This is a genomic window from Alicyclobacillus sp. SO9 (assembly GCF_016406125.1).
In the GTDB taxonomy this organism is placed as follows: domain Bacteria; phylum Bacillota; class Bacilli; order Alicyclobacillales; family Alicyclobacillaceae; genus SO9.
Map to the genome: position 1 here is coordinate 1557128 of NZ_CP066339.1, position 57671 is coordinate 1614798.

Annotated in this window: 49 protein-coding genes and 2 riboswitches (1 of these 51 cut by a window edge); of the genes, 29 read left to right on the top strand and 20 right to left on the bottom strand. The window is 50.0% G+C overall.

The window, feature by feature from the left end; translation table 11 throughout:
• Positions 1-4: 4 nt before the first annotated feature.
• Positions 5-1204, bottom strand: coding sequence for a tryptophan synthase subunit beta (trpB, locus tag GI364_RS07005; protein ID WP_198852923.1), 1200 nt, complete (start codon positions 1202-1204; stop codon positions 5-7).
• Positions 1205-1440: 236 nt separating this feature from the next.
• Here trpB and GI364_RS07010 point away from each other — a divergent pair, with 236 nt between their 5' ends.
• Positions 1441-2577 carry an MFS transporter gene (locus GI364_RS07010; protein ID WP_198852924.1) on the top strand — a complete coding sequence of 379 codons (1137 nt, stop codon included), beginning with the start codon at positions 1441-1443 and terminating at the stop codon, positions 2575-2577.
• A 2-nt stretch (positions 2578-2579) separates the two neighbouring features.
• On the opposite strand, the gene GI364_RS07015 is transcribed toward GI364_RS07010, so the two are convergent.
• A complete protein-coding gene (locus tag GI364_RS07015; protein WP_255524606.1) occupies positions 2580-3980 on the bottom strand; it encodes a BaiN/RdsA family NAD(P)/FAD-dependent oxidoreductase in 1401 nt (466 codons plus the stop codon).
• A gap of 278 nt (positions 3981-4258) precedes the next feature.
• Between GI364_RS07015 and GI364_RS07020 the strand changes: the two genes are divergently transcribed.
• The gene (locus GI364_RS07020) at positions 4259-5425 is read left to right on the top strand and encodes an iron-containing alcohol dehydrogenase (protein ID WP_198852925.1); all 1167 of its coding nucleotides are present in this window, start codon (positions 4259-4261) and stop codon (positions 5423-5425) included.
• A 98-nt stretch (positions 5426-5523) separates the two neighbouring features.
• On the opposite strand, the gene acnA is transcribed toward GI364_RS07020, so the two are convergent.
• The gene (gene acnA, locus GI364_RS07025) at positions 5524-8235 is read right to left on the bottom strand and encodes an aconitate hydratase AcnA (RefSeq protein WP_198852926.1); all 2712 of its coding nucleotides are present in this window, start codon (positions 8233-8235) and stop codon (positions 5524-5526) included.
• A 394-nt stretch (positions 8236-8629) separates the two neighbouring features.
• On the opposite strand from acnA, the gene GI364_RS07030 reads away from it, so the two are divergent.
• Positions 8630-9805: an MFS transporter gene (locus GI364_RS07030; RefSeq protein ID WP_198852927.1), complete on the top strand. Its 1176-nt coding sequence runs from the start codon at positions 8630-8632 to the stop codon at positions 9803-9805.
• Between the two features lie 359 nt (positions 9806-10164).
• Positions 10165-11082, top strand: a complete 918-nt coding sequence (gene cyoE / locus GI364_RS07035; protein WP_198852928.1) for a heme o synthase — start codon at positions 10165-10167, stop codon at positions 11080-11082.
• An 818-nt stretch (positions 11083-11900) separates the two neighbouring features.
• Here the strand turns inward: cyoE and GI364_RS07040 are convergent.
• The 3 genes from GI364_RS07040 to GI364_RS07050 form a co-directional block, all read right to left on the bottom strand.
• The gene (locus tag GI364_RS07040) at positions 11901-13106 is read right to left on the bottom strand and encodes an ornithine--oxo-acid transaminase (RefSeq protein ID WP_198852929.1); all 1206 of its coding nucleotides are present in this window, start codon (positions 13104-13106) and stop codon (positions 11901-11903) included.
• A gap of 370 nt (positions 13107-13476) precedes the next feature.
• Positions 13477-13671: a YjzC family protein gene (locus tag GI364_RS07045; protein WP_198852930.1), complete on the bottom strand. Its 195-nt coding sequence runs from the start codon at positions 13669-13671 to the stop codon at positions 13477-13479.
• 194 nt (positions 13672-13865) lie between these two features.
• Complete coding sequence (locus GI364_RS07050) at positions 13866-14933, bottom strand: class I fructose-bisphosphate aldolase (RefSeq protein ID WP_198852931.1); 1068 nt, start codon at positions 14931-14933, stop codon at positions 13866-13868.
• Between the two features lie 395 nt (positions 14934-15328).
• On the opposite strand from GI364_RS07050, the gene ispG reads away from it, so the two are divergent.
• Together ispG and GI364_RS07060 are read left to right on the top strand one after the other, a co-directional pair.
• The gene (gene ispG / locus GI364_RS07055) at positions 15329-16435 is read left to right on the top strand and encodes a flavodoxin-dependent (E)-4-hydroxy-3-methylbut-2-enyl-diphosphate synthase (protein WP_198852932.1); all 1107 of its coding nucleotides are present in this window, start codon (positions 15329-15331) and stop codon (positions 16433-16435) included.
• A 102-nt stretch (positions 16436-16537) separates the two neighbouring features.
• Positions 16538-16622: riboswitch (cyclic di-GMP riboswitch) on the top strand.
• Between the two features lie 175 nt (positions 16623-16797).
• Positions 16798-17271, top strand: a complete 474-nt coding sequence (locus tag GI364_RS07060; protein ID WP_198852933.1) for a hypothetical protein — start codon at positions 16798-16800, stop codon at positions 17269-17271.
• Positions 17272-17372: 101 nt separating this feature from the next.
• On the opposite strand, the gene GI364_RS07065 is transcribed toward GI364_RS07060, so the two are convergent.
• Positions 17373-17513, bottom strand: a complete 141-nt coding sequence (locus GI364_RS07065; RefSeq protein WP_198854207.1) for a hypothetical protein — start codon at positions 17511-17513, stop codon at positions 17373-17375.
• A 247-nt stretch (positions 17514-17760) separates the two neighbouring features.
• Between GI364_RS07065 and GI364_RS07070 the strand changes: the two genes are divergently transcribed.
• Together GI364_RS07070 and hisG are read left to right on the top strand one after the other, a co-directional pair.
• Positions 17761-18825, top strand: coding sequence for an ATP phosphoribosyltransferase regulatory subunit (locus tag GI364_RS07070; protein WP_198852934.1), 1065 nt, complete (start codon positions 17761-17763; stop codon positions 18823-18825).
• Positions 18819-19529 carry an ATP phosphoribosyltransferase gene (gene hisG / locus GI364_RS07075; RefSeq protein ID WP_198852935.1) on the top strand — a complete coding sequence of 237 codons (711 nt, stop codon included), beginning with the start codon at positions 18819-18821 and terminating at the stop codon, positions 19527-19529. The genes GI364_RS07070 and hisG overlap by 7 nt, the downstream gene beginning before the upstream one ends.
• Positions 19530-19661: 132 nt before the next feature.
• On the opposite strand, the gene GI364_RS07080 is transcribed toward hisG, so the two are convergent.
• Positions 19662-20912 (bottom strand): IS110 family RNA-guided transposase, encoded by a 1251-nt coding sequence (locus tag GI364_RS07080; protein ID WP_198849677.1) that lies wholly within the window; start codon positions 20910-20912, stop codon positions 19662-19664.
• Positions 20913-21352: 440 nt separating this feature from the next.
• Between GI364_RS07080 and hisD the strand changes: the two genes are divergently transcribed.
• From hisD to hisI, 6 genes are read left to right on the top strand one after another with little or no spacing between them, the layout of a single operon-like run.
• Positions 21353-22678 (top strand): histidinol dehydrogenase, encoded by a 1326-nt coding sequence (gene hisD, locus GI364_RS07085; RefSeq protein ID WP_198852936.1) that lies wholly within the window; start codon positions 21353-21355, stop codon positions 22676-22678.
• Complete coding sequence (gene hisB, locus GI364_RS07090; protein WP_198852937.1) at positions 22668-23273, top strand: imidazoleglycerol-phosphate dehydratase HisB; 606 nt, start codon at positions 22668-22670, stop codon at positions 23271-23273. The genes hisD and hisB overlap by 11 nt, the downstream gene beginning before the upstream one ends.
• Positions 23270-23920, top strand: a complete 651-nt coding sequence (gene hisH, locus GI364_RS07095; protein ID WP_198852938.1) for an imidazole glycerol phosphate synthase subunit HisH — start codon at positions 23270-23272, stop codon at positions 23918-23920. The genes hisB and hisH overlap by 4 nt, the downstream gene beginning before the upstream one ends.
• Positions 23917-24681 (top strand): 1-(5-phosphoribosyl)-5-[(5-phosphoribosylamino)methylideneamino]imidazole-4-carboxamide isomerase, encoded by a 765-nt coding sequence (gene hisA, locus GI364_RS07100; protein WP_198852939.1) that lies wholly within the window; start codon positions 23917-23919, stop codon positions 24679-24681. Before hisH ends, hisA begins: the two co-directional genes overlap by 4 nt.
• On the top strand, positions 24681-25469 hold the full coding sequence (gene hisF, locus GI364_RS07105) for an imidazole glycerol phosphate synthase subunit HisF (protein ID WP_198852940.1): 789 nt from the start codon (positions 24681-24683) through the stop codon (positions 25467-25469). The genes hisA and hisF overlap by 1 nt, the downstream gene beginning before the upstream one ends.
• A complete protein-coding gene (hisI, locus tag GI364_RS25255; protein WP_198852941.1) occupies positions 25442-26458 on the top strand; it encodes a phosphoribosyl-AMP cyclohydrolase in 1017 nt (338 codons plus the stop codon). Before hisF ends, hisI begins: the two co-directional genes overlap by 28 nt.
• Before the next feature lie 29 nt (positions 26459-26487).
• Here hisI and GI364_RS07115 read toward each other — a convergent pair whose 3' ends face one another.
• The 3 genes from GI364_RS07115 to GI364_RS07125 are packed head-to-tail and all read right to left on the bottom strand — an operon-like array spanning position 26488 to position 28259.
• Complete coding sequence (locus GI364_RS07115; protein WP_198852942.1) at positions 26488-27363, bottom strand: DUF4097 family beta strand repeat-containing protein; 876 nt, start codon at positions 27361-27363, stop codon at positions 26488-26490.
• Between the two features lies 1 nt (position 27364).
• Positions 27365-27943, bottom strand: coding sequence for an HAAS signaling domain-containing protein (locus GI364_RS07120; protein ID WP_198852943.1), 579 nt, complete (start codon positions 27941-27943; stop codon positions 27365-27367).
• Entirely contained in the window at positions 27936-28259 is a 324-nt protein-coding gene (locus tag GI364_RS07125; RefSeq protein WP_198853888.1) for a PadR family transcriptional regulator, read from the bottom strand. The genes GI364_RS07120 and GI364_RS07125 overlap by 8 nt, the downstream gene beginning before the upstream one ends.
• 296 nt (positions 28260-28555) lie before the next feature.
• Between GI364_RS07125 and GI364_RS07130 the strand changes: the two genes are divergently transcribed.
• Positions 28556-29185, top strand: a complete 630-nt coding sequence (locus GI364_RS07130; RefSeq protein ID WP_198852944.1) for a hypothetical protein — start codon at positions 28556-28558, stop codon at positions 29183-29185.
• Positions 29186-29504: 319 nt separating this feature from the next.
• Positions 29505-29969 (top strand): DinB family protein, encoded by a 465-nt coding sequence (locus tag GI364_RS07135; RefSeq protein WP_198852945.1) that lies wholly within the window; start codon positions 29505-29507, stop codon positions 29967-29969.
• A 1921-nt stretch (positions 29970-31890) separates the two neighbouring features.
• On the opposite strand, the gene GI364_RS07140 is transcribed toward GI364_RS07135, so the two are convergent.
• Both GI364_RS07140 and GI364_RS07145 read right to left on the bottom strand, forming a co-directional pair.
• A complete protein-coding gene (locus GI364_RS07140) occupies positions 31891-32535 on the bottom strand; it encodes a hypothetical protein (protein WP_233096046.1) in 645 nt (214 codons plus the stop codon).
• A 60-nt stretch (positions 32536-32595) separates the two neighbouring features.
• Positions 32596-33222, bottom strand: coding sequence for a LysE/ArgO family amino acid transporter (locus GI364_RS07145; RefSeq protein ID WP_198852947.1), 627 nt, complete (start codon positions 33220-33222; stop codon positions 32596-32598).
• 569 nt (positions 33223-33791) lie between these two features.
• Positions 33792-33894: riboswitch (TPP riboswitch) on the top strand.
• Between the two features lie 58 nt (positions 33895-33952).
• Here GI364_RS07145 and GI364_RS07150 point away from each other — a divergent pair.
• The 4 genes from GI364_RS07150 (at position 33953) to tkt (ending at position 39865) form a co-directional block, all read left to right on the top strand.
• Complete coding sequence (locus GI364_RS07150; protein WP_198852948.1) at positions 33953-34555, top strand: ECF transporter S component; 603 nt, start codon at positions 33953-33955, stop codon at positions 34553-34555.
• A gap of 9 nt (positions 34556-34564) precedes the next feature.
• Positions 34565-37018 (top strand): ATP-binding cassette domain-containing protein, encoded by a 2454-nt coding sequence (locus tag GI364_RS07155; protein WP_198852949.1) that lies wholly within the window; start codon positions 34565-34567, stop codon positions 37016-37018.
• A gap of 91 nt (positions 37019-37109) precedes the next feature.
• Positions 37110-37358: a hypothetical protein gene (locus GI364_RS07160; protein WP_198852950.1), complete on the top strand. Its 249-nt coding sequence runs from the start codon at positions 37110-37112 to the stop codon at positions 37356-37358.
• A 521-nt stretch (positions 37359-37879) separates the two neighbouring features.
• On the top strand, positions 37880-39865 hold the full coding sequence (gene tkt, locus GI364_RS07165) for a transketolase (RefSeq protein ID WP_198852951.1): 1986 nt from the start codon (positions 37880-37882) through the stop codon (positions 39863-39865).
• 168 nt (positions 39866-40033) lie between these two features.
• Here tkt and GI364_RS07170 read toward each other — a convergent pair whose 3' ends face one another.
• The 3 genes from GI364_RS07170 to GI364_RS07180 form a co-directional block, all read right to left on the bottom strand.
• Positions 40034-40870: an SDR family oxidoreductase gene (locus tag GI364_RS07170; protein ID WP_198852952.1), complete on the bottom strand. Its 837-nt coding sequence runs from the start codon at positions 40868-40870 to the stop codon at positions 40034-40036.
• Positions 40871-40973: 103 nt separating this feature from the next.
• Positions 40974-41582 carry a TetR/AcrR family transcriptional regulator gene (locus GI364_RS07175; protein ID WP_198852953.1) on the bottom strand — a complete coding sequence of 203 codons (609 nt, stop codon included), beginning with the start codon at positions 41580-41582 and terminating at the stop codon, positions 40974-40976.
• Between the two features lie 116 nt (positions 41583-41698).
• On the bottom strand, positions 41699-42598 hold the full coding sequence (locus GI364_RS07180; RefSeq protein ID WP_198852954.1) for a LysR family transcriptional regulator: 900 nt from the start codon (positions 42596-42598) through the stop codon (positions 41699-41701).
• Positions 42599-43204: 606 nt separating this feature from the next.
• Between GI364_RS07180 and GI364_RS07185 the strand changes: the two genes are divergently transcribed.
• Positions 43205-44233, top strand: a complete 1029-nt coding sequence (locus GI364_RS07185) for a ThiF family adenylyltransferase (protein ID WP_198852955.1) — start codon at positions 43205-43207, stop codon at positions 44231-44233.
• A gap of 66 nt (positions 44234-44299) precedes the next feature.
• On the opposite strand, the gene mnmA is transcribed toward GI364_RS07185, so the two are convergent.
• Positions 44300-45457 (bottom strand): tRNA 2-thiouridine(34) synthase MnmA, encoded by a 1158-nt coding sequence (gene mnmA, locus GI364_RS07190; RefSeq protein WP_198852956.1) that lies wholly within the window; start codon positions 45455-45457, stop codon positions 44300-44302.
• A 390-nt stretch (positions 45458-45847) separates the two neighbouring features.
• On the opposite strand from mnmA, the gene GI364_RS07195 reads away from it, so the two are divergent.
• Positions 45848-46765, top strand: coding sequence for a hypothetical protein (locus GI364_RS07195; RefSeq protein WP_198852957.1), 918 nt, complete (start codon positions 45848-45850; stop codon positions 46763-46765).
• A 26-nt stretch (positions 46766-46791) separates the two neighbouring features.
• Here the strand turns inward: GI364_RS07195 and GI364_RS07200 are convergent, their stop codons facing one another.
• Positions 46792-47433 (bottom strand): HAD family hydrolase, encoded by a 642-nt coding sequence (locus GI364_RS07200; protein ID WP_198852958.1) that lies wholly within the window; start codon positions 47431-47433, stop codon positions 46792-46794.
• A 204-nt stretch (positions 47434-47637) separates the two neighbouring features.
• On the opposite strand from GI364_RS07200, the gene gnd reads away from it, so the two are divergent.
• Entirely contained in the window at positions 47638-48537 is a 900-nt protein-coding gene (gene gnd / locus GI364_RS07205; protein ID WP_198852959.1) for a phosphogluconate dehydrogenase (NAD(+)-dependent, decarboxylating), read from the top strand.
• Positions 48538-48623: 86 nt separating this feature from the next.
• Here gnd and GI364_RS07210 read toward each other — a convergent pair whose 3' ends face one another.
• The gene (locus tag GI364_RS07210; RefSeq protein WP_198852960.1) at positions 48624-49253 is read right to left on the bottom strand and encodes a cyclase family protein; all 630 of its coding nucleotides are present in this window, start codon (positions 49251-49253) and stop codon (positions 48624-48626) included.
• An 87-nt stretch (positions 49254-49340) separates the two neighbouring features.
• A complete protein-coding gene (gene zwf, locus GI364_RS07215; RefSeq protein WP_198852961.1) occupies positions 49341-50915 on the bottom strand; it encodes a glucose-6-phosphate dehydrogenase in 1575 nt (524 codons plus the stop codon).
• A 255-nt stretch (positions 50916-51170) separates the two neighbouring features.
• On the opposite strand from zwf, the gene GI364_RS07220 reads away from it, so the two are divergent.
• From GI364_RS07220 to GI364_RS07245, 6 genes are all read left to right on the top strand, one after another.
• A complete protein-coding gene (locus tag GI364_RS07220) occupies positions 51171-51998 on the top strand; it encodes a sulfurtransferase (protein ID WP_198852962.1) in 828 nt (275 codons plus the stop codon).
• A 247-nt stretch (positions 51999-52245) separates the two neighbouring features.
• Positions 52246-53430 (top strand): phosphodiester glycosidase family protein, encoded by a 1185-nt coding sequence (locus tag GI364_RS07225; protein WP_198852963.1) that lies wholly within the window; start codon positions 52246-52248, stop codon positions 53428-53430.
• Between the two features lie 122 nt (positions 53431-53552).
• Positions 53553-55067, top strand: coding sequence for a carboxypeptidase M32 (locus GI364_RS07230; RefSeq protein ID WP_198852964.1), 1515 nt, complete (start codon positions 53553-53555; stop codon positions 55065-55067).
• A gap of 155 nt (positions 55068-55222) precedes the next feature.
• Positions 55223-55564 carry a thioredoxin family protein gene (locus GI364_RS07235; protein WP_198852965.1) on the top strand — a complete coding sequence of 114 codons (342 nt, stop codon included), beginning with the start codon at positions 55223-55225 and terminating at the stop codon, positions 55562-55564.
• Positions 55565-55629: 65 nt separating this feature from the next.
• Entirely contained in the window at positions 55630-56805 is a 1176-nt protein-coding gene (locus GI364_RS07240) for an acyl-CoA dehydrogenase family protein (RefSeq protein WP_198852966.1), read from the top strand.
• A gap of 224 nt (positions 56806-57029) precedes the next feature.
• A protein-coding gene (locus GI364_RS07245; protein WP_233096047.1) for an acetate--CoA ligase crosses the window boundary here: on the top strand, positions 57030-57671 show its 5' end (the start). The gene runs 915 nt beyond the window's last position; 642 of the gene's 1557 nt are visible here — the first part of the coding sequence; it begins with the start codon at positions 57030-57032; its stop codon lies beyond the right edge, outside the window.

Here is a 57671-nt window from a genome sequence, read left to right on the forward strand (position 1 = left end):
TGGTTTATTCGGGGTTGTCTTCAAGCATTTCAGCAACCTGGGCAACATCTTTGTCACCGCGGCCGCTTAAATTAACAATAATGATTTGAGTGCGTTGCAGTGTGGGAGCAAGTTTCATCGCATATGCTACCGCGTGACTAGACTCCAACGCAGGGATGATTCCTTCAACTCGAGACAGCTCAAGGAATGCGTGTAGCGCTTCTTTATCGTCTACGGCCAAGTATTCAGCTCGACCGATGGCTTTATAGTACGAATGCTCTGGTCCGACGCCTGGATAATCAAGTCCGGCCGCAATTGAATGGCAATTTTCGCTGTTCTCCATCACGTAACACGCAAAACCGTGAATGGCTCCAGGATGTCCTGCAGTCAATGGAGCTGCATGATGTCCCGTCTCAATGCCTTGTCCGCCGGGCTCCACGCCTACAATTTTCACAGACAAGTCGTCGACAAATGGATAAAACAGACCAATTGCATTGGAGCCTCCTCCGACGCAGGCTGTAACATAGTCTGGAAGCCTTCCTTCTTGTTCGAGAATCTGGGCTTTGGCTTCACGGCCAATGACGGATTGAAAGTGACGAACCATCAAGGGGTAAGGGTGTGGACCTACAGCGGATCCCAGCAAATAGAAAGTGTCTTCAGAATTCTGGGCGAAGTCCATTAAAGCTTCATCTACGGCTTCTTTTAATGTTCTGTTCCCGCTCGTTGCAGCAACCACTTTTGCGCCTAGCAGTTCCATTCGAAATACGTTCAATGCTTGTCGCTTTGTATCCACCTCACCCATGTAAATGGTGCAGGGCAAGTTAAACATGGCGCAGACAGTCGCAGTCGCTACACCGTGTTGACCTGCACCTGTTTCCGCAATGACGCGTTTCGCTCCCATTCTCTTTGCAAGGAGTACCTGGCCAAGTGTGTTGTTGATTTTATGAGCTCCCGTGTGGTTCAAGTCCTCACGCTTTAAATATATCTTGGCTCCTCCCAGTTTTTCACTGAGGTTTTGCGCATAGTACAGCGGGTTTTCCCTTCCCACATATTGCCGTAAGTAGTAGTTCAGTTCATCATTAAATTCCGGATCGTGCTGATACCGTCGAAATGCGTCAGCCACTTTGTCCAGGGCTGCTTGCAGCATCTCCGGGACTTGACTTCCGCCAAACACCAATTCGCCAGCTTGAAATACGCCTTTGTCTGTTATCTGTACTACACTCATCTCAACATGCTCCTCTCTGCTATGCGGTGCCTCTTTGCACCCTTTCCTCAACTCGCTCTTTGTACACCATCGCTATCAATCTTGTGCGGCTTTTGCACAGCGGTGTAAAGCCTGCAGGTTCACCGCCGCGATATGAACGTATTTACATTGTACAAAAGAATGAGAACATCGGCTATACTATAGCTCTGTAAATTATCAATTGCCTGCAATACTTGGCATAACGGGGAGGGCGAGCAATGAAAAGGTCACTTGTGCTGTATTTTTCAAGTGAAATTTTTCTCAGTCTTGGTATTGGCGTGGTGAATTATGCCCAGCCCTTCTTATACAAGTCTGCGGGTCTAAACGACGGTTTAGTCGGTCTTTTGTTCTCAGTAAACTCATTCTTTGCAGGCGGAGCGGCGTTGTTCTTGGGACCTATGGCAGATAAGGTTGGCGCGTCGCGGATGTTCAAGTTGGCGACGTTTTTGATGGCAGTGGCATTCGCTTTGCTGGCCTTTTTTCACAGTTTCTGGCCGTGGGTTTTAACGGCCGTTGTCAGCGGCATCGCTGTGGGGATGTTAATGAGCACGGAGAATGTCGTCTTGAGTTCATTGACGAAGGGGCATGAAAAAGCTGGAGTCTTGAGCAAGTTTGTATCTCTGTATATGTTGCTTATCAGCATGGGAGTGCTTCTCTCCGGGTTCTTGAGCGGAACTATAGGATTCCGAGGTGCTGTGTGGGTGGGGGCTGGAATCACAGCGGTATCTCCGCTCATACGCTTCTGGCTGAAGGCGCCGGACGCAAAATCAGACAGACTGTTGCGGTTGCCGTCAAAGCACGTTGCTCTCATGAGCGTGTACGCTGTCCTGATTGGTGCATCCATGGGGGTGCTGAACCCGTTCATCACTTTGTTGCTTCACAATCACTTTCTTTTGGATAATCACGTGACGTCCATGATTCAGGCGGCATCTACGCTGATGGTGTCGGTGGGGGCGTTCCTTGTCAGCAGTATGCTGAGGCGTTTTCGCCACGGAAGAACCCTGCTTTTGAGCTTCTTACTGGCTGTCGTCTTCACAGTCAGCATGGTCTTTGCCGGAGGTCCATGGCTTTTTGCAGGCGGTTACTTGTTCAGAACGGTGTTTTTGACCATGCCCGGGCCAATCGTAGACGCGGCTTTCTTGGATTTAAGCCACGAATCTGAATTCTCGCAGATGTTTGGCACGCGGGTCTTTGGAAACAATGCGGGGAGCGCACTTGGTTCTTACGGCGGGGGAGCAATGCTGAACCATAATCTCATGTTTGGATTGGCTTTGGCATCGACTGCCATGATTATTTTCGGATATATCTTTCTTCTGTTTCTCCTGCGCAAATTCCGTTCCACGCAGTCTACCTAGGGTCAGTCAAAGGTTTGTCCAAGCAGGGAGTTGGCATGTTGTGCCGCGCTGCTGCCTGCAAGGTGTCCTGTAGAGAAGGCCACAGTGATATTATATCCGCCCGTATGTGCGTGGACGTCCATAACTTCTCCCGCAAAATACAGTCCTGTGCAGAGTTTTGATGCCATTGTCTTCGGATCAATCTCTTTGACAGACACGCCGCCGCCAGTGACAGTGGCTTGTGCCAACGGCAACGTGCCGGAAATACTCACGCGAAATGCTTTGCATCCATCAGCAAGCATCATGATGTTTTGATTGCTGAGGTTTGCCATTTGCTGGTCGCCGCCAATGTCAATTTGCGTGAGCAAGACAATGACAATTCTCTCAGGCAGATATGAACTCAGCACTGTCTGCAGCTGGCGCTTGGGAAATTGCGTCTTTTCCTGTTGCAGTGTCTGTTGCCATTCTGCCCTTTGAAACTGTGGCAAACAATCGATGAGAACATACAGCTTTTCTTCTGGGTTCTTCCGCAGAGCAGTCGACACATAGTGGCTGCAGCGCAGCGCGGCTGGGCCGCTGAGACCAAAATGTGTGAACAGCAGGTCTCCTTGTTCTGTGGTGAGTTTCTTATTCTTTCGTTCTGTATAAACCGAGACATGGATATCTCGCAATGACAGGCCTTGAAGTCTGCGATTTCTGATAAACCGTTGATTGCTGGTCAGAGGTACTTCCGTCGGATACGGCGTAACAATCGAGTGTCCGGCAGACCTGGCCCACGGGTAGGCGTCTCCTGTACTGCCGGTCTTTGGAACACTCGTTCCCCCAGCTGCTATCACGACGGATTGAGCATAAACGGAAGTTCCATCCCGCAGCTCGACTCCTTTAACCGTCTGGTCCGAGACCAGGAGTTTGCGTACGGGGGCGTTTTGTATGACCTCTACTCCAAGACGATAGACCTCAGAGATGAACGCTTCCACGACTGTCGAGGCTTTATCCGTCACAGGGAACACCCGTCCCCGGTCTTCCTCTTTTACGTGAATGCCTAAATGCTCTACAAACCGGATAATGTCCTGGTTTCCAAAGCGCGTAAGAGCAGAGTAGAGAAAGCGGCGGTTTCCGGGGATATTCTCCATTAGTTCTGGCAGAGGTTTGGCGTTGGTCACATTGCAACGTCCCCCTCCGGAAATCCCCAGTTTACGCCCCAAGCGGTTCCCTTTCTCCACGAGGAGTGTGCGGGCACCGGATTGACGGGAGGAGATAGCAGCCATCAGCCCTGCAGGTCCGCCGCCGATGATAATGACATCGTAACTCTGATGTGTTGGAGCCGAGTTTACCCTAATGGGACCCAGTGGTTTGGTCTCCTCACGTGGCATGTATGTTGCCGCCCGAGGGCGTTTAAATTGAGACCTGTTGGTTTCTTTCACGGCTTTTGCTCTCCTTGGCCACCTGTTCGTCACGGTAACAGTCTGAGTGTACAAAAGTGGCAGTGACGACGCAACTGCGGCGGACGACGTGACGCCATGGAACCAGTGTGATAGAGGACTGGAAGCCGAATGTGCAAGCCGAACTCTGGAAGCCAGCAGCCAGTCGGTGCCTGGAAGTCGTCCGATTTCGTTCTGGTGGACACTTGAGGTACAATCAAATTTGCGCCTCTTACAGGCGAATACAGCAAGAATTCATATTGCAGCAGGAGGTTGGTATTGTGAATCCATTTCGTTTTCAAAACCCTACGGTTTTATATTACGGAAAGGGACAGATCGAAGAAAATCTGGTTCCAGAGGTAAAGAAGTATGCATCCAAGGTTTTGCTTGTATATGGAGGCGGAAGCATTAACCGCAGCGGTCTCTACGATAAAATCCAATCCCTTCTGATTGGCGCGGGAGTAGAGATACTGGAACTCGCTGGTGTTGAGCCTAATCCACGCTTGACGACTGTACAAAAGGGAATCAATATCTGCCGCAGCGAAGGTGTGGAATTGGTGTTGGCTGTAGGCGGCGGTTCTGTACTGGATTGCTCCAAAGCCATTGCGCTGGGGACAAAGTACAATGGTGAAGTATGGGACATCTATTCGAAGAAAGTCAGGCCGGAAGAGGCGCTGCCGTTGGGAACTATTCTGACGTTGGCGGCAACGGGATCGGAAATGAATGCAGGCGGCGTCATCACCAATTGGGAGACCAAGGAGAAATTGGGCGGCGGTTCTCCGGCGGCTTTTCCGAAGTTCTCCATCTGTGATGCGGAAAACACATACACAGTTCCCAAAGACCAGACGATTTACGGAATTTGCGACATGCTAGCCCACAGTTTCGAGCACTACTTCCATCCTACGGAGCACACTGCTCTGCAACGGCGGTTGATTGAGTCTGTGATTTCCACCGTCATTGAGTACGCGCCAAAGGTATTGGCGAATCCGGAAGACTACCAGGCGCGGGAGACCATCATGTACTGCAGTACAATGGCGTTGAACGGTATGATTAGCATGGGCGTGCAGGGAGATTGGGCATGCCATGCAATGGAACACGAGATTAGTGCTATTTATGACATTCCGCACGGCGGGGGACTGGCCGTCTTGTTCCCCCATTGGATGGACTACGTCATGGATGCAAATCCAAGCCGATTTGCGCAACTTGGTGAGCGCGTGTTTGGAGTCAGCCGTGATGGAAAAAGCGACAGGGAAATGGCAGAAGCAACCATTGCAAAGGTAAGGGAGTTCTATCGCAGCATCGGTGCACCAGAACGTCTGGCAGACTACGATATCGGCGATGAATCACTGCAAACCATGGCTGCTCAATCTGTGCGCTACAGCGACATTGGTCAATTCAAGAAACTGAACGCAGACGATGTCCTGAGTATCCTCAAGGCTTCCCTCTAAAGCTTTTCTCTAAAGCTTCAAACCGGAAGTAACAAGCCCTCCACCCCGGATCTCGGGTGGAGGGCTTGTTTCGCGTTTCAGTGTCGGGAAATCCGCTTTTAGTTCCTCACAAAGTTGCGCAGGACGGTCTGCAGAATGCCGCCGTTGCGGTAGTACTCAATTTCCACTTTACTGTCGAGACGCAGTGTGGTCTGGAAGCTTTCAGTCGAACCGTCTTCACGGGTAACTTTCACTTCAACATCCTGACCAGGTTTGAGTTCCTGTGCCAGACCTGTGATATCAAACTTCTCGGTGCCGTTGAAGCCTTTTGACTTCCAGTTGTCACCGTCCTTGAACTGCAAGGGCAGGACGCCCATGCCTACCAGGTTGCTGCGGTGAATCCGCTCAAAGCTCTCGGCAATGACAGCCTTGACGCCGAGCAGTGTGGTTCCTTTGGCTGCCCAATCACGGGAGCTTCCTGTACCGTACTCCTTACCGGCGACGACCACCAACGCTTTGTTCTCTTCCTGGTATTTCATAGATGCATCGTAAATCGGCATAACTTCTCCGGTCGGCAGGTACTTCGTGTATCCGCCCTCAGTTCCCGGTGCAACCTGGTTACGGATGCGGATATTAGCGAAAGTACCCCGCATCATGACTTCGTGGTTCCCGCGGCGTGAACCGTAGGAGTTAAAGTCTACAGGCTTTACATTGTGAGATGTCAGGTACTGACCAGCCGGACTGTCCGGTTCGATGTGGCCTGCAGGTGAGATGTGGTCTGTGGTCACAGAGTCGCCAAGGAGTGCCAACACGGACGCCTGGTTGATGTCTTCTGTTTTCGGCACATCAGCCGTCAAACCGACAAAGAAGGGCGGCTCCTGGATGTAGGTGGATGCCTTATCCCAATCGTAGAGTTCACCTTCAGGCGTCGTCAGCTCGTTCCAACGTTCGTTGCTCGAGAAGACTTCTGCATACTTCTCTTTGAACAGTTCTGGTTTCACTACGCTGGCAATGGTGTCTGCCACTTCGGTCGGGCTCGGCCAGATGTCCTCTAGATAAACCGGCTTACCATCCTTGTCTGTTCCAAGGGGTTCTGTTGTCAAGTCGATATCAACGGTTCCTGCTAAGGCATAGGCCACAACCAGCGGAGGCGATGCCAGGTAATTGGCGCGAACCAAAGAGTGAATCCGTCCTTCAAAATTCCGGTTGCCGGATAAGACTGCGGATACCAGCAGGTCGTTGTCTTCAATGGCGTGACCGACTTCATCAGGCAGCGGACCGGAGTTGCCGATACAGGTGGTGCAGCCGTATCCGACGACGTCGAAGCCGAGCTTTGCCAAGTCGTCGATGAGGCCAGCGTTTGTCAGGTAGTCTGTAACCACTTTCGATCCCGGTGCCAAACTGGTCTTCACATATCCGGGCGTCGTCAGGCCTTTCTCGACAGCCTTCTTTGCTACGAGGCCAGCCCCCACCATCACCGACGGATTGGAGGTGTTGGTACAACTGGTGATAGCCGCAATGGCAACTGCACCGGGTTTCATGGTGGATTCTTTGTTGCTTGGATGTTCCACTTTTACTTCTTTGTTGCGGTCTTCTTTTGACAGTCCAAAACCGCCTTCGTTGATGTCTTTTTGAGCAAGGTCATCGAAGGTCTTCTTCATGTCTGTGAGAAGAATCTTGTCTTGTGGACGGCGTGGACCAGCCAGACTTGGTACTACTTCGCTAAGATCGAGTTCGAGGGTGTCTGTATAGACCGCATCGGGTGTGTCATCCGTCCGGAAGATGCCCTGCTCCGTGCAGTAGGTCTTGACCAATTCAATGAGGTCTTCGCTGCGTCCGGTGTTGCGCAGGTAGTTGAGTGTTTCTTCGTCAACAGGGAAGAAGCCCATTGTTGCTCCATATTCGGGAGACATGTTGGCAACAGTGGCACGGTCTGCAAGGCTGATGTTGCTAAGACCCGGTCCGTAGAACTCAACAAACTTGCCGACAACGCCTTTTTTACGGAGCATATTCGTCACCGTCAAAGCCAGGTCTGTAGCTGTTGCACCCTCAGCTAATTTGCCTTTCAGTTTGAAACCAACGACTTCCGGCATTAACTGATACAGTGGTTGTCCGAGCATGCAGGCTTCGGCCTCAATGCCGCCAACACCCCAGCCCATCACACCAATACCATTAATCATGGTTGTGTGAGAGTCTGTACCAACCAGTGTGTCGGGGAAGACGAACGTCTCGCCGTCAACTTCCTTTTGTGCAACAACAGTCGCCAAATACTCCAGGTTCACTTGGTGAACAATACCTGTTCCTGGCGGTACAACACGGAAGTTGTTAAAGGTTTTTTGCGCCCAGTGCAGGAATTTATAGCGTTCTTCATTGCGTTCAAATTCGCGGTTGATGTTAAATTGAAGTGCTTCATTGGAACCGAATGCGTCGACTTGTACTGAGTGGTCAATCACAAGATCGACGGGAATGAGAGGATTGATACGAGTCGGGTCTCCTGCCAAACGCTTCATGGCAGAACGCAGAGCCGCCAGGTCGACAACAGCCGGTACGCCGGTGAAGTCCTGAAGCAAAATGCGTGCAGGTTTATATGGAATTTCATCCTTTTCGGGTGCTTTTGCATTCCAGTTGGCCAGTTTTCGGACATGCTCTTCTTCCACTGCATGACCGTCCACTTGACGGAGCACCGCTTCTAGTAAAATCTTAATGGAAAATGGCAGTTTTGATACGGTGGCGACGCCTTGGTCTTCAAGGGACTGCAGCCGGTAGTACGAGTACGTTTGACTTCCGACTGACAGTTGTTTTTTGGTTCCAAACGGATCCATGGTCATCATTCTCCACTCCTTTTCTAATGCTGCTTCCCGTAGTATTACATGACTTTGCTTAACAGAATCATTTTCGCAAATGCCAGCACGCTTTGTCGAACCCAGATTGGAAAACCCGATAAGTAAATTTGTATTCTTGATGATTCGATGTACCTGGAATCCGCTTACTCGCGCAGCACTGCGCCCTTTGTCACTCTACTACCAAATTGGTAAGTTCTCAAGTAGGGCAATTGCTGCACAGGTGCTGCGAGTTTGTGTCGCCAGCCTAGACTCTACCCTACCCATTTTTACGGAAATGATGAGTAAAGATGAGAAGAACGATGTGTGAAAATCTACAATTTTTGAGCGGTGGTGACGAAAGTGCTATTCTGTAGATTGACTATTGGAGGGGAGGCACATACGCATGATGAAGAAGATTGCCGTGATACTGAGTATGCTTATCACGGTGTTTATCGGGTTCGGGTTAATTATTCCAGTTCTTCCCCTAATGGTTAAGGACGTAGGAGCCAGGCCGTACAACCTCGGCTTAATGCTCGCAGTCTATTCTGCGGTCGCCTTCGTCATGTCGCCGTTCTGGGGACGGATTTCGGACCGTGTGGGGCGCAAACCAGTTTTAATTATCGGACTGCTTGGCTTCGCAGTTAGTTTCCTGGTCTTTGGGCTGGCGAAAGACATTCTTTGGCTCATGTATGTTGCACGGGTGATTGGCGGAGGATTTTCGGGTGCCGTCACTGCGACTGCCATGGCCTACATTGCGGATGTAACAGATGAAGAGAACCGAACCAAAGGGATGGCATTTGCAGGTGCATCCATTGGTATGGGTTTCATCATTGGTCCTGGGGTGGGCGGCTTGCTCGGAAATATCAGCATTCCCACACCATTCTTCGTTGCTGCCGGACTGGCTGTCATCAACGCGATTTGGGGAGTCGCAGCTCTCAAAGAGTCGTCAACGCGGGAGGAGCGTCTTGCCAGGCCGAAATCAACGGGATCGCGGTGGCGCGCATTCGCCGGCGCCCTCAAGTACCTGTATATGGTAGATTTTGTGGCGCAATTCAGCATTGCAACGTTGGAAGGTGTCTTTCAGTACTTTGAAATGTCCAAGTTTGGTGCAACTAAGACGCAAATTGGGATGATGTTCTTAATTTCTGGACTTGTCGGTGCCCTGGTGCAGGGCGGAATCGTGCAGCGCTACGTCAAACATGGTCGAGAGGTACCCGCCATGTACACCGGTCTAGTGCTCTCTGGAATTGGCATGTTTTTAATCCTGTTCTCGACGAACTTCTGGACTGCCACATTGTACATGACCATTTTCGGTGCCAGCAATACGGTCATTAAACCAACTTTGACCTCAATCATTACCAAGGAAACTACGGTTGGACAAGGTTTAGCCAACGGATTACTGTCTTCCATGGACAGCCTTGCGCGTATTATCGGACCCGTCCTGGCCACCGTGCTTTTCGAAATCCATCACGACATCCCGTTCATTGTCACGGGCATTATCGTCATCGCGGCAATGGCTCTGGTCATGTCGTACAAGAAGTTTTCAGAGTCAAGACATACAGCTGTGGACAACCCCTAACGTCAGTTGTCTCTCAAACCCCAGCTCAGATGTTTCAAGTTTGTGACAAATGACTTCGGTACTCTTTTTTAGACCTGTCTATATTGACTATAGAAGTTTGGACTATGGTAAACTGTTTTCAAGCAGTAGTCTAAATGAACTACGGTATAGTCTTTTTGGATCTTGAGGTCTTGGCTCTCCTATACTACAGGTACTACAGGTACTACAGGTGGAACCTTGGTAGGAAGTTTGAGCCAAAGAGTGATAAGGGACAATTTGTCGCTTGCGAACACATATGCCAGGAAATGCAGGGCAGCCGCAGGCTGTCCTGCATTCGTTTGGAGTTTAAACCAGAGTGAAAGGGTTAGGGGGCTGGCGTCATGCCAACAAATGTTGCTGCAGTTGGACAACAAAAAAACGCAAATCCTGCAGCTGTTGTAAAAGCGTACGTATCGATAACAAAGACTGGTATTACATTCGCAAATGTGATGTCGACGTTTGCAGGGTTTTGGGTTGCAAGTCAGGGCCACCCAGAGTGGGGGGTGTTGCTCTGGACTCTGCTTGGAACAGGGCTTGTTGTAGCCGGAGGAGCAGCACTGAACAACTTTATTGATCGGGATATCGACGGGAGCATGAAACGCACTGAGGCACGTGCATTAGTAGCTGGAAGAGTTCGTCCGCGTCCTGCGTTTCTGCTCGGAATCACACTCGGCATCGTCGGATTGATTATTCTCATTACAATGACGAATGTCACCGCAGCGATTTGCGCATTTATTGGACTCGTATTCTACGCCTATGTTTATACAGTTTGGTTGAAGCGTACGACCACGCTAAGCACGGTTCTTGGTGGAATCCCTGGAGCCATTCCTCCGTTGATTGGTTGGACGGCTGCAAACGGAGGACGTCTGGATTTAGCTGGACTCACGATTTTCTTCATCTTCTTCCTGTGGCAGATTCCTCATTTTCTTCCGTTTGCGATGAAGCGAACTGAGGAGTACCGCAAAGCAGGCATTCCGCTGCTTCCCGTAGTGGTCGGATTTTCGCAAACCAAATCTCAAGTTTTGAAATACACGATTGCCATGTTCTTTGTATCTCTGTTGCCCTACGCCCTTCGCGTGGAGGGGCTTTTGTACTTGGTGTTGGCAGGATCGCTCGGACTGGGATTTTTGTATCATGCCATTAAGGGTCAATTCAGTAAAACAGTCGAGACCGACTTGATTTGGGCGAACAAAGTCTTTCGCTACTCATTGATTTACCTCACAACCATGTGTCTTGTACTCGTGATTGGCGTAATGTAACTAAAGTCTGTAGCTGAGGCGGTTAGTGATATGACCGATGGGCCGCTTAGGGATTCGGACGGAGAAGCAGGCTGATAGTGATGAGGGAAGCAGCAGGCTGATAGTGATCCGAAAGATCACTATCGATTGCAGGGGCAATGAGATTGTGATCGCAATGATCACTAGCGCGACCCTGTCCTAAACATTAGTGTCATAAATGCACACTAATATGGGGAGTGCCGGGGTGGGACGTGGGTGATAGGGAGCAACGGGATCCCTAATGTAGACGGCCTGCGGGTGATAGTGAGAGAATCGATCACTATCGGCTGGCGAGTATCATGATAGTGAGCAAAAGGATCATTAACAAACGGGAACGGACTGCGAACGGACTGCGAACGGACTGCGAACGGACTGCGAACGGACTGCGAACGGACTGCGAACGGACTGCGAACGGACTGCGAACGGACTGCGAACGGACTGCGAACGGACTGCGAACGGACTGCTGCGAAAAATAGCGATCCCGCAGGAGCTTATAGGAACCTTTCGCCTCTATACGGCTTGCATAAGCCCCTCAGGGATGCTTAATGCCTCCATTTCCACCCCGGATCCTCATTTCAAGTGGAAATAAGCTTCTCTCAGGCATCTATTTATGCCTGTTCACTCTCATCACTGTGGATAAGCGCTTTTCGGATCGTTATTTCATCATCATGAATGCAGCGGCACCTAACACCCGTCCAAAAAGTCCCCAATAAGGAAGAGATAGACGGAGTACCCGTCTATCTCTTGTCTACGGTTAAGTCGTCTGACCTCGTGCCATTTTTGTGGAAGCTGCAAGTTGATTATGCTTCAAGTACACTTTTGATACGGCCAACCGCATCGTCCAGCTCAGCCTTCGTAATAATCAGCGGCGGTGCAAATCGAATCACATTTTCGTGGGTTTCTTTACACAGGAGCCCCTTTTCTTTTAGAGCTTCGCAGTATGGTCGTGCAGCCGTATCCAATTCCACTCCAATAAATAACCCTTTACCTCTGATGTCCTTAATATGCGGATTATTGATAGTCTTTAACTGGTCTTGAAAGTAGTCGCCCAGATCATTGGATTTCTCCACTAAATTCTCGTCTTTAATGACGTTCAGGGCAGCTACTGCCACTGCACAGCCGAGTGGGTTTCCACCGAACGTGGATCCGTGTGATCCAGGTTCAAATACACCCAAAATGTCCTTGTTCGCCGCGACTGCTGAAATGGGGAAGACACCGCCTCCCATTGCTTTACCCATGATGTACATATCCGGGACGACCTTCTCCCACTCACAAGCGAACAGCTTTCCTGTCCGTCCAAACCCGGTCTGAATTTCATCTGCAACCAAAAGAACATTGTTTTGCCGGCAGATTTCTGCTGCTTCGCGGAGAAATCCTTCAGGGGGAATAATAATGCCTGCCTCACCTTGGATGGGCTCTGTGAGGAATGCGGCTGTGTTTTCCGTCATCGCTTCTTTTAATGCATCGATATCACCGTACGGAATGATCTTAAAGCCAGGTGTGAGCGGACCGAATCCGCGTTTGTATTCCGGTTGCGACGACATTGAAACTGCCGTCACAGTCCTGCCGTGGAAATTCCCTGCGGACACGATGATTTCTTGTTTACCGTCCTCAATTCCCTTTACATCCGAGCCCCAACGCCGGACTGCTTTAATCGCTGTTTCTACCGCCTCGGCTCCGGTGTTCATCGGCAGAACCATTTCTTTTTGTGTCATCTTCGCAACGGTTTCATAGAATTTGCCCAATTCGGCGTTATGGAACGCGCGAGAGGTTAAAGTCACTTTATCCGCTTGGTCTTTGAGAGCCTGAATGACTTTTGGATGCCTGTGCCCCTGGTTTAAAGCAGAGTACGCACTTAACATGTCCATGTATCGATTACCCTCTGGGTCTTCGACCCAAATACCCTCTGCCTTACTGATGACAATCGGCAGAGGATGATAGTTGTGAGCGCCATAGTGTTCGGTAGTTTCAATGATGTTTTGCGAACTGATTTTTGTTTCGGGCATAAAAAAAACCTCCTTTGTCAGTCAAAGCCATCTTGCTCTGTTCTATTATGATGTACCTGAATAGAAGTATCAAATGACATGTTGTCGAAGGGCTGTGGCACAGGTCTGTGTCCGTGCCCGTGTCCGCTTTGGCGAACTATGCATACATGCACAGCTTTGGCCGGCGGCGTACGTTCGCATGGATGATTGGCATTGGGATCGCGGTGGGCTCACACCGAAATCAGCACCGGAACCAGCACCGGAATCGCCGTCGGACCAACACCGGCATCCTCACCGGCTTGTACAGCTTAATTGGGAATTGCAGCAGACACAAATTAGGCCGGCTGTGGGAACTCCCCGCCGGCGTAACTGAAGTGCATTCTCAATTTTGTTATTTGGTGTCATGCGGCTTTACGCGGGCCCACTTACGGTTGCCGTTGCGCGTGCGCGGGAAGGACTCGCCTTTTCGCAGGTGTACCGTTTGCGGGTCATGAATACCTGCGCTGTCAGGATGTTCTCCGACCTCAATGTAATCACCGTCATTCGGTGCTTTCCAACCAGGCTCAAACTGTTGATGTTGTGCCATGCGCCAAATCCTCCTCAACTGCAGTAGCTGCGTGACTGCAGTAGCTGCATGATGGAAACTTGTGATTTAGTATAGAACCATTTTCGACCGCTATACATTTCAAGTCGGACATTGGAAGTTCCCATAAAAATGTCCCGCACCACGGTGAGTGATGCGGGGCATAAGCCGAGTCGAGAAAGCTTTGGCGGCAGTGACTATGCAAGCGTGATGTCTTTGTTGAGGTAGACATCCTGAATGGTGTTCAACAGCTTCACACCTTCGTCCATAGGACGTTGGAAGGCTTTGCGGCCCGAGATGAGTCCCATACCGCCTGCACGTTTGTTGATGACAGCTGTGCGTGTCGCATCTGCGAAGTCGTTGTTCCCAGAGGCGCCGCCAGAGTTAATCAGGCCAATTTTCCCCATGTAGCAGTTGGCAACTTGGTATCGAGCGAGGTCAATCGGGTGATCGCTCGTTAATTCTGTATAAATGCGATCGTCCGTTTTTCCATAACTACTTCCTTCCATATTCAATGCTTTGTATCCGCCGTTTGTAGTAGGCAGCTTCTGCTTAATGATGTCTGCCTCAATCGTGACGCCTAAATGGTTGGCTTGCGAGGTCAGGTCCGCAGCCGTATGATAATCTGTACCGCCTTGTTTGAATTCCGGATTACGGAGGTATGTCCAGAGAATTGTAAACATACCCAACTCGTGAGCCTCTTCGAAGGCTTCACTGATTTCCTGCAATTGGCGTGTTGCATTTTGTGAGCCAAAATAGATGGTGGCGCCGATTCCTGCTGCACCCAGGTTCCAGGCCTCATGGACGCTGCCGAAGGGTACTTGGTCAAACTGATTGGGATAGGTTAAAAGTTCGTTGTGGTTGATTTTTACAATGTGCGGGATTTTATGTGCGTATTTCCGTGATGTCATAGCGAGAACGCCAAATGTAGAGGCAACCCCGTTGCAACCGCCTTCGATGGCCAACTTCACAATGTTCTCTGGGTCAAAGTAAGCTGGGTTCTTCGCAAAGGATGCGCCGGCTGAATGTTCAATGCCTTGGTCAACAGGGAGAATCGAAACGTACCCTGTATTTGCAAGTCGACCTGTACCGAGTAAAGACTGCATACTGCGCATTACTTGGTTGCTTCGATCAGACTGTGCAAATACTTCATCCAGATAGGCTGGGGAAGGAGAAGTAATGGTTTCTTTTGGAATAGTGGTAGAAGTGTGGTTCAGAAGGTAGTCGGCTTCTGAGCCTAGGTAGGAAATAATTTGATCCGTCATTACGGTGACACTCCTCACAGATTTACTTTTTACGAGGCATTCTGTCTCATATTCCTCTTACTCAGATACTGTACCAAATCACTGAACAAATAGGAATTCCTTGAGGCGGGTCAATTTTCCGCCCACACGATTGAGGTCCGCATTTTTACATCTCCATGTTTTGTGCCCGCATGTTTCATGCTTCATGTCCAGGTGTATCGCAGCTAATTTTCTGTCCGGTTTGGTTCTATGTCATGTATAATGGTGGTGATTTGATAAGTTTTACTCAAATCGAGTCAAAATAATGGTTTGTCCTTTGCAAATTATTTTTGAAGACAGACGAAGACAACCCACTATTGCATGAAGCTACAGGAAGAGACGCTCGGACATACTTTCCAAGCTATGGAGGCGAAAGCATGTTTCATCGTAAAAATACTCGACCCGTTCGCGTCGGCGACCTAACTATCGGCGGCGAGGATAAAGTCGTTCTACAAAGTATGACAACCACGAAAACGGCGGATGTCAAAGCGACTGTCAATGAAATTCATCGGCTGGAGGAGGCAGGCTGTGAAATCGTCCGGGTCACCGTCAACTCTCAGGAGGCGGCTGATGCGATTAAGGACATTAAACGCCAGATACACATTCCGCTGGTCGCAGACATTCATTTTGATTACCGGTTGGCACTGAAGGCCATCGAAAACGGTATTGACAAGGTGCGGATCAATCCAGGGAACATTGGCAAACGTGATCGAGTTGAAGCTGTGGTGGAAGCATGTAAAGACCGAGGGATTCCGATTCGTATCGGTGTCAACTCTGGTTCACTGGAGAAACATATTCTGGATAAATACGGGTATCCAACGGCCCAGGGTATGTTGGAAAGTGCTCTGCACCACATTTCCATTCTTGAGGAACTAGACTTTCATGACATTATTGTGTCCATGAAGGCTTCGGACGTCCCGCTAGCCATCGAAGCTTATCGTTTGGCTGCTGAGAATTTCAATTACCCTCTGCACTTAGGCATCACGGAATCAGGCACGTTGTTTAGCGGAACAATTAAGAGTTCTGCTGGCCTCGGAACACTTTTGTCGATGGGACTGGGTAACACCATGCGCGTTTCCCTAAGCGCCGATCCAGTGGAAGAAATCAAGGTTGGACGCGAATTGCTAAAAACCTACCAACTAATATCCAATGCGGCCACGTTGGTGTCGTGCCCGACATGCGGGCGGATTGACATTGACTTAATCAGTGTTGCCAACGAAGTTGAGGCGTATTTGGAGAAGGTGAAGGCTCCGATTAAAGTGTCTGTGCTCGGTTGCGCTGTCAACGGTCCGGGTGAAGCGCGGGAGGCAGATATTGGTATTGCGGGTGCCAGAGGAGAGGGTCTCTTGTTCCGTAAAGGCAAAGTAATTCGTAAAGTGCCTGAGGCAGAACTGGTAGACGCGCTCAAGACAGAAATTGATGAGATGGCTGAACGGTACGCAAAGACTGGATTTGTTCATGAACCGGTGAGTCAAGGTCAGTAGTATGCCTCCCTGACAGGCTGGGAAAGTGGTTTAGACGGCGAAGTTAATTTGTTGACAAAATACTACAAGTTGTGCAATATAGTGGATAGAGTTGAAAATTTGTCGTGATAATGGCAAACCAGTGGAAACACTGGGACGCAAAGCTACGGGTCTACGGACGCATGTCTATGATCGCCGGGTTGCCACTATGTATTGCACTTTTCTGGCACCCGTAGAAATGCGGGTGCTTTTGTTGGTTTGAAAAACACCAGAGATTACATAGAAGGCAACAGACCTGTCCGGTTCTCATGACGCTGCTGGAACGAACGAAACAGTGATTCCAGGCAGTGATGAAAAAAAGAATGTATGGAGGGTTTGGGAGGATGAACCACCGAGAAGCGTTGACAGAAGTTACAGAACAGCTCGTGAGCGAGGGAACACCGCTGTATAACAAGCCAATTCTATACGTGCAGTTGCGCAGACATTTAACGGATGTACTGATGGAATTGAAAAAAGGTGAGGAGCAGGTCAATTTTCCTTCAATGAACATGGATGTCTCGTTCAGCCCTCAATTGCGCAGGTATCAGTTCACCAGAGACAACAAGTACTATCACAATCTGCTCGAAAACATGGCGTTGCGCTTGGCCCCGCAGTTGTTCCTTAAGCTCGCGAGAGAAAATGCGGAGATTGTTCGAATTCAAGAAAATTATCGCGTCGACAGAGACCTTGCCAATGATATCTTTGTCCGTGCAAGTCTCCATGCTGGAGGTTCCAAGCAAAAATACCAGAACTATGTTCGGCAGTTGGTTTCAATATGTCAGATGGTAGCCACAGAACGGGAGATTATGTCACGCTAACGGATTCTTTGATTGATTCTTGCAGAGACTACCTGTCCATATACAAGGAACTGCCAGACGCCGACAAGCGCGTCTGGCAGTTCCTTTTTCTTGTTTGTTATTTAGTAGCCGGCTGCGCCGCCCGCTGCTCCTAAACCGCCGTAACCTGGTACGAGCAGGAAGAAAAGCACGAAGATGATTAGGAACACGACTGCCCATTGGGTGTAGCCGCCAAATGCTCCGCCACCATACATAGTAACCATCCTTTCAATCTTTTGTTACACCAGCTCTCCGCCAGAGTACCTTAAAGTTTATGCGGGGAGGGAAGGGGCCGAAAGGGCGGATGTGAACCAAACGGTTGACGTGCCTGAAATGCGGCGATACAATCGACCACAAGCGCTTTACTGTGGTAGTACGTTAAAGTGAAACTCGGCAGACGCCGAGCGGTGAGGTTTCATGCCGAATTTATGAACTTTATCTTAAAAACTTTGAGTTGGATGTGAATAGTCGATGGGTTCACAACAATACCCGAATTGGGCGGAACGGCCCCTGGGAATGAAAGACATTTATCCGGACGAGGCTCGGCAAAAACGTTCGTTAGAGAATAAACTGCTGGAGTTCTTTGAAGCAGAGGGATTTGAGATGGTGTCCTGCGGTGTTTTTGAGTATGTAGATACACTCTTGCGGGGCCGACTTGAGGAGGAAACGTCAAATTGGGTTCAATTATTTGACACAAGCGGCCGAGCCATGGCCCTCCGCCCGGATATCACACCTTCTGTAGCTCGTATGGCAGCTCCCTTGATTGCCAGCGGTCAGAACAATATCCAATGGTGTTACGCTGAGCGGGTGTACCGGCGAGCACAGGAGAATGTGCCATTTACGTGGTCTACGATGAGAGCAGCAGAATCTGCTCAAGTCGGGGTTGAGTGGTTGGGTCAGGACGGAACGGATTCCGATGTGTCTCTGCTCACGACAGCAGTGAAAGCTTTGCATCACTTGAACTTACATAACTGGCAACTGGTCGTGGGCCACGCTGCCTTCACGCCTGCATACCTCAGAGCTACGGGTTTGTCGGAGGATGATGTGGAAGACTTGCTGCTGGAACTGGCTGAAGGCAACTACGTGGGGTTTCGTCAGAAAGCTGAGGATGCAGGGGTCGATGTGGATGTCTTGAATCAGCTGAGTGAACTGAATCCGCGAAACGGAGCGTCACTGCCTGGTCATATCAAGGCAGCATTCCGCCGCTCATCTGCTGGAGAACTGGCTCTGGAAGCATGGGACCATTTAACCCAACTCGGTGCAACTATCGACCGGTTGGGATTCGGAGATGGAATTTCCTTTGATTTGACTTTGTGTCGCGATTTGACCTATTACACGGGAATTGTGTTTGAAGTGTTCGCAGAAGGAGCAGGAGCACCCATTGCCCTGGGAGGACGCTATGATGAATTGTTGCAGCACTTCGGCGCTCGGGCCCCTGCAATTGGATTTACGTTTGAAATCGACGGTCTCCTGAATGTGATGTCTCATCAAACCTTCGGCAGCACTCTGGCAAAGGGGGAGGAAGGCGAATGTTAACCATTGCATTAGCCAAGGGCAGAACGGCAGATGATTTGTGGCCGTTGTTGGACAGGGCCGGCGTTGCAATTCCTCAAGATGTGGACGAGTCGCGAGCACTGGTCTTTGAGGTGTCCTCAGCATCAGCCCACGCTGCTTTGTCAAGGGATGGGACAGCAGAGAATACGGATGCAAACACCATTCGCTACCTGTTGGCTAAGCCCGCAGACGTTCCCACCTATGTGCATTTTGGTGTAGCGGATATGGGTGTTGTGGGAAAGGATGTTTTGCTTGAGTCCGACAGTGACATCTATGAGCTGCTCGATCTCGAAGTAGCTCGCTGCGCTCTCTGCGTTGCCGGGCCTCCGGAAGAGCGAGACAAGCGCCCGCGCCGGATTGCAACTAAGTATCCGAAGTTGGCTGAACAGTACTTCCGGAGTCAGGGTGTGGCTATCGACATTGTGCCTTTAAGCGGATCGATTGAATTGGCAGCCGTCATTGGACTCACGGATAGAATCTTCGATCTCGTCCAAACAGGCAAGACCCTGGCAGCCAACGGCCTGGAAGTATTTGACCGCGTACGGGAGAGCTCCGCGAGGTTGATTGCCAACAGAGGCAGCTATCGCCTCAAGCGACAGCAGATTGAGTCTGTCGCAAAGTCACTGGAAGCCGCAGTTCAAGTGGAAAGAGCAGCGGTACGATGTCAAGGCCCTAAGGTGACATAATATTTGTCGAATTGCTACTACGTTGGACGTGGTGCCAAAATTAGCAATACTCAACTAAGCCCACCCTACCTAGATTTTTAAAATATGGTGAAAAACCTAGGAACTGGTGGATAGAGGTCGATCGCGGTAAGTTTATGCGCGTTGTCGGACCCCTCCTTCCGGAGTGTAAAGTCGGTTGGTCTTTAGCAGATAGAAGACCACTCGCATCAGTTTCCGGGCTGTAAGCGCAAGGGTACGTCCCTCGGCAAATTCCTTTGGCTCCGCTCTCTTCTTGGCATAGTACTCGGCGAAAACAGGGTCGTGCACCCGGACACTGTTTGCCGCTTCAACCATGTAGTACTTGAGGTAGCGGTTGCCAGAATGAATCAGTCGAGTTCGGTTGGCTGTGAATTTCCCGGACTGGTGAACGGTCCAAGCGAGCCCGGCGTGTTTAGCGGCTTCCGCGTGGCTCTTAAACTGGCTTACATCCAGCTCAGCTACAATGCCGGAAGCAAGAATGGGACCGATACCGGGAATGGAATCAAGGGTTTGCGGGATCGTCGCCAAGTGGTCCTCAATTCCTTTGCGTAGTGCCTTCAGTTGCTCTTGTACCGTTCGAATCACGCGAATACTAGAAGCCATTGCGAGATTGACCGAGTCCGACATCGACTGGGGTAGCCGGTACGAGGAGCGAGCAGCCTTCTGTAGCACTTTAGCAACGACCTCAGGATTTTCGAATCGGTTCTTGCCATGTGCCACAAGGAATTCAATGAGACGCTCAAGGGGCATCTCACAGAGTTCCTCAACGGATTCGAATTCCTCCATGACAGCAATGGAAGTTGCCGAGAGCTTGTTTCTCTTAAAGGGACCTGTGCTGCTGTAGTCACTGAACTTGAGATACAAGTTCGTCATGAGGAAGTTGCTCTCTCTAGACAGATCCTGCATCAGGTGGTAGCGGGCTCGCGTCAAGCGCTGCAACGCCATGAGCGGCTCGCTCCAGGTAAAGGGATGCGGGAGAAGGCCTGTCCGAAGCTTAGCTGCGATAAACCAGGCATCTACTCTATCGTTCTTGGGGGCACTCAGGTAATGGGATTTCTTAAACTCCCTGATAAGACTGGGGTTAAAGACGTAGACCCTACGCTGAACACCAAAGTCCAAATGACGTTGCAGATACATGGCGGCATGGGTTGAGTAGCATCCAGTATGTTCGAGACCAAAGAGAATCTCTTCAGCCTGTTTCTGTTTTGCCAGCTTGGAGATACGATCCTGAAACTCTAAAATCCCAGGACGATTGTTGGTAACGGTGAATCGACTCACAGGTCGTTTCTCATCGTCCTGTGTTAAGCAGCAAACCACGTTCTCTTGGCTGCCTACATCAATTCCGACAAACAAGGAGGAAGTCAATATAATCACCTCCTTCAGGTTGGGATGCAGATGCCTGCGACCTCGGGATGACCCTGGGAAACCCATGAACGACAGCCTTGCGAGCTATTGGAATACACCAGACGTCATCGGTGCACGAGCCTCCTTCTGCTGGCAGGAGGGATGACGGACCGGGAAACAGTCAGCGTGTAGGTCTATTCCATGGGGCCAGGGGAACAATCTTTCCTCGGAAGACACCCTCAGATGAGGGGCAACGGGAGGGATAGGAACATTCCCTTGGTAGACACCTACGGCTATTTTCCCAAGATCAGCCCGAGGTCGTAAACACTCACTTTGTCACAGAAAGGTCTATCAACATTTGATTAGGTTTTCAAGGAACAGAAATTTAATAGAGCAACTACATTATGGTTTTACGTAAACCAATTCAGCAGCTGTTCTTAATATACAAGGGGGACAAAGGCATGAAACTGCGACGCGTGAAAGCATCAGAGTGGAACTGGGCCCGAGATACTGCTGACGATTTATCCGTGATGCAATCCGTCACTGACATCCTGGCAGGCGTTCGAAACGACAAGGACCAAGCTTTGCGTGCCTATACTGCCAAGTTCGACTATCCAGATGCTGCAGAGGACAGCTTTCACCTCAGGGTGCCTGCAGCAGCTTTGGAGCAGGCATGGCATGAATTGCCGAGTCAACTGCAGGAAGCCATGGAGGCTGCTGCAAAACGCATTCGGACGTTTCATGAAGCACAGGAGGTTGTGGATACGGCCTACGAGGGTCCTGACGGGGAACAATTAGGCCTTGTCTGGCGTCCGCTTCAAAGGGTTGGCGTCTACGCGCCTGGCGGACGAGCACCATACCCGTCCACTGTGTTGATGGACGTCATCCCGGCACAAGTAGCGGGAGTCCATGAGATAGCGATGGTGTCTCCACCGACCAAAGAAACAGGACTTCCCCACAGCATTGTTTTGGCTGCGGCGTATTTGACAGGTATCAAGGAAGTGTACCGTGTGGGTGGAGCCCAAGCCGTGGCAGGTCTGGCATATGGAACACAAACCATCCCGCGTGTCGATAAGATTGTCGGTCCAGGCAATATCTTTGTTGCCACGGCAAAACGTCTGGTGTCCGGTACGGTGGGCATAGACAGTATAGCCGGTCCCAGTGAGGTCTTCATTGTGGCCGACAAGACAGCAGACCCTCAGCATATTGCTGCTGATATGCTGGCACAGGCGGAGCACGACGTGGAGGCAGGTGCCGTCTGTGTGGCACTTTCAGCAGAGATTGCAGAAGCTGTGGAAACGGCTTTGAGTGAGCAATTGCCGCGTCTGGCCCGTCGTCAAATCTGTGAAGCGTCGCTGGAGCGGTGGGGGTGCATCGTGATCGCAGATAATATGCAGGAAGCGCTTGCTGTAGTCAATCAAAGCGCTCCAGAACACCTGGAACTGCTGGTCGAGAATCCCCGTGCTTGGACGCCTGAAATATACACCGCAGGAGCCGTGTTCCTTGGGCCCCATTCGCCTGAACCCGTAGGAGACTACTATGCCGGGACCAATCATGTGCTGCCCACTCACGGCAGCGCAAGGTTTGCCTCAGGGCTTGGCCGCCACGATTTTCTGCGCCGGATGAGTACGGTTGAATACCAGGCGGAAACGTTGGCAAAGCACCGCAGTCACATTGTTCTGCTGGCGCGGGCAGAAGGACTGCAAGCCCACGCAGAAGCTGTGGAAGTTCGGTTTCAAAATCAGGATAAAGCCGATAGAAACGGAAGTGAACCAGATGAAGAATGAAACGGCTCCGTCTTTTGCAGCCAGTCTTGACAGAAAAACGGGAGAGACAGAGGTGCACCTCAGCCTGAATTTGCGCGGTACGGGGGAAGCACAACTTGACTTTCCAGTTCCGTTTTTACGACATATGCTTCATTTGTTGGCAGGTCACGGGCAGTTTGACCTAACTATTAATGCGGACGGTGACGTGGATGTAGACCCGCATCACTTGGTTGAAGATATTGGTTTGGTACTGGGGAAGGCTGTCCACGAGGCTTTGGGCGACAAGCAAGGCATACGTCGGTATGGGGAACGGCACACGCCAATGGATGAAACTCTGGCTCGCGCAGTCGTCGATTTGTCTGGCAGACCCGCTTTCGTTCTAAAAGCGGACTTTCCCGCAGAACGTGTGGGTGATTTTCCGGTTGAACTGGTACGGGAGTTTTTCAAGTCGTTTGCCAACGAGGCGCGCATGGCTCTTCATTTAGCTGTGCTCTATGGAGAGGATACACACCATATGATTGAAGCTTTGTTTAAAGCGGTTGCTGCGGCACTGCGGGAGGCTACCGGTCCGTCTGACAACGGCAGCGTTCCCAGTACCAAGGGGGTCTTGGAATGATTGCCGTATTGGACTTGGGCATCGGAAACTTATCCAGCGTTCGCAGCGGGTTTGCTCGGGCTGGTGCAGATACCATTGTGGTAGAAACAAGTGAGATGTGGAATCAACTTGCAAAAGACACCATTGACGGCGTTGTGTTGCCAGGGGTTGGGGCCTTTGGAGACGCCATGTTTCAACTGCGAGCTACAGGTTTGATGCAGGTAGTAAAGAAGGCTGCCAAACAAGGTCTGCCCGTGCTTGGCATTTGCCTGGGCATGCAGCTTTTGTGCTCCATCAGTGAAGAACACGGCAGTCACATTGGTCTCGGGCTGATACCAGGCAGGATCGTCCGTTTTAAGGGACCAGAGAAAGTACCGCATATGGGCTGGAACGACTTCGTGGAGGTGGCTTCCCATCCGCTGTTAAAAGGTGTAGAAGTTGGGGACTACGTCTACTTTGTCCACTCCTATTATGCACAGATGCATGCGGACGAGCACCTGCTGGCTGCAGCGCAGTACGGAGACGTGCGGGTCCCGGCCGTGATTGGCAAAGACAACGTTTGCGGAACTCAGTTTCATCCGGAAAAGAGTGGAGAAGTAGGAGAGCAAATCCTGCGGAACTTCTCGCAGATGTGTTCGGAGTTCAGACAGAGTGAGGTGTACCAATGAGCGTTTCGGGCCAACCCAGTAACACAAACAGTTTTACGTTGTTTCCTGCAATCGATATTTATCAGGGACACTGTGTGCGTCTGTTTCAAGGAGACTACGAGGCTCGCACAGAATATAGCGAAAATCCTGCACAGGTTGCCCGTGAGTTTGTGGAAGCAGGGGCCAAGTGGCTTCACGTCGTCGATCTCGATGCCGCCAAATCAGGCACAGCCGAGAACCTGCCTGTCATTGAACAGGTTGTAAAGATTTGTTCCAAGTCTGGGGTACAGGTCCAGGTTGGGGGCGGTGTGCGTTCCAGGGAAGCCATTGAACGATTGCTGGCTTTAGGGATAACGCGTTGTGTCATCGGCACTGCAGTCCGGGACTTGACCTGGATGCAGGACATGGCAACTCAGTTCGGCGGCAGCAGGCTTGTGGCAGGACTTGACGGTCGTAACGGGAAGCTGGCCGTGAAAGGGTGGACAGAGCAGACCGAGATTTCATTGGTTGACCTTGGCAGGGAACTCTATGCCCTGGGTGTTCGCACAGCCCTGGTAACGGACGTGGCAAAGGACGGCACGCTCACAGGACCCAATCTGGATTTGGCTGCACAAGTCCAAACTTCATCGGGCTTGGATGTGTTGGCCTCGGGAGGCGTCAGTGGTCCGGAAGACGTGTTGGCGTCCAGGGCTGCAGGTCTTGCGGGTGTGATTGCCGGACGCGCACTCTATGATGGACGACTGGACTTAAAGGACATCTTCTCTCAGTTGGGGGTGGTATAATGCTGACAAAACGGATTATCCCTTGCTTTGACGTATTGGACGGGCGGGTTGTCAAACATGTGGGGTTTTTATCGGATCGGCGAGATGCAGGCGATCCCGTCGCTCTCGCACACCTCTACTCCAACGCGGGGGCTGATGAACTCGTTCTCCTCGATATTTCGGCGTCAGAAGAAGGACGCCTGGCTACGCAACGGGTTGTCGAACAGGTGGCCAACCAGGTCAACATTCCGCTTACAGTCGGCGGCGGTGTCTCCAGTGTAGACGATGTCCGCGGACTGCTGTTGGCAGGGGCTGACAAGGTTTCCATGAATACAGGCGCTGTTCGCAATCCCAGTTTGATTCAGGAAGCAGCTCACAGGTTTGGTGAGCAGTGTATTGTGGTTGCCATTGACGCGAATTTGAATCCCACCATGGGGGAGTACGAGGTCATGGTACAAGGCGGCAAAAAAGGAACCGGAATGGATGCCGTGGAATGGGCCCGCAAGGCAGCAAACCTCGGTGCGGGAGAAATTCTTCTCACCAGCTTTCGTCAGGACGGGACAAAGGCAGGGTATGACTTGGAACTCACACGGCAAGTCGCCAATGCTGTCAGTATTCCCGTCATCGCCAGCGGCGGTGCGGGCCGAAAGGAACACTTTGCTGATGTATTGCTCGCCAGTGTGGGCGCGGACGCAGCCTTGGCAGCCAGCATTTTTCACTTTTCTGAGACGTCGATTGGGCAGGTCAAAACCTATTTGAAGCAAAGGGGGATTCCTGTGCGATGGACAGAGACAGCCAGCAGGACATAAACGGCGGGCACGATGGGGCAGGCGGTGCAGACGGGAACGACGGACGCGATGGATGGCAAACTGCGTCGTTGAATGAGGTCCGGTATGACAAACATACGGGTCTCGTGCCAGTGGTGGTGCAAGACATTGCAAGCCGGCAGGTTCTGATGACAGCCTATGCCAACCGCGAAGCCTTAAAGCGGACCTATGGAACAGGCCAGGCCTGGTTTTGGAGCCGATCACGGCAGTCGTATTGGCGTAAAGGAGAAACGTCAGGCAATGTGTTGCATGTTCGTGAAATCCGGCTTGACTGTGACGGTGATACGGTGCTCTTCCTGGTGGACGTCGCGGGGCCAGCGTGTCATACAGGCAATACCAGCTGCTTTTATCGGAATATGACCTATCAAGGGGGCAATCCTGGATACGGTGCCGAGTTTGCTGGAGATGATACCGGCATCGTCATGGAAGAAGCCTACATAATTGAAGAGTTGGATGGCTTTGAACGAGGCGAAAACACCCCCGTGTCTGATAGCGTTCAGAACAGGTCAAGCTTTGGCGGCTCTGAACAAGGCAACGCCGACGACACTACACCAGGCAGCTTGGAAACAGGAACTCCGGAAAAACTGGTTTCTGAACCTTTTTACGCCAGCGTCTTGCAGCAACTATGGACAGTACTGGCGGAGCGGTACGAGAACCGTCCTCAGGGTTCCTATACCACTTTCTTGTTTGAACACGGTATGGACAAAATTGCAAAGAAGGTTGGAGAAGAAGCCACAGAGGTGGTCATTGCTGGTAAAAACGCAGCTGCGTTCAGTGAAGCGAAGGCACACGGTGCAGGCAGTCCGGATGCCATTGATGCCGGAAGCGCAGGAGCGGATGGGGTGCGAAATGCAAAGGCAGAGTTGGCTCAGGAGAGTGCTGATCTGATGTATCACCTGTTAGTTCTGTGGAAACAAGCCGGCATCTCCCCTGATGACGTGTTCAGGGTGTTACAGGACAGGACCAGGTAACAATCTCATATGAGAGTTCTGTCTGCCTGTTATTCTAAGCTTACACTGCCTAAATCTGACGAAGCATGAATGGTCGGCCCGCCTTGTCCGATGGTTCCTTGCAGATGGCGTTTGCTCTGCTCTGCATAATTGACCCCAGGCAGTCCGACGTTGACAGCGCCGAGAGATGTGCTCAGGTCAAAGGAGAGGTTCTTGGGGTCCTTATCACTGCTGATGGAAACTGCTCCAGTATTCGTACTGGCATCAATGTTGTCTGTTAAGGTTTTTTCCTGTACATTGACCGCACCTGTGTTGGCGGTCAAGTGCAGCGGACCCGTAACATTCGTCACAGCGACTTTACCGACGTTGGAAGTCGCTGTTACCGCAGAGTGCAGGTTTTTTACATCTATTTTCCCCGTGCTTACGTGCACCGTCATCTGCTTTGAATTTACTTTCTCTATCGATATGCTGCCAACGTTTGCGTGCACATCCAGATTGTCATACAGGTGTTGAGGTACGGAGACATCCAGTTTAAGATTGATGTTTTGGCCAATGCCTGACGTGTTTGGTTCCTTCAGTCTAATCTGCAAAGTCTGCCCTGTGAGTTTGGATGTTAGTTGTAGTTCGCTGTCAGGTATCGTCGTGGATCCGCTTAGGGTTACAGTCGCCTTTTGGGTATTGGCGGGATAGAGGCGGATGGCAGCTATACTGGCATCCACGGTAACGGATTTGGCATTCCCTGCATCTACCGTCTGTTGCTTCTGAACCGAATGTCCACTCAAGTTGTGTCCGATAATAGACAAGCCGGAACTATCATTGATGGAAAAGGAAAAGCCGGAAGTATGTCCCGTTGCCGCCATGACGCCAAGTCCGAGGCCGCCAATTGCGATGAGAGCAGCACCTGCAATGGCAATTTGCTTTAACATTTTAGTTTCCTCCTTTAATCACTCGAAGATTGAACTTTAGATACGTCACAAACAGTATTCCGAACCACTTTGCCAAGAGAATAGTGCCTGCCAGAAAAACCAGGCCTAGACCTTCGAGCAGCAGCAGGGTAAAGACGGACACAGTTGTCGACACAGAGGAAAAAAGTCCAAAAGGGAGAATGAGGTGGAGAAACGTAATTCCGAAAATAATCTTTATCGGCAGCAGAATGAAACTGATTGAAACTGCAAAAAACGCAATTAAGATTCCAACCGCGGCAAAAAAAGGCCCTGAAACGAAAACCAAATTGAAAAAGCCAAGGCTGATGGTTGCAAGCACAGCTCTGGTCACATTTGTGACACTGGCCGTTTCGTCTGCTTGCTGAACGTAATAATCTGCCATTAATTCTTTTGCAATCGATCGCGGTGAACCGAGTCCACGGACTGCCTCTTCTTCACTGACTCCTTTCTCCATTGCAACTCGAATGTGCTCCTCGTAGTCGTAAAGCATGTCCCGTCGATCGCGCTCCGGGATTCTTTGCAATAGACTGTCGAGACGCCGGAGAAACTCATCCTTACCCATCTACGTTTTCCCCCTTGATGATGTTGTCTACAGCTGCCGCAAACTCAGCCCAATCTGTCACTAACTGCTGCATGTATCTTTTTCCATCATCTGTTAGATGATAGTATTTTCGAGGCGGTCCTTCCGTTGACTCCTTAAGATAGGTCGTGAAATACCCGTCCTTCGTAAGACGTCTCAGCAATGGATATACGGTACCTTCTGCAATGAAAAGACTGTCTGAAATCGTATGCACAAGCTCGTAACCGTAACGGTCTTGGTTTGACGTGACGACAAGCACACAGAGTTCCAGGACACCCTTTTTAAATTGAATGTTGATTGTAATCACCTCATGCACTGGTACGTTATTCCATGTATTCAGCTATAAGATATCACTCAGTACTGATTAATGCAAGGTACTGAAATGCTGTGTGGGTGTTTGTGCAACATAGAGACAACGACTGTTCAAATTCACCTACTGCCCAATTGCTGCGAACGTGGTATTATCAGGACGCAGAGTATGAAGGAAAGTTATTAAACTTACAGAAGTAAATTTAGGAAAACAAGGTGTAGGAAATCAGAGTTTAGGAAATTGAGTTCAGGAAATCAAGGTGGCAAACTACTGGAGGCACTGTTGTGAAACGAACTATGTCTTTTTACTTATGGATTGTTATTATTTTGGGAGCGTTGGAGTTCCTCAGTGAACTTGTTTTGCAAGGGGTTCCGGGGGCGCTTCACAATACGTCTGTTGTGTTATATATTTTGGCTGGCGTCGCCACCTTCATGGTCGGTCGTAAAGCTCGTCAGGAGCGCGGTAATCCAATGGCAGCCGGAGCAGCGCTAGGCTCTGTGTTTGGCGTATTTGTTGGTGTTGCCCCATTCTTCATCCACGTGACTACAAAGGAACTCCAATCAAGGTTTCCACATTTGGGTGCTGCAAAACTCCAGCAAGGAGTCCAACTCGCAAATCAAGCATCGACACACATTGCCGGCCTTGTGACAAGTGTATTCATGCTGGCCATTATCGGTTTTATTATCAGCTTTATTGGCAGCGCCGTCACTGCAAGGCCGCCGGTCCAGGAAACGGACAAGCCGCAAGGGCAGAAAACAGCCAATGCGCAGGTTCAAGCGAAAGCAGAAGTGAAACAGGAAACAGAAGTGAAACAGGAAACAGAAGTGAAACAGGAAACAGAAGTGAAACAGGAAACAGAAGTGAAACAGGAAACAGAAGAAACAAGCGTGGAAAAAGAAGCAGAAGAAACATGATTTTGCTAGGATAGAGCCAGAAGCACAGGTAAAACAAGCAGCAGAAACATAAGAATAAAAGGGATCTGCTAGCAAGCATCAGAGTCGGAGTCAAGAAGGACACAAATCCCAACGAAGGACATGCAATCGCACACAAGTCACTCATCCACGAATCGAAAGACTGCTCAGGTGATGCTTGACCTTTGCATGCCGTTAGGTGCAAGATTAAATTAGAGTAACTGTTTTTAGGTTAGTCATTTGTCCAGCATGATTTCGTGCGTTTCATTTGTATTAACCATGTATGCTGGAACATCTCTTAATTTCTGAAGGAGGCGTATCATTGAGTAAAGCTGAGCAATTTGCAAATCAATGGATGATGCATCGATCTGTTCTTCTAGACATTCTTGATAGAGTAGACGACAAAAATTTTGACTTTCGTCCTTGGTCAAAGGCTATGACTTTAGGTGAATTAGCACAACATATTGCTGGAGCCGGTGCACTCTTTATCAACACCGCGAAAACGGGTCAATTCTCACGTCCTGAGGGTCAACCGGTAGTCACAAGCATGGCAGAACTGCGTCAGTTTCTGAAAGACAGCACTGACAGCGGCTACGCGACCATCAAAAGTATGACAGATGAAGAGTTTGACGGGCCCGTAACCTCGGAACATATCCTTCCGGATGGGACACCCGCATCGGTGTGGCTGTCAGCAATGAAAGACCACGAAGTGCATCATAAAGGTCAAATGTTTGTTTATGCGCGAATGACTGGCGTCGAGGAAATGCCAAACTTCGTCCAACACTAAAAACTCAACAAAGCATTAGCAGAATATAGCAGCAGGAGTATGCTTTGCTACGGATTTTTTGCATAGGTGCTCCGGTCAAATAGTATGCTGCCATATACAAACGGAACCTGCCGCGGAGTCAATTCGCAATTAGGCGGGTTCCTTTTTATATTCAAATTGCGTATCTAATGCGGTCTGGACGGTGCTGCCGGCTCGCTCCGAGAGTGGAATGAGACGCTGCCTGGACTGGCGTGAGGCAGTTAGTGATCGCAATGATCCTTAACGGGCGTTGGCCCAATCCGATTGTGATCGCAAAGATCCTTAATGCTCCGTGCCCGGGATATTAGTGATCGCAAAGCTCCCTAATGTGGGAGGCGGCAGAGTGGGGCGTAGGTGATAGGGAGCAACGGGATCCCTATTCTGGACGGCTACTGGGGATAGGGATCGAATCGATCACTATTCTTTGCCGAGCGTTGGGATAGGGAGCAAAAGGATCCTTAACCAATTGGCGCTGTGAAGAACGGAGCCCCGCTGAGAGCCTGCACCGGCTCCACTGCGCATCGAATTGGATGTAACAGTATGTAATGTTAATACATTCCGCTTGTGTTTGGTTAAATCTTCTTGATCCCGCTCCCCTCACTGGCTGCCAGTATTGGCGTGAGGCAGTTAGTGATCGCAATGATCCCTAACGGGTGTTGGCCCAATTCGATTGTGATCGCAAAGCTCCCTAATGCTCCGTGCCCGGGACATTAGTGATCGCAAAGCTCCCTAATGTGGGAGGCGGCAGAGTGGGGCGTAGTTGATAGGGAGCAACGGGCTCCCTATTCTGGACGGCTACTGGGGATAGGGATCAAAAGGATCCTTAACCAACTGGCACTACAAAGGCCCGAGCCCCGCTGAGAGCCTGCACCGGCTCCGCTGCGCATCCAACTGGATTAAACAGTATTTAATGTTAATAGATTCCGATTGTGTTTGGTTAAATCTTGTTGATCCCGCTGCCGTCGCAGGCTGTCTGGATTGGCGTGAGGCAGTTAGTGATCGCAAAGCTCCCTAACGGGTGTTGGCCCAATTCGATTGTGATCGCAAAGATCCTTAATGCTCCGTGCCCGGGATATTAGTGATCGCAAAGCTCCCTAATGTGGGAGGCGGCAGAGTGGGGCGTAGTTGATAGGGAGCAACGGGATCCCTATTCTGGACGGCTACTGGGGATAGGGATCGAATCGATCACTATTCTGTGACGAGGGTTGGGATAGGGAGCAAAAGGATCCTTAACCAACTGGCGCTGCGAAGAACGGAGCCCCGCTGAGAGCCTGCACCGGCTCCGCTGCGCATCCAACTGGATGCACCAGTATTTAATGGTAAGCAACGCCGCTTGTGTTTTGTTAAATCTTGTTGATCCCGCTGCCGTCGCAGGCTATCTGGATTGGCGTGAGGCAGTTAGTGATCGCAAAGCTCCTTAACGGGCGTTGGCCCAATCCGATTGTGATCGCAAAGCTCCCTAATGTGGGAGGCGGCAGAGTGGGGCGTAGTTGATAGGGAGCAACGGGATCCCTATTCTGGACGGCTACTGGGGATAGGGATCGAATCGATCCCTATTCTGTGACGAGGGTTGGGATAGGGAGCAAAAGGATCCTTAACCAACTGGCGCTACAAAGGCGCGAGCCCCGCTGAGAGCCTGCACCGACCCGCTGCGCATCGAATTGGATGTAACAGTATGTTATGTTAATACATTCCGCTTATGTTTTGTTAAATCTTGTTGATCCCGCTGCCGTCGCAGGCTATCTGGATTGGCGTGAGGCAGTTAGTGATCGCAAAGATCCCTAATGTGGGAGGCGGCAGAAGGGAGCGCGGGAGATAGGGGGCAACGGGATCATGAACAAACGGGATGACGGAGAAACTCGTTTGCATGGTACTTTGAATCAGCGGTTTTGGGCAAGTTCATTCATCTCGGAACCTTCATCCAAGCAAGCCATTGCGGCGGCATCCCCGGCGCCCTTTTAGGTGGTGTTGGCAAATTGTTTGGACAAGTCGTATTTACTGCTAGTTGAAAATCACCTCTAAAATAATCTGTGTAAGTCTGGCCCTGACTGGTGTATTTTACAACCAACCCGGGAATCGTATAGAGCCCTGGGCTCGATGCTTCTACGGTAATCACAGGTTGATAGAATATCTTATTCAGTGGCAGTGTTATGGGTAATGACTGAATCGGGTACGATGAATGGTTCTCGACCCACTTGAGAGACCCTCCCAGAAATTCTGGTCCACCCTTCATAGTGCCCATTCCAATTTGTTTCAGACCGTGGGGCAACGCGGCTGGCTTGACAGAGGTAACAATCACGGACATGTTGCGAGTGTGTTTGTTGTTTATGGGAAACGGATCGGAGCCGAAGTACATTATTTGGTCAGGTTTACCCATGACGCATTCGGTCCAACCATTTGCTTTGGACATTCCTCCTGCAGCCATCGCAAGGGGTCCATCGGTAGTAATTGAACTTGCAAAGAAATTCACGTAGACGCCACATCCTAAAAAGATGAGGGCAATCACAAGACTTGGAACAAAATAGCGTTTTTTTAGCTTCTGCAACATCAAACTCCTTTACTAAATTCTCCTCATTCTTCTGCCTTCTGGTTGGATAACCCAGCTTTCCTACTTAAAAGAATAAACGACATATCCTAAGTATACTGCTGATAACCACATCATTGTGGCAGATATGCGATTCAAAACTCCGAACGAAGAACTTTTCAATACCACTTTTCCTACCGCATGACTCGCAATTGACAATCCAAAGAACCACAACCACGATACGGCGGCGCTGGCGACACCAAACGCAATTCGATTTTGCCACGTGGTGTACATCACCGCACTGCCGCCAATCACCGCAAGTGTATCGATAAGTGCGTGGGGATTTAACAGTGACACGGATGAAGTAAATCCAATTTGTCTTTTCGCCGTCCAGGCCGTCGAAGGCATCTTTCCGTTTTGCGGTTCCGCCTCTTTCCTCCAGGTGGACCATCCCATGTAGAGCAAAAATACGATGCCTATTGCACCAAATGTATACCGGAGCCATGTGATATGAAGGGCTACCGTTGAAACACCGAGGACTGCCAACCCGATGAGCAGTGTATCACAGATTGATGCAGTAACAACTGCTGGGAGTGAACTGGACCAGCGCCTGTGGAGGGCCCCCTGTGTAAGGATAAATCCATTTTGCATTCCAATCGGTAGAATAAGTCCGAGCGACAATACGAATCCATGGATAAAAGCGATAAGCAATCGTATCCCTCCCAACATCTTTGCTACTAACAGGCGCCCGACTAGCAGGTCGCTTGCTGGCATGTCTCCTACTAACACGTCGCTTACTCACAGGTCTCCTACTAACAGGTCTCCTACTAGCATCTTAAGCGAATGGTACAATCACCGTATACGAAAGTTTCGATATAACAAGGGATAACTTCAAATTGGATGCCGATGGAGGTTGTGGCATTGCGCAATGGAGCAGAAGCGAGATCAGGTAGAGTAACGAACCGACCCGGTGCGATTGGAATAGAGATCCCTCAGGTGCTTATCTGGCATCTGCCTATCTCCTCATCCCGAATAAGCGGCTGAAAAGTGCTTAAGGGCTCACAAACCATAGAAAATGGGCTCTGAACAGCAAATAAGCTCGTCTGAAGGGTTTATTTGCTCCGGTTGGGGTTCATTTCAGCGAATAAGCACCTCTCAGATCTCTATTTCTATGGCGATCCCGCTGGCGATCCCGCTGGCGATCCCGCTGCTCTCTATCACTTAGATTCCCACTCTTGAATCCGCGTGGAGGCGGTGCTACACTAACTATAAATCTAATAGCAAGGCGCTAGGGGTGCCCGCAGGGCTGAGAAGCAGAGAATGCTAACCCTTTCAGAACTCGATCTGGATAATACCAGCGGGAGGAAGTGCCGTCGAACTTGTTCGATCGAGACTCTTTATGCGCCTGCGTAAAGAGTTTTTTTAATGGGAGGAATCATAGATGGAAAATGGAAGTGTGCAGACGAGCAGCAAAGGATGGGTCGATTGGAAGTTGAGGGACATTGTGGTAACTGCGATTATTGCGGTTATCGGCGGAGCCGTTTACATGGGCTGGGATTACCTTACAAACTTGTTTCTTGGGGCACTTGGGCCAACGGGCCAGGGGATTTTCAATGGTGTATGGTGGATCGCGGCGGCTTTAACGGGATACATTTTGCGCCGTCCTGGCGCAGCGTTTCTGGGAGGGCTGCTAAGTGCGGTGGTCGAATTCGCGCTTGGGAGTCCGTATGGAGCGAGCGCGATTATATCCGGACTTGTTCAAGGCGGCGGAGCAGAAGTCGGATTCATGCTGACTGGCTACCGCAAATGGAATGTTTGGTCGGCAATTCTGGCTGGCAGCATCGGTGGCGTCGGCAATATTCTTCAGTGGTGGTTTCAATACGGAGGAGACAAGGTGGCTGTTGGATCCGTTATTGGCTACAGCGTCACAACCATTCTCAGCGGTGCCATTGTTGCGGGCTTGTTTCCGAAATGGGTTGGTGACAGCCTAAACAAAGCCGGTGTACTGAGAAACTTTCCAATTGGGCGTCAATCGAGATTGTAGGGGTTCTTCATGAAAAATATAGATGAATTTATGAATTCGCAGGATGTGGATTCGCACCAGCCTTTGATTCAGCTTCACCAACTCAGTGTCACGTATGAAGATACTGCGCACAGTGTACTTTCCAACATCGATTTTGAACTGCGCGAAGGAGAGTCTGTACTGTTTCTCGGACCCAGTGGCTGCGGCAAAAGTACACTGGCAATGGTGTGCGCTGGATTAATCCCTGGAAGCATTGAAGCTGAAGTCACGGGGGAGGTCAACCTAGATGCGACGATTGCAGGGCCTGGCGGGGTTGGCTATGTATTTCAAGACCCCGACTCGCAGTTTTGCATGATCCAGGTTGATGATGAGATTGCCTTCGGGTTGGAGAATCTGCAGGTCAGTCCTCATCAGATGGGGGCACGCATCGAAGAGGCGTTGCATAGAGTTGGACTCAAGACCCCAAAGGTGTCACAGCATGCAAACTTCTCTGGCGGAATGAAGCAGAAACTTGCAATTGCATCTGCGCTGGCCATGAAATCAAAGCTTTTAATATTTGATGAACCGACGGCCAATCTCGATCCGTACGCATCACGAAAAGTGTTCGAAGAAATAGAGAGTTTGGCTGAAGCGGGAGAAACACTGGTTGTCATCGAGCACAAGTTTGACCGCTTGCTGGGGGTAATGGATAGAGTTGTTCTGTTTGAGCGGGATGGCACTATCTATCGTACTGGTCCGACAGAGCAAGTCATACAGGAAGAGTGGCAATGGATGATCGATACGGGGGTGGTCGCGCCTTGGAAATCGCCGCCTCTCATCTCCTCCAAACAGGGTGCAAGTGTTTTAACGCTCTCACATCAGAACACTGAGCTAGCCCTGAACACTGAGCCGGCCCTTAACACAATGGACGTACCGATGCCAAGCCCTGCAGCTTCTGCCGTTGAAATTGCATCCGGAACAGTGCGTTATGGGGACCAGACGGTGTGGGAAGACCTGAGTGTGCGTGTGCCGGCGGGATCGTTCACCGCAATTGTCGGACCGAACGGTGCGGGAAAGTCCACTTTACTCCAGTCCATCGCCGGTCTGCAAAACCTGAGTGCAGGCAGCCTTTCTGTTCTGGGAAAGAGCCTTAAAGAGTGGCGAAAATCGGGTTTGGCTAAGAGTGTCTCCTTCTGCTTTCAGAATCCGGAATTTCAGTTTATTTTTGAGCGCGTCGCTGACGAATTGTCCAATCAGGTTGTCACAGGGCCGCTGCCCGCGTCTACTTCCGAACTTTTGCAGCAGTTTGGTTTGGCAGGATATGAAGAGCATAGTCCATTTGGGCTGAGTCAGGGCCAAAAAAGACGTCTTAGTGTTGCTTCAATGCTGCGGGAGCAACACGAACTGTACCTGCTGGATGAACCCACGTTTGGGCAGGATGCACATACACAACAAGTGATTATGGAGCGTATGAAAGAATTGCACCAGTCCGGCAAGACTATCATCATGACTACACATGATATGGACCTTGTGAACCGCTATGCCAGTCATGTGTTGGTGCTAAGCGGTGGAGAACAACAGTTCTTTGGAAGCCCAAGTGAACTGTGGTCTCACACAGATTTGGTTCAATCAGCTCATCTCTTGGCGGACGTAAGGACGGATGCAGAACCGCAGGGCGGCTCCGAGCAGGGGCACAAGACACATACGGACCAAGACTTTTATGCGGGAAGTGTCCACAGAGACGCTTTAGAGCCGCTTACACAGCACAAGTGGAAGCTGAATCCTGTGTGGAAACTGGGTGCGGTATTGTTATTTGCTCTTGTGGCCATGTTTTCAAATACACTCTACCAGTCGCTCTCACTGTTTGGGTTGTCAATCCTGGTGATGTTGTGGTTTGGCCGCATGAATCCATGGAAAATAGTGAAGAGGTTCTCGCCGTTTCTCATTTTCTATATTTTCTACCTGTTTACATTTGTCGCGTACTCACGGGTACCTGCAGGTGACAGTAGTGTCCACTTTCTTTGGATGAATTTCAGTATGCACGGTCTGTACAACGGCGGAGTACTAGCTTTTCGAATGCTCAGTGCCGTTGGAGCAGCTATTTTCTTGCTTTCCACGACGTCGATGACAGATATGGTCGTGAGCTTGTGTCAAGATGCAAGAGTGGCACCGAAATTCAGCTATGGCGTTCTTGCTGGACTGCGACTCGTGCCGCTGTTTCAAAATGAGTGGGTGAAACTCAGACAGGCGCGGCAACTCCGCGGACGAGATGCTGGCCGGGCATGGATGCGGCCAGTCACTTATGCCATCCCCCTGCTGAGCCAGGCAATTCGGATGAGTGAGCGTGTTGCGGTTGCCATGGAGGCGAGGGGGTTGGTTGCGGAAGCGGCACGCAGTCCCCAGCAGCGGACTTATTATCGCCACGTTCAGAGGAGTTGGCGCGATCCCTTTTTTACTGTGTTTCTCAATTTGCTGTCCGTTATTTTCCTGCTGACAATCAAATAAAAACTCTAGACTACCATAGGACGAACGTGTCGCTGCATAAGTAAAGAGTATGGTGCGGTCAGACGCAGAAAGACAAGAGGGAGGGGATGAAATGCCAGCTTTTGTGTGGATTGGTGTAAATAACTGTAACACGCCGCAGGAAAATGCAGGTGTATTTATTGGGCAGATTAACAATGGCGGCTGGGATGCGAACATGAAATTCCAGGCTGCGAAAACTGGTAACTTTGGTTTTTTCTCAATTAACAACAGCTTGTGGAACTGGATGTCGGACAATATGGAATTTATTGACGGCGTGATCAACGACCAAGACCTGAAGCCAACGTTTGACGGCAATGTCTGATGTAAGTGTTTGATGTACCGTTTAATGTAATGTCTAATTCAAGTCTTGGTTAGATTGTCACCTCAAAGTGGCTGGGAGAGTATGAAGTTTCGGCGGACAGTTGCCCGATTTTGGTTCGGCTATGTTGTTGTCCCTGTTAACTCTAGCAATCTCGCATATAGTAATAATGCGTCTGCGGGAAACGGAAATTGAAAGCCCGCCACCGTACGTCCTCCTCCCGGATAGATTGCCTGCAGACGTATATGGCAGGATGAGCCCCGCCCCTCATCCTGCCTTTTTTGCTGTCAAAAGACGTTCGTCAGGCACCTTGGAAGATAGATTGCAGAAGTTATGCTTGGATAGGTTTCCAATATTAAAATCTTACTAACAAAGCATGGATATACCGATACAAAGCGACGAATCCTATGTGTACCACGCCTGTTGAAGTGTTATCATACGTAACAGATAGTGTAATCTAAAAAGGAGAGCAAAGGGCGGAGTTTTCATTCGCCGTTTGCAGAAAGAAGCAAGGGAGTGGAATTATGAGTTTTAGTGAGGTAGACCATCTATCCGTTAATACCATCAGGACCCTTTCCATTGACGCGGTTGAAAAGGCGAACTCTGGACATCCGGGCTTGCCCATGGGTTCTGCACCTATGGCGTATGTTTTGTGGACAAGGTTTTTGAATCAGCATCCAGAGCATTCGAATTGGAGTAACAGAGATCGCTTTGTGTTGTCGGCAGGCCACGGTTCAATGCTGCTGTACAGCCTCTTGCACTTGTTCGGTTATGACCTGTCTCTCGATGATTTGAAACAATTTCGGCAGTGGGGTTCAAAAACACCGGGTCATCCGGAATATGGACATACGCAGGGTGTTGAGGCGACAACAGGACCGTTGGGCCAAGGTATTGCGAATTCCGTAGGAATGGCCATGGCCGAAAAGTTTCTCTCAGCAAAATACAATAAGGACAGTTACTCACTGGTTAATCATTATACATATGCTCTGTGCGGTGACGGCGACTTGATGGAAGGCGTAGCTTCCGAAGCAGTCTCTCTGGCAGGGCATCTACAATTGGGTAAGTTGATTGTGTTGTACGACTCAAACGATATTTCATTGGACGGCCCCACAGACTGGTCCTTTACTGAAGATGTCAAAGCTCGGTTCACAGCTTGTGGTTGGGACGTATTGCGTGTAGAAGACGGCAACGACTTGGATGAGATTGAAGCTGCAATTGTCAAGGCCAAGGAGATGACCGAGAAACCCACGCTGATTGAGGTCAAGACGACGATTGGTTTCGGCGCTCCGAACAAGCAGGGAACCTCTAAGGCACATGGAAGTCCCCTGGGTGAAGAAGAAGCGAAACTGGCGAAAGAAACCTATAAGTGGTCTCACGAATCGTTTTTTGTACCTGATGAAGTCCAGAAGAACTTTGCTGAAATAAGAGACAGAAATCTTGAGACAGTGAAGGCGTGGGACAATGCATTTGAGGCCTATGGAAAAGAATATCCTGAGGAAGCTCAGGAGTTTGTGGATGCACTGCACGGCAGAGTAAATGTCAATTGGGCTGAAGAGTTGCCCGTCTTTACGGATAAGACAGCTACGCGCGATGCGTTCGGGAAGGTCATCAACGCCGTTGCACCATCCTTGCCAACGTTGTTGGGAGGGTCTGCTGACTTATCGGGATCGAACAAAACCTTGATTGCAGATGCGGAGCACTTTGGTCCAGAGAACTATGCAGGAGCCAATGTGTTCTACGGTGTGCGCGAGCACGCCATGGGAGCAGCCATGAATGGAATTTGTCTGCACGGCGGTGTCATACCGTACGCAGGTACGTTCCTCGTGTTCTCAGACTACCTGCGACCGTCAATTCGACTCGCAGCACTGATGAAACAGCCGGCTTTGTATGTATTCACACATGATTCCATTGCAGTAGGCGAAGACGGTCCCACACACGAACCGGTTGAGCAGGTCGCTGGGTTAAGGTCGATTCCGGGGTTGTTGGTTTTCCGACCGGCAGATGGCACAGAGACAGCGCAGGCGGTGCGTTATGCGCTTGAACACAGAGACCGGCCTGTTGCTTTGGCTTTAACACGACAAAAATTGCCTTCATTGCAAGAAGTGGCCAATCATGAAGGCGACTTTGGCAAAGGTGCATATGTGCTGTATGAATCGGGATCTGGAGACCCTTTGGTGTTGTTGGCGAGCGGTTCAGAAGTGAACCTCGTGTTGGATGCAGCTAAAAAGCTGGCAGAACAGGGTCAAGCAGTGCGCGTCGTAAACGTCACCTCTATGGAACTGTTTGATGAGCAAGATAAGTCATATCGGGAACAGGTTCTTCCACCTGCGATGACACGCAGACTAGCAGTGGAGATGGCGCACCCCATGCCGTGGTACAAATATGTGGGTCTTAATGGACGCGTACTCGGGATTGACAGATTCGGTGCGTCTGCGCCTGGAGATACGGTGGTTGCGAACTACGGCTTTACCGTCGAAAACGTCTTGAAAATTGCTGCTGAAATACAGTAGGGACGTCACCAGTAGGGAAGCCTAGGGCTGAAGACGGCGACATCAAAATCAATGCCATTCGGTTGTGGTACAGTGCAGGGAGCCCCGTGCTGTACCACACGTGCTTTTCGCATGTACCAAGCATTCATTCATCTTGAACCATTGGTCTCAACACAACTGCCAAGGTGATTAGCGGCCCAAGACGTATTTCTTAAGGAGTTTATCAACAGCTTTTGTTGGCAAAAGGGTTGTTGCAACGGGCATCAATTTTGAATCATAGGTCGCAGCGTACCGTGCCTTGGGATGCTCAGACTGCACAATGTCGCGGATGGTCTTAGCGATGACCAAAGGTTTTGCTCCGCCATCTGCCATTCGGTCGTTTTGGAATTTCGTGTAGCTGTGTTTGTACGGCGATGCCTCCACAGCCCAGTCTTCAATCGATGTGGATACGGTAGAACCAAAATTTGTCTCCACACTCCCCGGTGCCACCACTGATACTGTCACGCCAGCGTCAGCCAATTCAACGCGCATGGCGTCTGAGATGGCTTCTACGGCATGTTTGCTGGCCGTATAAGCACCCATGAGTGGAATGGATACTTTTCCGAGTACGGAGGAGATGTTGATAATTTTCCCTCTCTGGCGTTGCCGCATGAGCGGAAGCAGTGCTTGACTAACGGCAACAAGTCCAAACACGTTCGTTTCGAATTGCTTACGCAAGCGATTTAAGGGTAATTCTTCGATTGCACCTGCTTCTGCGTAGCCGGCGTTGTTAACAAGAACATCCACACCATAGCCGTTTGTGAGTGCCAGTACTTCGTTTTTCATATTGGAGATGGACTCTGAATCTGAAACGTCCAGCTTCACGCGGCGGATTGTGACGTTTGCCTTGTCTGCAGCTTGTTCAACTCGGCGTAGTTTCTCTTCTGTCCGGCCGGTCGCTATCACTTGATGCCCTTCCACAGCAAGCAGTGTTGCAGCAGCCAGTCCAATGCCGCTTGTTGCACCAGTAACAAGTATTTTTTGCATGATTATTCCTCCAATTTAACGTCACTCACAGACAGAAACGCTGTGGGTCGTGAGGACGTACCTTGTATCCCTTACCTGAGACATCAAACATCTGTGCCACACCCTAAAGGGTACTGCCAGGCACATGGGGTTCTAGATGCTTACGCATACCTGCCAATACAAATTCAATCGCATGCGCTTCAAATGCATCTCTTTGGTTCTTTGCAATTTGACCGACGGCGTAGTAGGACATATCACCAATGAGTGAAATAAGCATGGTCACAGTCCACTCCAGGTTTGGAATTTTTGCGCCGTGTCGATGTTCCAGTGCTTCCACCAACCGTCCGCCCATTTCTTTAAACATAATCTCCTGTTTACGCTGCATAAATTCCTGTCCGCCGCCTGAATAGAATACGGCGCCCAGGGCTGGGTCATCTTGAAACATGTCAAACACCGCATGAATGACCTCAATCGTGCACGTCTCAAAGGAAATTTCCATGTTTGATAAAATCGGATCGATGCGCGCCCAGGTTTTTTGAACTGCATCTTCAAACAAACCGGTCAAGAGCGCTTCTAAAGAATCAAAGTGCAGATAAAACGTGCCTCTCGCGACGTTGCTTCTCTTAATGACGTCAGCAATGGTGACATTGTCATAACCGTCTTCTTGAAAGATGTGTTTAGCTGTATCGAGAATATGTTGATGTCGCTCTTCCTTTGTCATCAGTTCACGCACAAAAGTGTGCCCCCTTGTCCCAAAATCGTTCATAGAAAGTGTAATTGTACGACACACAAGGAGCAAGTTGAGGCCGCACCCGATTTTAAGTCTCCGGATAATACAAAGCAGACAGATTAATGAAAACCAGAGGACTGAAGCTGTGAATAGAATTCTGTTGCAACCCGCAAAAACTGTTGAATAAGGGGTTGAGTTTCAATGGCTTTTGGGAAAGCCAAGTATGTTGGGCGTGACCAGATGGAACTGTGGGCGGCGTGCACGGACAGTACCTTATAGCCTTTGGCCTCTGCATCAAACAGAGTGCGCCTCGGAAGCAGGGACACACCCAGGCCGTGGCTGACCATGGCCTTTACTCCGTCAAACGAGTCCAGTTCCATAATGACATTCGGATACACTTGGGACTTTGCCAGTAGTGTCATGATGCGCTGTCGGAATGGAGACGTGGGTCTGCCAAACGCAATAAAGGGTTCCGATTGAATTTGATTGATGTCATTGAAACTGTACGCCAGGTAATGAGTTTCGGGTACAATGACGTCAATTGCATCGGGCGCAAATTCTACCAAGCGAATGTTCGGGTGGTATATGGGTTCACCCAGAAAGCAGAAATCTACTTGCTGTGCAAGGAGTGCATCCCGCATTTCGTCATACAGTCCCATTCGTACCTGAAGATGGACAGTAGAGTGCTTCAGCATTCGGTGCAGACACTCTGGTACATCTGTCGAGACAAAGGCTCTGCCGGACATCACGCGCAGTAAGGGCGTTTCTTCAAGCCTGGGGCTTTGCATTTGTTTCTCAATTTGTTCAATTTGCTCCGCCAGTGATACAAACCGTGTCCCCCTCGGTGTCAGTTGTACACCGTTTTGCGTACGTTCAAACAAGCTGTAGCCAAGGTTGCGTTCAAGTCTTTGTAAACGTGTAGTCACTGTGGATTGAGACATAAACAACTGCTCTGCTGTCTTTGAAATGGAGCCGATTCGAGCAATTGCGAGAAAGAGTGAGATATCCTTTGTTTCCATCCGTCACCGTCCTTCGAGCACAGACTCAACACATCGGTTATTGCCTACTCCATATTATAATCATTCATCCTTATGTCATAAATAAATTGAAATAATCTGAAATTTATATTGAATTATGGGCTTGGTTCATACTACAATGATATCCAAGCAGAGAGGAGTGGTAGAAATGGAAGAACGTCATGACCTTCAGAATTGTGGCATTTGCGGTAGTGAACTTCAGGAGGACAAGAGTCGAAACATGTGCAAACAGTGTGAAGATGCCTGGGAGCGGGAGGTGGAATGTGACTGGTAGTAAAAACAGGCGAATTCCAATCCGGAATTCGGCAGAACTGTACCTGATGAGGCGCCCTCGAAGATGACACTGAGGACGCCTCTTTTGTGCGATTTTTACTGCCGCTAGCAATACAACTGCTCCAGCGACAGCTTCAAGCGAGCTGAATGGCACCAGTCGAGGATTGAGAACATACGCTGCCGTCAGTCGCGCCATCGTTCGTCATTCCTACTGTATCTGGACTCTGTGTCCGTGAAGCTTCATAATTGACGGAAGTAATTTTAATGAGACTCTGCGTGAGTCAACACCGCTTCAGAGACAGGGGATGTACGGTCATGGCTTCGTCGCTGACAGAACGTTACTCTAGGCAAGTATTATTTCGTCCAATTGGATTACTTGGACAGGAGAATTTGTCTCGTTCCAGAGTTGCTATTGTCGGATTGGGGGCACTGGGAACCGTTTCTGCCGGCGAATTGGCCCGTGCAGGTGTTGGGTACCTAAAATTGATTGACAGAGACATCATTGAAGCCTCCAATTTGCAGAGGCAATCTCTTTACGATGAGGAGGATGCGAGGAAAGGTCTTGCCAAGGCAGCCGCAGCCGCGGACAAGCTTCGTCTCGCTAACAGTGACATCGAAATCGAAGTGGTAGTCACAGACCTTACCTGGCGTAATGCGGAAGAATTGTTGTCTGATGTGGATGTCATTGTGGATGGTACAGACAACTTTGAAGTTCGGTATCTGATTAACGAGGTGTCGGTCAAACACAGCATTCCATGGAGCTATGGAGGCGCCGTCAGCAGCTATGGTACCACTGCTTTTTTCCGTCCTGACGAAACTCCGTGTCTCGTCTGTTTGTTTGGACCACATCAAGGCGGAGGGCATGATACCTGCGATACCGTTGGAGTAATTGCCCCAATTGTTGCGACCATTGCTTCACTGCAAACTGCGGAAGTGCTGAAATACTTAAGCGGGAACCATGAAGCGTTGGCTAAGGTGATTACGACGATTGACCTTTGGAGAAACGATTTTCGACAGGTTCATCTCGGTGCGAAAAAGGAGAGCTGTCCTTGCTGCGGACAGCATGAGTATCCGATGCTGACGCCAAAGGCAGACGCACTGACGGTGTCTCTGTGCGGACGCAGAACCATTCAAGTTCGTTCTCTCCATGCCCCTCAAGAGACCTTGCACCAGGTGGCACAGCGTCTGCAGCGAGTCGGGGAAGTTCGCCAAAATCCGAATTTGCTGAGATGTGATTTGGGAGAGGTTCAAATTACGCTGTTTGCGGACGGCCGTGCACTGTTCCATGGTGTCGACGATCCGCAAACAGCTCGCAACCTGTATGCATCCTACATTGGAAACTAGTCTTCAGGGAGTTACCGTGAACAAATGCTGAAACTCGGCGTATCAATGGATATCTAAAGCCATTTGTTAACGATTCGAGATTGCAGTCGCTGCAATTTCTGTCTTATCTGCTATGGACTGCTGGATAATGCCGCCCCCCATACATTCGTCACCGCTGTAAAATACGACGGACTGCCCAGGTGTGATGGCTCGTTGCGGTTCGTCAAATGTGACGAGCCAGCGGTTGTCCTGGACCGATAGCTGTCTTACGGTAACGCCTTGATCGGCCTGGCGGTAGCGAAATTTTGCAGTGCAGCGAAACTCTCCTGCAGAATTGTTTTCCGCTATGAAATTCACATCCTCGGCAATGAGCGCTTGTGAATACAGCTTTGGGTGATTGTGTCCTTGTGCTACATAGAGAACATTATTTTTCATGTCCTTATCGACTACGAACCAGGGTTCTCCGGTACCAGAGCCTCCGATACCGAGGCCCTTGCGCTGACCGAGGGTATAGTACATGAGACCTTGATGAAGGCCTTTTACGTCTCCTGTCAGCGTCCGTATCTCTCCTGGCTGAGCAGGGAGATACTGACTCAAAAACTGACGGAAATTCCGCTCTCCAATGAAACAAATTCCGGTGCTGTCCTTTTTGGCCGCAGTTGCGAGACCAGCTCTTTCTGCAATGGCACGCACTTCTTTCTTCGGCAAGTGGCCAATAGGAAACATCGCACGGCTGAGGGCTTTCTGCCCGAGCATGTGCAGGAAGTAGGTTTGGTCCTTGCCAGGGTCTGCACCTCGAAGCAGACGGTATGTGCCTTGGTCGTTGACGACCTGTGCATAATGCCCAGTTGCAAGATAATCTGCGCCAAGCTGCATGGCTTTGTCCAGCAGTTCCTTGAACTTAATTTCCCGGTTACACAGGACATCCGGATTTGGGGTTCGTCCTTTTTTGTATTCTTCAAGAAAGTAGGAAAACACCTTTTCCTCGTACTCCTGTTCAAAGTTCACACTGTAGTAGGGAATGCCGATTTGCGTACAAACCCGCTCCACGTCTTCAAAGTCCTCGGCGGCCGTACAGACTCCCGACTCATCGGTCTCATCCCAGTTTTTCATGAAGACCCCGATAACATCATAACCTTGTTCCTTAAGCAACAGTGCTGACACAGAAGAATCCACGCCGCCGGACATTCCGACGACAATTCTCGTTTTATGCTCTGTTTTATGCTCTAATGATGTGCTGCTCATAACATCCACCTGCGATATCATGGGCAAAAGGTGCATACGGTACGTCAATTGCACCTCTTTACCCTCGAGTTTTTGACAATACTACTAGTCTGTACCGCAGCGGTGCGTTCGTCAAGTCAGCACCTGTTCTAAACCGTGCTATTCTCGTGTGAGGTGCATTAACTTGTGTAACAATGAAATTAGCTCCGCCCGCCAATCGATTAGTGGACAGGCCCCCATTAAGCTGGCTTCCGGTGGACAGACTCCATAAGGATTCCTGCCGACAGGTGTCAAATGGGGAAGGGATTTCTCGGGAAATAGAGAAATAGGTTGATGCTGTGGGAATGCACTGTGAATACTGTAAATGCATTTGAAATACTTTGACACGGGTTTTCTTGAGGAGGAAATACATTGTTTGAACTAGACCGCGACGCAATTTTGTCCCATCCCAGACTACGCTTTTTATCAGATGTTGTTCCTGTGGATGAACACTTAAATAACATAGAACACTTTGTCAATGCCTGCTATGTTGAAGATGGGTGGAAAGTAGCGCAACATCGTCGAGTGATTGCACTGCGAGCAACCGACCAGAATCGGCTGTCCAGCGCATTCAAGGCTAGTTTGTATTTGGGAAAGTACAAGGATATGGCTAACACGGACAGGTTTTTGAGAAGCATGGTGTCGGCCGGACATTCTTATGAGCCAATCCGCGGCGAAAGCGTCTTGTTCTTGTTCATTGGCATTGGTAAACCTGTTTACGACCATTTGGTGACCTACACCGTAGGTCGTCCCACACGGATTGCAGGGGGGCAGCGAGCCAATGTCCCGTGGGGGTTTGAGTTGCCCGTAGAAGCGAAAAACCCTGAGGAATACAAGGAAGAATTAGAACGGATTCGTGACGTTATCCGGCTTGCCAAGCAGGAAAAATCAGAGCAGATGCAAGCTGCCCGGGCGAAGCTTCCTGTTGGCTATGTCATGCCGCCGTTTTTGATGGAATTCTCTGAGGAAGCCCTGATTAAAAATGTGTTTCGGCAACGGCTGTTTGAACGCGGTGCGCAGGGAGCAACCGTAGAAATTACGGCCGATATGCTGGAGGCATGTCTTCAGATCGATCGCGAAAAATGGGAGTTTCTCATGGATTATCACGGACCACATATTGCACAGTGGCAGAAATCCATGAGAACTCTACGGAAGGAAGAATATACCTTCGCGAACTTGATGGAGCAATTTGGTATCAGTGCCGAAGAGGCTGAACAGACCAGTTTATACGAACTGCTGCTGCGTACGGTAGGAAAGTTGCCTCCATCCATGTGGGATAAACGCAACTAGACTGAATACACAACTCATCCCCATTCTCACTGCTGTAAACGAGCTACTGCTTCTAACAGTTCGGATGGATGGCGGATGACTGACGCAGCGCCGGCCAACTCCTCTTGCGTTCCGAAACCGAAGCGGCAGCCGATAGTAGGTATACCGAATTCGTCCGCCGCTTCAATGTCGGTGTGTCGGTCGCCGACCATAACCGCATTCTGCTTTGCGAATCTGGTGAAATGCTGCCGCAGAATATCCGCTTTTTTCGTGCCGGCTACAGACTCCAAGCACAGAGGGGCTGTGACATATCGGCGTAAATCAAAGGTGTCCAGAACAGAGTTTAAATAATCCAGGCCGCAGTTGCTGGCGATGGTCAGTGTATGACCTTGTGCGAACAACTCATCGAGGACTTCTCTTACGCCTGGGATAAGAATGTCGTGTGATCCAAATCTTTTTTGGACGATTTCTTCATAGAGAGCAAAAGCTTCTTCCCGTTCTTCCTGTGACGCACTAGGTAACAGCATCTCCCAAATTACTGTGTCTGGGTTGCCAAAGGTCTTGCGCAGGGTTTCGTCATCAGGCTGAGGGTGGTTTGGGAAGTGACGAATGACTTCACGAAATAAGGGAAAGACAATGGCCGCACTGTCCACAAGGGTACCGTCTAGGTCAAAAATTATGGTCATCATGAGCCCTATTATACACCGCTGGGCCGGCTTGTTTGAAGTCTGGTGGCACTGAATACAGAGTCTTAAATGTGATGACATGATAAAATGGGTTTTGAGAATGCTATACATAGAGGCTGTCGCTGAACATGTAGGCTTCAAAGAGTTCCGTTTTAACGGAGCTGGAGAAGCCGATGGCAGCAGAAGCTTTGGAGGGAGAGTAGTTCAGTGAAACTTGGTTTATTTGGATTGGGAAAAATGGGATATAATCTGGGTTTGAATTTTCTCGACAGGGGTCATGAAGTCATAGGCTACGATGTCAGTGATGAAGCGAAAGAACGGTTTGCAGTTGACGGCGGTAAAACGGCTGCAAGCGTTGAGGAGTTGGTGAACTCCCTCGACACGCCCAAAATCGTCTGGCTAATGGTTCCTCAGGGTAAAATCATTGACGACATTTTGTCTGACTTAACGCCGCGATTGTCAAAAGGGGATATTATTATCGAGGCCGGCAACTCACACTACAAGGATTCTTTGCGCCGTGCAGAATCATTGAAAGAGCAGGGAATCTACTATTTTGATGTGGGTACATCCGGGGGGATGGAAGGTGCACGCAACGGTGCGTGTTACATGATTGGCGGAGACGCTGAAGTTTTTCAGCGGATTGAACCGCTGTTTCGAGACACTGCTGTTGAAGGCGGTTATCTCAGAACGGGTGTATCAGGCAGCGGACACTACGTCAAAATGGTGCACAACGGCGTTGAATACGGAATGATGGCTGCAATTGGAGAAGGCTTTGAAGTGCTGGAAAAGAGCCAATTTGAGTTGAACTATGAGGATGTGGCTCGGGTCTGGTCCAATGGTTCAGTGATACGTGGTTGGTTGATGGAATTGACACAGGAAGCCTTTAAGAAAGATCCCAAGTTGGAGGACATCAAAGGTGTAATGCATTCATCCGGAGAAGGCAAGTGGACGGTCGAGGAAGCCCTGGATTTGCAGGCTTCGGCACCAGTCATTGCGCTGTCTTTAATGATGCGCTACCGCTCACTTGAGACCGATACGTTTACAGGAAAGGTAGTAGCAGCGTTGCGGAACGAATTTGGCGGGCATGCTGTGGAAAAGTCGCAGTGATGTGAACCGACAAGTAGAGAGAATAATAGGGGGCAGGCCCAGTATTCAGCTTGGCCTGCCCTTCCTATGTCACCCTGAGGTAATGGCTACTTTAGTTCACGCAACACTATACGTGCAGGAGATGCGTCTAGCCCCTCAAGTTTCAGAGGGAGTGCCATCATCTCGTATCTGCCGGGCTCGACCTTGCCTAATTGCAAACCCTCAATAATGACAGCGCCAATTCCGAACAGAGCCTTATGTGTTGTGTGTTCAGGTTGACTGCGTTCGATGCCGAGCGCATCGATTCCCACACCTTTAATTTTCTTTTCGGCAAGGTACTCTGCGGCATCTGCAGCGAGAAACACAAATTCGAAGTCAAATTCTGCGGCAAAGGAGTTTCTTGTTTTCAGCAGAATAAAATCCCCGGCAGTGATTTCGAAAGGCATCAGGTCCTGCGCATGGATTGCTTTCTCGACCTGGGTTAAATCAAGGACAGAGCAGGGTCTTATCAAGTCGGTTAAGGGAATTGTTTCAATTGTGTCTCCGGATGGCATCATGTGCAACGGGGCATCTACGTGTGTTCCCGTATGTACATCAAGGTGAATTCGTGTTTCCCGAACGGAATTCTCTGGGAAATTGGACGTGATTTCAAATTCCGGCTGTTTCTCCGGCTTGTTTTTATAAACTGGCATACCCGGTTGAATTGGCATGGAGATATCGTAAATCTTTGCTGACATGCAATGGCTCCCCCGTTCGTTCTGTATTGACACCCTTCAGGTTTTCCTCGTGTATTCTGGCAACGCTTGGGTTCATTCAGAGCTTATTCAAGGTTGTTTGGTTGACACCGCGGCTTCAAGGGGTTCTTTTTTGGCTTCTGCCGACGGAGCCTCGACATGGAACGGCCACCAGAAAAAGCCGTCTTCCTGCAGCAATTCGTCTGCGCGCTTAGGTCCATAGGAGCCGGCATCGTAAAAGCTGAGTTCCGGGCCGACGTCAGAGTTGAAGGCGCGGGCAATGGGATCGACAAACTTCCAAGCCAGAGACACTTCATCCCACCTCGTGAAGAAAGTGGAATCCCCGACTAAGGCGTCGTGCAGCAACCGCTCATAGGCCTCTGGCGACGATTTGTCTTCTTCTTGGCTGAACTCCATTTTGACCGGTACCACGGTTTCCTCGTTTTGACCTGGGTGTTTGGCGTTTAACAACAAGGAAATGCCCTCTGCAGGACTCACGCGTATGACCAGCAGGTTCGGGTTTAAGTTGCCATTCGGATTAAAGTAGAGATTCTTTGGCATGTCGTGAAATTGGATAACAATCTCTGTGGATTTCCCAGCCAGGCGCTTTCCGGTTCTCAAGTAAAACGGGACGCCGGCCCAGCGGAAGTTGTCGATATACAGGCGCGCGGCCACAAAGGTTTCCGTCTGCGAGTCATCGTCTACATTGTTCTCATCTCGATAACCCGGGACTTGTTCTCCTTTGAGCTTCCCTGCTTGATACTGCCCTCTGACAACATGGTCCTTCACGTCAATCTCGCTGTATCTGCGCAGAGACCTGAGCACCTTCACTTTCTCGTCTCGAATGGCTTCATTTTTGAGCCGGCTGGGCGGCTCCATGGCAATCATCATCACCATTTGTAACATGTGGTTCTGAATCATGTCCCTCAGGGCGCCAGCCTTGTCGTAATACGAAGCTCTGTCTTCAACCCCCACCGTCTCACTGGATGTAATCTGGACATTGGCAATAGCTTGATTGTTCCAGACAGGGCGGAAGATTGAATTGGCAAAACGGATGACTTCAATATTTTGTACCATTTCTTTACCAAGATAGTGGTCAATGCGGTAAATCTCTTCCTCCTCAAATACCTGACGCAGTTCTTTATTTAGCTCCTCAGCACTTTGATAATCCCAACCAAACGGCTTTTCAATAATGAGACGTTTCCAACCTTGGTTCTTGGTAAGATTGCAGCTTTTCAGGTTGGTTGTGACCGTACCAAAAAACTCGGGTGCCATGGCCAGATAAAACATTCGGTTCTGCTCCTCGACACCACGTTCTTTCTCAACCTTGCTGATGTGGTCATCGAGATCGCAAAAGTGATTGGCGTTGTTCACATCCAGCGCGACATAGCTGAAGTGCTGAATGAATTGGTTCCAAGTGTTCTCGTCAGGAACGGGCTGCCTCGAAAATTCCTCAATCGCATCACGCACCTTCTGGCGAAACTCTGCTGTATCCAACTTTCTGCGCGCAACACCAACAACGCTGTATTGACTTGAGAGTGCTCCACCAAGATAGAGGCTGAACAGCGCGGGGAACAACTTTCTTTGTGCAAGGTCGCCGGTGGCCCCAAACAGCACGAAGGTATGTTCAGGGGCTTCTGTAACTTTTTGAGTCGAGTTTGACATTCATCCTTCATCCTTTGTAAAAAGCACCCACGGCGAATACTGTAACGATAACCGCAGATTCCGCTTTGTGATAGTTTGATGACAACTGTTCTAACGTTGTCTATGTTAGGGTTTGAATTGTAGCTTGTCCAATCTCCTGTGGTTCAATGACCCGAAAGTGGTAGACTAAACGCAATCTGGACAAGCCGGGCAATGACATGCTCTGCAGAGGCAAGAGAATTTACATAGACAACGCACTAAGGATGTGGTGAAACGATGTTGACGGACCCAAGACAACTTGATAAGTGGATTCAGGAGAACTCGGTCAGTATATTTGACTGTCGTTTTTCGCTGCTCGACAAAACAAAAGGAAAAGAGCAGTACGGCAAAGCCCATATTCCTGGTGCGCTTTATGTGGACCTGGAAACAGACTTATCGTCGCCGGCTTCACGTGAAGCCGGACGTCATCCGCTGCCGAACCCCATTTCCTTTGCGGCTCGCATGAGTGAGTTGGGCGCAGCAGATGACAACCCGGTGGTCTTTTATGACAATGGGGAAGGGATGGCTGCCCGCGGTTGGTGGTTAATGCGCTATATTGGTCACAAACAGGTTTATCTGCTGGACGGCGGCTTCAAGCGTTGGTCTGAAGAAGGATATGAAGTTACAGACAGGGTTGAGCCCGCGACAGCCGGCCGGTTGACCGTCAGCCTGCAGGAACAGATGATTGCAAACGAGGCAACGGTTGAACGGATTTCTTCGGCCCAAGCCGCAGGAACTCTGGTTGATGCAAGAGCTGGTGTTCGATACAGAGGTGAGGAAGAGCCCATTGATCCAAAGGCGGGTCATATTCCCTTGGCAAGAAACGCGCCGTGGATAGAAGGAATGGATTCCAGCGGCAGGTGGTTGCGGCCAGAGCAGCAACGTCATCGGTTTGAGAAGATTTTAACAGGCGATGCCCCAGTAGTGAACTACTGCGGGTCAGGTGTCACAGCCTGCAACAATGTATTTGCGATGGAGCTTGCCGGTCGCAAAGGAGCTCTCCTGTATCCTGGGAGTTGGAGTCAGTGGTGTAATAAAGCACATCATGCCGTTGCGGTCGATTGACTGTACCATGTGAGGAATCGGGAGAACGAATCAGGAGTGATAACTCGCCTGGCGAAATGTTTCAAACAGAGGTCCTTCCGGTTGCGCTGTGTGAAACGAAGCTTGCATCGTAACCGTCTATAATAAGAGATATAGCAGACTGTTTTCGGATAGCCGACGGCAAAGATTTGACAATCACACCAATGCTGGATAGAGCCGTCTCATATCTTCCGTATTTAGCACTTTTGTAGAGACAGGAGAGAAAGGAATGTCCAAAAGGACGTCAAAAACCCCTTCGACCGGCGGCTTACACGGTCGTAAAGACAGACAAAAAACACGAAATAGACGGTTGCGAAGGATACGGAATACTGTCTTTGGCATTTTTGCCGCTCTGCTTCTGCTCGTTGGAACAGGGTACGGTGTTGGATTTTTAACGCCTTGGGGCAACCGCACCCGTATTGTCTTGGCTGAGACAATTGTATCTACGCGCCACTATTATTTGGCTAAATACATTACAACAAACAAGGAGTACCATACGTTACGGGCTCAGTTGAGCAAGACTGTAAAGGACAGCAGCGTACCTGTCACAGGACAAATTTCTGCCAGTTCACCATCTCCCAAAATCACACCAAGTACACCTGCACAAGCAGGTTCGGTGCAACCTTCCAACGGTACAACGGGTCTCTCTCGTACGCCTGTTAAAAAGGTGAAAAATGTTGAAATTAAGCGCATCTCCGGCAAGGGTTACAACGGCTTTGTCATGCTCGTGCACAACCCTAAGACCATTCGGCTTGTTCACGCACAGATTCTCAACGGAAAGGGCGAATACATTACACATATGGCCAAGCGTATTGGCGCAGTGGCTGGTGTGAATGCCAGTGGTTTTCTCGACCCAAAAGGAAACGGCTGGGGTGCTAAGGCCTACGGCCTCGAGTATGTCGGAGGACAGGTGTTGCACGGTCTGAACAACGGATACGGCATGGTAACAGTCGGTTTCACGAAAGCTGGAAAGATGTTGCTTGGTAAGTACAACTCACAGCAACTCCAGCACTTGGGCATTCAGGATGCGATGCAGTTTATGCCTGAACTGGTTGTTGACGGGAAACCAATGATTACGCACGGTGACGGAGGTTGGGGCTATGGACCGAGGACAGCCGTAGGCCAGACCAAAGACGGTACTGTGATTTTTGTCGTGATAAACGGCCGGTTTCACGGCGGCAGCGGGATGGGGGCGAGTCAGCGCCAAGTGATGAACATCATGTTGCAGTACGGGGCTGTGAATGCGTGCGCCATGGACGGAGGCTCATCAAGTGTGTTGTACAGCAAGGGGAAAATACTCAACTCGCCGTCTACGATTGATCCAAATGGTCAACGTCACCTTCCTGATGCATGGCTTGTGTTTCCAAGCGCCTCGGCTGCGCAGAGCTACCATGTCAATTCATCTTCCAACTAGGCCGAGGAAATTCAACCAAAACATAATGAAGTTGTGATATGAGATAAGCCGGTCTTTTCGGTATAATATGGAGAGCCTGAATTTTCTCGTCGGGCAATTTTGTACAACAGCGAGGCGATGGCATGGGTACACAGGAAACAGCGCAGAAATTTCGCGCATATGTAGAGAAGATGCTCCACTATTCAGAAGCAATCGGCCTAATGGAGTGGGATTTGCGTACAGGAGCACCGAAGCAGGGGGCAGAGTTGCGGGCCGAAGCTATTGGGACGCTGTCTTCCGAAGTCTTTCGAATGCAGACTGCAGAGGAGATGGGAGAGTATCTGGATCGACTGAGTACACCAGAGGCTCTTCCTGAACTTGACGAAATTACTGCAGCCTCCGTGACAGAGATGAAAAAGGAGTACGAACGTAATTCAAAGATTCCTGCCGAGCGATTCCACGAGTTCGTCGTCCTCGCCTCAAAGGCTGAATCAATCTGGGAAGAAGCAAAGGACAAGTCAGATTTCGCAATGTTTCGTCCCTATCTAGAACAGATTGTTGCCTTTAAGAGGGAATTTGTGGAGTACTGGGGCTACACAGACAACAACAAATACGACACGCTGCTCGACCAGTTTGAACCAGGATTGACTGTGGCAGAGCTCGATCCCATTTTTGCAAACCTGCGTCGGGAGACTGTAGACTTGTTGCAAGCGGTCACGGGCTCCGGTCAGCGCGTGGATGAATCAAAGTTTGAGCGCCGCTATGACCCGCAAGTACAAAGGCAGCTTTCCATTCGAATGCTGGAGCAGATGGGATACGATTTCCGTGCAGGCCGAATTGATTCAACTGTGCATCCGTTTATGACGGCATTAAACCGCTATGACACTCGTGTGACGACCAAATATCTGCTGACCGATATGCGCAGTGCGCTCTTTAGCACAATTCACGAAGGTGGGCACGCATTGTACGAGCAGGGCATTTCGCCGGATTTGATAGGAACGCCGCTGTGTGGCGGGGTCAGCAACGGTATTCACGAATCTCAATCGCGGTTCTGGGAAAACATGATTGGCCGCTCACGGGCATTCTGGGAGTACAATTATAAGTCAGTCCTGGAATTGTTTCCAAGTCAATTTGCGGATATTTCACTGGAAGACTTTTATCGCGGTGTCAATGTCGTAAAGCCGTCTTTAATTCGAATTGAAGCAGACGAGCTGACGTATAATCTACACATCATGGTTCGCTACGAAATCGAAAAAGAGCTTGTCAACGGCAGCGTAGAGGTGAAGGACCTGCCGGAGTTATGGCGGCAAAAGATGAAGGATTACATCGGATTGGAACCAAAGAATGACGGTGAAGGAGTTCTTCAGGATGTTCACTGGTCAGGCGGGGAGTTCGGATACTTCCCTACATATGCACTAGGAAACATCTACGCTGCTCAGTTTGCGTGGGCCATGGAACGAGATAATCCAAATTATATGGACGAAGTCCGACACGGGGAATTGACAAACATCAGGACTTGGCTGCATGATAAAATTCATCGTTACGGAAAGTTGCGAACGCCGTCAGAACTGGTTGAGGGAGCTACAGGCAAACCTCTTGATTCGCAGCATCTGGTAGACTATTTGAAAAACAAGTTTTCAGCACTGTATGGACTCTAAGTTGGTTTAAAAGCGGCCCATTGCAGTGGTTGTGATGAGCCGTAGAGGTTGTAAATGCAGTTGTCAGTGCGCTCATCCGGAGAATCAGCGGATGGGCGTTTTGGTTACGTTAGGTGGTAAGTTTGCAGATAAACATATTCTAGGAGGTCTGTACGATGGAATTTGTTCAATCCTTGGAAGAGTATTTTACGTTGGTACGTGATGAGACTCCGACCGTAATGGTCTTTACGGCGGGTTGGTGTCCGGACTGTACCTTTTTGAAGACGTTCATTGATGATGTAAAGCAGGAATATGAAGGTAAACTGCAGATGTACTGGATTGACCGAGATGAGTACGGAGACCTTTGCGAAACACTAGACATCATGGGAATTCCCAGCTTTTTGGCATACAAGGACGGTCAAGTCGTCAGTCGATTTGTTAACGGAAAACGCAAGTCAAAGCAAGAAGTGAAAGACTTTCTCGACGACTTCTTGTCAAAATTAGCAGCCAACGTTTGAGTTTCCATACCCGCATCTTGAGGCGCTGTGCTGCGGACGTCTACTAATCGCAATGGGGGGATTTGATGCCGGGAGACCAGTGGTTTGTTCGAAATCGGGAAGAACAAGACCGTCATGGATTGATTCAGCAGGTTGCAACAGAATTCAGCAAAACGGCACCGCAGTATGATGAGGCAGGTACATTTCCTCATGAGCACATCAACCGGTTGCGAGAAATTGGCTATGTCAGTTGGACTACACCGCGAAAATACGGGGGCAAGGAGATTAGCCTCTATGAAATGCTGTTACACCAGGAGCAGCTTGCCCGAGGGGATGGTTCGACCGCCCTTGCGATGGGCTGGCACATGGGAATGATGCTGAATCTGCGAGCCAGCCTTGCTTTTCCTGAAGAAATTTTTGCGGAAGTGGCGAGGAGTGTTGTGGAGAAGGGAGCTCTGATTAACAGTTGTGCTTCTGAACCCGCAACCGGGAGTCCGAGCAGAGGGGGGCGCCCTCAGACCACTGCTCGCAAGGTGGATGGAGGATACATCATCAACGGCCGCAAGACCTTCAGTACACTGAGCCCAGCTTTGGACTGGATTTTGGTAACAGCCGGTCTTGAAGGGGAGACGGGTATCGGCGAGTTTCTGCTGACAAAGAAGGACATCCGAATTGTTGAAACCTGGAATGTACTGGGTATGCGCGCAACCGGGAGTCACGATATTGTCATGGAAGAGGTCTTTGTACCGGACGACTACCTAATATCCACATTGGAAGCCGGAGAGCCGAAAAAACGCAACCAAGACGGCGGCGGATGGCTGTTGCATGTTCCCGCGTGCTACATGGGCGTAGCCCTAAATGCACGGGATATTGCTGTGAGATATGCGGCTAGTTACCAGCCGAACAGTCTACCTCACCCGATTTCCGAGGTCGACCACATTCAATCTAAACTTGGCGCCATGGAACTGAAACTGCTTTCTGCCAGAACCTTGATGTACGATTTGGCCAGTCGTTGGGATGATGCAGGAGAAGCAGAGCGCCGCAGCCTTCGCCCGCAATTCGGCGCAGTTAAGACGTTTACAACCAACGCTGCTATGGAAGTCGTGGACCTTGCCATGCGCGTGGTTGGTGCGCGGAGCTTGTGGAAAGATATGACTTTGGAACGGTTGTATCGGGATGTTAGAGCGGGCCTGCATAATCCGCCAATGGACGATGTAGTATACAAGTCACTCACAAAGGAAGCCATTCGCGAGTTGACGTAGCAGCGAATATCAGACGAGGAATTGAGACGAATGCTGATTTGAGGGAGTTGCAGACACGGTTTGGCAACCGCTGTCCGACTCCCTCGTTGTCGGTTGACCCAAAATGTCGGATTTTTCTCAATACTAATTTGTCATTGTATTCTCTGAATGTTTCATACCATGTTATGATAAGTGACATATAGAAGACAGGTTGCACTTTTACATTTGCTCAAGGGGGAATCTTAGTGGGATACAATTTCGCGGCTGAAGTGGATAAAATTTCTCATTCAACGCCGGACAAGCGGGCCGTCCTTTGTGTGGACGAACAAGGAAACAAATCGGAACTAACGTACTTACAATTGCGGCATGAGACAAATCGACTGGCCAGAGGTCTGATGGCGGATGGTATTCAAAAAGGCAGCCGTGTTATCGTACTGCTTCCGCGGGGCATAAATCCCTATATTGTCTACTTGTCACTGTGGAAGATTGGTGCGACGGTTATGCCAGGTTCTGAGATGCTGCGCGGCGGAGACATTCGCTACCGGGTCAACCATGCGCAGGCAAACGTCGTCATTGCAGACCATACCTTGACCGAACAGGTGGATAAGATTCGTCAGGAATGTCCAAGTCTCGAAAAGTTTTATACATCAGGCGGTGAAGTAGACGGATGGGAGCCGCTTTTTCGTCTCAGTGACAATCAATCGACAGAGGACGTATTAGTGGAAACCAAGGATGAGGACATTGCAATCTTGTCTTATACCAGCGGTACAACCGGAGGTCCAAAAGGTGTGGTCCACAGCTACGCATGGCCACGCGAACACCTGGCTGTTGCCGGTACCTACTGGTTTGACGCGGTTCCCGACGATGTTGCATGGGCTACGGCGGGA

Coding starts and splice junctions, on each gene's coding strand:
- GI364_RS07230 (WP_198852964.1), top strand. CDS start 53,553: ATGGGTACACAGGAAACAGCGCAGAAATTTCGCGCATATGTAGAGAAG.
- zwf (WP_198852961.1), bottom strand. CDS start 50,915: ATGTCAAACTCGACTCAAAAAGTTACAGAAGCCCCTGAACATACCTTC.
- GI364_RS07060 (WP_198852933.1), top strand. CDS start 16,798: ATGAACCACCGAGAAGCGTTGACAGAAGTTACAGAACAGCTCGTGAGC.
- GI364_RS07220 (WP_198852962.1), top strand. CDS start 51,171: ATGTTGACGGACCCAAGACAACTTGATAAGTGGATTCAGGAGAACTCG.
- GI364_RS07235 (WP_198852965.1), top strand. CDS start 55,223: ATGGAATTTGTTCAATCCTTGGAAGAGTATTTTACGTTGGTACGTGAT.
- GI364_RS07210 (WP_198852960.1), bottom strand. CDS start 49,253: ATGTCAGCAAAGATTTACGATATCTCCATGCCAATTCAACCGGGTATG.
- GI364_RS07170 (WP_198852952.1), bottom strand. CDS start 40,870: ATGCAAAAAATACTTGTTACTGGTGCAACAAGCGGCATTGGACTGGCT.
- GI364_RS07040 (WP_198852929.1), bottom strand. CDS start 13,106: ATGCCCGAAACAAAAATCAGTTCGCAAAACATCATTGAAACTACCGAA.
- GI364_RS07140 (WP_233096046.1), bottom strand. CDS start 32,535: ATGTTGCAGAAGCTAAAAAAACGCTATTTTGTTCCAAGTCTTGTGATT.
- cyoE (WP_198852928.1), top strand. CDS start 10,165: ATGCCAACAAATGTTGCTGCAGTTGGACAACAAAAAAACGCAAATCCT.
- GI364_RS07010 (WP_198852924.1), top strand. CDS start 1,441: ATGAAAAGGTCACTTGTGCTGTATTTTTCAAGTGAAATTTTTCTCAGT.
- GI364_RS07050 (WP_198852931.1), bottom strand. CDS start 14,933: ATGACGGATCAAATTATTTCCTACCTAGGCTCAGAAGCCGACTACCTT.
- GI364_RS07030 (WP_198852927.1), top strand. CDS start 8,630: ATGATGAAGAAGATTGCCGTGATACTGAGTATGCTTATCACGGTGTTT.
- GI364_RS07185 (WP_198852955.1), top strand. CDS start 43,205: ATGGCTTCGTCGCTGACAGAACGTTACTCTAGGCAAGTATTATTTCGT.
- GI364_RS07200 (WP_198852958.1), bottom strand. CDS start 47,433: ATGATGACCATAATTTTTGACCTAGACGGTACCCTTGTGGACAGTGCG.
- hisA (WP_198852939.1), top strand. CDS start 23,917: ATGAGCGTTTCGGGCCAACCCAGTAACACAAACAGTTTTACGTTGTTT.
- hisG (WP_198852935.1), top strand. CDS start 18,819: ATGTTAACCATTGCATTAGCCAAGGGCAGAACGGCAGATGATTTGTGG.
- hisB (WP_198852937.1), top strand. CDS start 22,668: ATGAAGAATGAAACGGCTCCGTCTTTTGCAGCCAGTCTTGACAGAAAA.
- GI364_RS07120 (WP_198852943.1), bottom strand. CDS start 27,943: ATGGGTAAGGATGAGTTTCTCCGGCGTCTCGACAGTCTATTGCAAAGA.
- GI364_RS07225 (WP_198852963.1), top strand. CDS start 52,246: ATGTCCAAAAGGACGTCAAAAACCCCTTCGACCGGCGGCTTACACGGT.
- GI364_RS07155 (WP_198852949.1), top strand. CDS start 34,565: ATGAAAAATATAGATGAATTTATGAATTCGCAGGATGTGGATTCGCAC.
- hisF (WP_198852940.1), top strand. CDS start 24,681: ATGCTGACAAAACGGATTATCCCTTGCTTTGACGTATTGGACGGGCGG.
- GI364_RS07065 (WP_198854207.1), bottom strand. CDS start 17,513: ATGGTTACTATGTATGGTGGCGGAGCATTTGGCGGCTACACCCAATGG.
- GI364_RS07150 (WP_198852948.1), top strand. CDS start 33,953: ATGGAAAATGGAAGTGTGCAGACGAGCAGCAAAGGATGGGTCGATTGG.
- GI364_RS07115 (WP_198852942.1), bottom strand. CDS start 27,363: ATGTTAAAGCAAATTGCCATTGCAGGTGCTGCTCTCATCGCAATTGGC.
- tkt (WP_198852951.1), top strand. CDS start 37,880: ATGAGTTTTAGTGAGGTAGACCATCTATCCGTTAATACCATCAGGACC.
- GI364_RS07240 (WP_198852966.1), top strand. CDS start 55,630: ATGCCGGGAGACCAGTGGTTTGTTCGAAATCGGGAAGAACAAGACCGT.
- hisI (WP_198852941.1), top strand. CDS start 25,442: ATGGACAGAGACAGCCAGCAGGACATAAACGGCGGGCACGATGGGGCA.
- ispG (WP_198852932.1), top strand. CDS start 15,329: ATGTTTCATCGTAAAAATACTCGACCCGTTCGCGTCGGCGACCTAACT.
- GI364_RS07160 (WP_198852950.1), top strand. CDS start 37,110: ATGCCAGCTTTTGTGTGGATTGGTGTAAATAACTGTAACACGCCGCAG.
- acnA (WP_198852926.1), bottom strand. CDS start 8,235: ATGATGACCATGGATCCGTTTGGAACCAAAAAACAACTGTCAGTCGGA.
- GI364_RS07070 (WP_198852934.1), top strand. CDS start 17,761: ATGGGTTCACAACAATACCCGAATTGGGCGGAACGGCCCCTGGGAATG.
- GI364_RS07180 (WP_198852954.1), bottom strand. CDS start 42,598: ATGGAAACAAAGGATATCTCACTCTTTCTCGCAATTGCTCGAATCGGC.
- hisD (WP_198852936.1), top strand. CDS start 21,353: ATGAAACTGCGACGCGTGAAAGCATCAGAGTGGAACTGGGCCCGAGAT.
- GI364_RS07045 (WP_198852930.1), bottom strand. CDS start 13,671: ATGGCACAACATCAACAGTTTGAGCCTGGTTGGAAAGCACCGAATGAC.
- mnmA (WP_198852956.1), bottom strand. CDS start 45,457: ATGAGCAGCACATCATTAGAGCATAAAACAGAGCATAAAACGAGAATT.
- trpB (WP_198852923.1), bottom strand. CDS start 1,204: ATGAGTGTAGTACAGATAACAGACAAAGGCGTATTTCAAGCTGGCGAA.
- hisH (WP_198852938.1), top strand. CDS start 23,270: ATGATTGCCGTATTGGACTTGGGCATCGGAAACTTATCCAGCGTTCGC.